This is a genomic window from Streptomyces sp. D2-8, from assembly GCF_023184515.1.
Taxonomy (GTDB): domain Bacteria; phylum Actinomycetota; class Actinomycetes; order Streptomycetales; family Streptomycetaceae; genus Streptomyces.
This window is the reverse complement of sequence record NZ_JAAHBP010000017.1, coordinates 1-55,883: the sequence shown is the minus strand read 5'-3', so window position 1 is coordinate 55,883 and position 55,883 is coordinate 1. Positions and strand designations below refer to the sequence as shown.

General features: G+C 70.7%; 50 protein-coding genes, 3 tRNA genes and 2 pseudogenes. 27 read left to right on the top strand and 28 right to left on the bottom strand.

Translation table 11 applies throughout. From position 1 onward, the window contains the following. Positions 1-786 precede the first annotated feature (786 nt). From G3I77_RS26530 to G3I77_RS26520, 3 genes are read left to right on the top strand one after another with little or no spacing between them, the layout of a single operon-like run. Entirely contained in the window at positions 787-2,931 is a 2,145-nt protein-coding gene (locus G3I77_RS26530) for a helix-turn-helix transcriptional regulator (protein WP_248507951.1), read from the top strand. 3 nt (positions 2,932-2,934) lie between these two features. Continuing rightward, positions 2,935-3,930, top strand: coding sequence for a hypothetical protein (locus G3I77_RS26525; protein ID WP_248507782.1), 996 nt, complete (start codon positions 2,935-2,937; stop codon positions 3,928-3,930). Next, the gene (locus tag G3I77_RS26520; protein ID WP_248507781.1) at positions 3,927-4,805 is read left to right on the top strand and encodes a DUF6339 family protein; all 879 of its coding nucleotides are present in this window, start codon (positions 3,927-3,929) and stop codon (positions 4,803-4,805) included. Before G3I77_RS26525 ends, G3I77_RS26520 begins: the two co-directional genes overlap by 4 nt. Positions 4,806-4,841: 36 nt before the next feature. On the opposite strand, the gene G3I77_RS26515 is transcribed toward G3I77_RS26520, so the two are convergent. The 5 genes from G3I77_RS26515 to G3I77_RS26495 form a co-directional block, all read right to left on the bottom strand. Beyond that, positions 4,842-6,203, bottom strand: coding sequence for a DNA cytosine methyltransferase (locus tag G3I77_RS26515; RefSeq protein ID WP_248507780.1), 1,362 nt, complete (start codon positions 6,201-6,203; stop codon positions 4,842-4,844). A gap of 11 nt (positions 6,204-6,214) precedes the next feature. Beyond that, positions 6,215-7,210 carry a DNA cytosine methyltransferase gene (locus tag G3I77_RS26510; RefSeq protein WP_248507779.1) on the bottom strand — a complete coding sequence of 332 codons (996 nt, stop codon included), beginning with the start codon at positions 7,208-7,210 and terminating at the stop codon, positions 6,215-6,217. After that, entirely contained in the window at positions 7,207-7,608 is a 402-nt protein-coding gene (locus G3I77_RS26505; RefSeq protein ID WP_248507950.1) for a very short patch repair endonuclease, read from the bottom strand. Before G3I77_RS26505 ends, G3I77_RS26510 begins: the two co-directional genes overlap by 4 nt. 502 nt (positions 7,609-8,110) lie before the next feature. Then, the gene (locus G3I77_RS26500; RefSeq protein ID WP_248507778.1) at positions 8,111-9,127 is read right to left on the bottom strand and encodes an SEC-C domain-containing protein; all 1,017 of its coding nucleotides are present in this window, start codon (positions 9,125-9,127) and stop codon (positions 8,111-8,113) included. A 124-nt stretch (positions 9,128-9,251) separates the two neighbouring features. Then, the gene (locus G3I77_RS26495; RefSeq protein WP_248507777.1) at positions 9,252-10,727 is read right to left on the bottom strand and encodes a beta-1,6-galactanase; all 1,476 of its coding nucleotides are present in this window, start codon (positions 10,725-10,727) and stop codon (positions 9,252-9,254) included. 223 nt (positions 10,728-10,950) lie between these two features. Between G3I77_RS26495 and G3I77_RS26490 the strand changes: the two genes are divergently transcribed. The 3 genes from G3I77_RS26490 (at position 10,951) to G3I77_RS26480 (ending at position 13,063) form a co-directional block, all read left to right on the top strand. Further along, positions 10,951-11,262 (top strand): DUF6412 domain-containing protein, encoded by a 312-nt coding sequence (locus G3I77_RS26490; protein ID WP_248507775.1) that lies wholly within the window; start codon positions 10,951-10,953, stop codon positions 11,260-11,262. A gap of 89 nt (positions 11,263-11,351) precedes the next feature. Next, complete coding sequence (locus G3I77_RS26485) at positions 11,352-12,062, top strand: YidC/Oxa1 family membrane protein insertase (RefSeq protein ID WP_248507773.1); 711 nt, start codon at positions 11,352-11,354, stop codon at positions 12,060-12,062. Positions 12,063-12,205: 143 nt separating this feature from the next. Then, on the top strand, positions 12,206-13,063 hold the full coding sequence (locus G3I77_RS26480; protein WP_248507771.1) for a fumarylacetoacetate hydrolase family protein: 858 nt from the start codon (positions 12,206-12,208) through the stop codon (positions 13,061-13,063). Positions 13,064-13,325: 262 nt separating this feature from the next. On the opposite strand, the gene G3I77_RS26475 is transcribed toward G3I77_RS26480, so the two are convergent. From G3I77_RS26475 to G3I77_RS26465, 3 genes are all read right to left on the bottom strand, one after another. After that, on the bottom strand, positions 13,326-14,192 hold the full coding sequence (locus G3I77_RS26475; RefSeq protein WP_248507769.1) for an LLM class F420-dependent oxidoreductase: 867 nt from the start codon (positions 14,190-14,192) through the stop codon (positions 13,326-13,328). A gap of 103 nt (positions 14,193-14,295) precedes the next feature. Next, positions 14,296-14,817: a heme-degrading domain-containing protein gene (locus G3I77_RS26470; RefSeq protein ID WP_248507767.1), complete on the bottom strand. Its 522-nt coding sequence runs from the start codon at positions 14,815-14,817 to the stop codon at positions 14,296-14,298. Then, positions 14,814-15,905, bottom strand: coding sequence for a Gfo/Idh/MocA family oxidoreductase (locus tag G3I77_RS26465; RefSeq protein WP_248507765.1), 1,092 nt, complete (start codon positions 15,903-15,905; stop codon positions 14,814-14,816). The genes G3I77_RS26470 and G3I77_RS26465 overlap by 4 nt, the downstream gene beginning before the upstream one ends. 96 nt (positions 15,906-16,001) lie before the next feature. Between G3I77_RS26465 and G3I77_RS26460 the strand changes: the two genes are divergently transcribed. The 9 genes and pseudogenes from G3I77_RS26460 (at position 16,002) to G3I77_RS26420 (ending at position 25,161) form a co-directional block, all read left to right on the top strand. Continuing rightward, positions 16,002-17,180: an ROK family transcriptional regulator gene (locus G3I77_RS26460; RefSeq protein WP_248507949.1), complete on the top strand. Its 1,179-nt coding sequence runs from the start codon at positions 16,002-16,004 to the stop codon at positions 17,178-17,180. 527 nt (positions 17,181-17,707) lie between these two features. Further along, a complete protein-coding gene (locus tag G3I77_RS26455; RefSeq protein WP_248507763.1) occupies positions 17,708-18,529 on the top strand; it encodes an LPXTG cell wall anchor domain-containing protein in 822 nt (273 codons plus the stop codon). Positions 18,530-18,637: 108 nt separating this feature from the next. Further along, positions 18,638-19,417 carry an HAD-IIA family hydrolase gene (locus tag G3I77_RS26450; protein WP_248507761.1) on the top strand — a complete coding sequence of 260 codons (780 nt, stop codon included), beginning with the start codon at positions 18,638-18,640 and terminating at the stop codon, positions 19,415-19,417. Positions 19,418-19,538: 121 nt separating this feature from the next. Continuing rightward, positions 19,539-20,201: a hypothetical protein gene (locus G3I77_RS26445; protein WP_248507759.1), complete on the top strand. Its 663-nt coding sequence runs from the start codon at positions 19,539-19,541 to the stop codon at positions 20,199-20,201. A 2-nt stretch (positions 20,202-20,203) separates the two neighbouring features. Further along, a complete protein-coding gene (locus G3I77_RS26440; RefSeq protein WP_248507757.1) occupies positions 20,204-20,881 on the top strand; it encodes a class F sortase in 678 nt (225 codons plus the stop codon). Positions 20,882-21,093: 212 nt separating this feature from the next. Next, positions 21,094-22,245: an SMI1/KNR4 family protein gene (locus tag G3I77_RS26435; RefSeq protein ID WP_248507755.1), complete on the top strand. Its 1,152-nt coding sequence runs from the start codon at positions 21,094-21,096 to the stop codon at positions 22,243-22,245. A 375-nt stretch (positions 22,246-22,620) separates the two neighbouring features. Beyond that, positions 22,621-22,897, top strand: a pseudogene (locus G3I77_RS26430) (transposase); the annotation flags it as partial. A gap of 162 nt (positions 22,898-23,059) precedes the next feature. Beyond that, positions 23,060-23,566: a hypothetical protein gene (locus G3I77_RS26425; RefSeq protein ID WP_248507753.1), complete on the top strand. Its 507-nt coding sequence runs from the start codon at positions 23,060-23,062 to the stop codon at positions 23,564-23,566. A gap of 560 nt (positions 23,567-24,126) precedes the next feature. Further along, positions 24,127-25,161, top strand: coding sequence for a glycoside hydrolase family 6 protein (locus G3I77_RS26420; RefSeq protein WP_248507751.1), 1,035 nt, complete (start codon positions 24,127-24,129; stop codon positions 25,159-25,161). Between the two features lie 61 nt (positions 25,162-25,222). Here G3I77_RS26420 and G3I77_RS26415 read toward each other — a convergent pair whose 3' ends face one another. The 4 genes from G3I77_RS26415 to G3I77_RS26400 all read right to left on the bottom strand — a co-directional run bounded on the left by G3I77_RS26415 (position 25,223) and on the right by G3I77_RS26400 (position 30,360). Then, a complete protein-coding gene (locus G3I77_RS26415) occupies positions 25,223-27,163 on the bottom strand; it encodes a kelch motif-containing protein (protein ID WP_248507749.1) in 1,941 nt (646 codons plus the stop codon). Beyond that, a complete protein-coding gene (locus G3I77_RS26410; protein ID WP_248507747.1) occupies positions 27,160-29,160 on the bottom strand; it encodes a glycosyltransferase family 2 protein in 2,001 nt (666 codons plus the stop codon). Before G3I77_RS26410 ends, G3I77_RS26415 begins: the two co-directional genes overlap by 4 nt. A 325-nt stretch (positions 29,161-29,485) precedes the next feature. Next, entirely contained in the window at positions 29,486-30,199 is a 714-nt protein-coding gene (locus G3I77_RS26405) for a FadR/GntR family transcriptional regulator (protein WP_248507745.1), read from the bottom strand. A gap of 87 nt (positions 30,200-30,286) precedes the next feature. Continuing rightward, a tRNA-Lys gene (locus G3I77_RS26400) sits at positions 30,287-30,360 on the bottom strand. Between the two features lie 199 nt (positions 30,361-30,559). Between G3I77_RS26400 and G3I77_RS26395 the strand changes: the two genes are divergently transcribed. The 5 genes from G3I77_RS26395 to G3I77_RS26375 all read left to right on the top strand — a co-directional run bounded on the left by G3I77_RS26395 (position 30,560) and on the right by G3I77_RS26375 (position 36,119). Continuing rightward, positions 30,560-31,873 carry a peptidoglycan-binding protein gene (locus G3I77_RS26395; RefSeq protein ID WP_248507743.1) on the top strand — a complete coding sequence of 438 codons (1,314 nt, stop codon included), beginning with the start codon at positions 30,560-30,562 and terminating at the stop codon, positions 31,871-31,873. Positions 31,874-31,992: 119 nt separating this feature from the next. Next, positions 31,993-33,138 (top strand): SPFH domain-containing protein, encoded by a 1,146-nt coding sequence (locus tag G3I77_RS26390; protein WP_248507741.1) that lies wholly within the window; start codon positions 31,993-31,995, stop codon positions 33,136-33,138. Positions 33,139-33,239: 101 nt separating this feature from the next. Beyond that, complete coding sequence (locus G3I77_RS26385) at positions 33,240-33,845, top strand: lytic polysaccharide monooxygenase (RefSeq protein WP_248507739.1); 606 nt, start codon at positions 33,240-33,242, stop codon at positions 33,843-33,845. Between the two features lie 95 nt (positions 33,846-33,940). Then, positions 33,941-34,405 (top strand): DUF3592 domain-containing protein, encoded by a 465-nt coding sequence (locus G3I77_RS26380; RefSeq protein WP_248507737.1) that lies wholly within the window; start codon positions 33,941-33,943, stop codon positions 34,403-34,405. A gap of 49 nt (positions 34,406-34,454) precedes the next feature. Then, on the top strand, positions 34,455-36,119 hold the full coding sequence (locus G3I77_RS26375; protein WP_248507948.1) for a long-chain-fatty-acid--CoA ligase: 1,665 nt from the start codon (positions 34,455-34,457) through the stop codon (positions 36,117-36,119). Here G3I77_RS26375 and G3I77_RS26370 read toward each other — a convergent pair. From G3I77_RS26370 to ehuB, 6 genes are all read right to left on the bottom strand, one after another. Next, positions 36,085-36,158, bottom strand: a tRNA-Lys gene (locus tag G3I77_RS26370). The genes G3I77_RS26375 and G3I77_RS26370 overlap by 35 nt on opposite strands. A gap of 94 nt (positions 36,159-36,252) precedes the next feature. Further along, complete coding sequence (locus tag G3I77_RS26365; protein ID WP_248507735.1) at positions 36,253-37,011, bottom strand: IclR family transcriptional regulator C-terminal domain-containing protein; 759 nt, start codon at positions 37,009-37,011, stop codon at positions 36,253-36,255. Positions 37,012-37,208: 197 nt separating this feature from the next. Then, on the bottom strand, positions 37,209-37,994 hold the full coding sequence (ehuA, locus tag G3I77_RS26360) for an ectoine/hydroxyectoine ABC transporter ATP-binding protein EhuA (RefSeq protein WP_248507733.1): 786 nt from the start codon (positions 37,992-37,994) through the stop codon (positions 37,209-37,211). After that, a complete protein-coding gene (gene ehuD, locus G3I77_RS26355) occupies positions 37,984-38,634 on the bottom strand; it encodes an ectoine/hydroxyectoine ABC transporter permease subunit EhuD (RefSeq protein WP_248507730.1) in 651 nt (216 codons plus the stop codon). The genes ehuA and ehuD overlap by 11 nt, the downstream gene beginning before the upstream one ends. Beyond that, the gene (gene ehuC / locus G3I77_RS26350) at positions 38,634-39,347 is read right to left on the bottom strand and encodes an ectoine/hydroxyectoine ABC transporter permease subunit EhuC (RefSeq protein ID WP_248507728.1); all 714 of its coding nucleotides are present in this window, start codon (positions 39,345-39,347) and stop codon (positions 38,634-38,636) included. The genes ehuD and ehuC overlap by 1 nt, the downstream gene beginning before the upstream one ends. Then, positions 39,344-40,273: an ectoine/hydroxyectoine ABC transporter substrate-binding protein EhuB gene (gene ehuB, locus G3I77_RS26345; protein ID WP_248507725.1), complete on the bottom strand. Its 930-nt coding sequence runs from the start codon at positions 40,271-40,273 to the stop codon at positions 39,344-39,346. Before ehuB ends, ehuC begins: the two co-directional genes overlap by 4 nt. 107 nt (positions 40,274-40,380) lie before the next feature. Between ehuB and G3I77_RS26340 the strand changes: the two genes are divergently transcribed. Then, positions 40,381-40,875 carry a DUF3830 family protein gene (locus G3I77_RS26340; RefSeq protein WP_248507723.1) on the top strand — a complete coding sequence of 165 codons (495 nt, stop codon included), beginning with the start codon at positions 40,381-40,383 and terminating at the stop codon, positions 40,873-40,875. Here the strand turns inward: G3I77_RS26340 and G3I77_RS26335 are convergent. Next, on the bottom strand, positions 40,856-42,265 hold the full coding sequence (locus tag G3I77_RS26335; RefSeq protein WP_248507721.1) for an amidase: 1,410 nt from the start codon (positions 42,263-42,265) through the stop codon (positions 40,856-40,858). The genes G3I77_RS26340 and G3I77_RS26335 overlap by 20 nt on opposite strands. A 17-nt stretch (positions 42,266-42,282) precedes the next feature. Continuing rightward, positions 42,283-43,230 carry a D-2-hydroxyacid dehydrogenase gene (locus G3I77_RS26330; protein WP_248507719.1) on the bottom strand — a complete coding sequence of 316 codons (948 nt, stop codon included), beginning with the start codon at positions 43,228-43,230 and terminating at the stop codon, positions 42,283-42,285. Positions 43,231-43,427: 197 nt separating this feature from the next. Here G3I77_RS26330 and G3I77_RS26325 point away from each other — a divergent pair, with 197 nt between their 5' ends. The 4 genes from G3I77_RS26325 (at position 43,428) to G3I77_RS26310 (ending at position 46,772) form a co-directional block, all read left to right on the top strand. Beyond that, positions 43,428-44,243, top strand: coding sequence for an aspartate/glutamate racemase family protein (locus tag G3I77_RS26325; RefSeq protein WP_248507717.1), 816 nt, complete (start codon positions 43,428-43,430; stop codon positions 44,241-44,243). Beyond that, on the top strand, positions 44,240-44,971 hold the full coding sequence (locus tag G3I77_RS26320; RefSeq protein WP_248507715.1) for an aspartate/glutamate racemase family protein: 732 nt from the start codon (positions 44,240-44,242) through the stop codon (positions 44,969-44,971). The genes G3I77_RS26325 and G3I77_RS26320 overlap by 4 nt, the downstream gene beginning before the upstream one ends. Before the next feature lie 341 nt (positions 44,972-45,312). Then, on the top strand, positions 45,313-45,582 hold the full coding sequence (locus tag G3I77_RS26315; protein WP_248507712.1) for a hypothetical protein: 270 nt from the start codon (positions 45,313-45,315) through the stop codon (positions 45,580-45,582). Positions 45,583-45,674: 92 nt separating this feature from the next. Next, positions 45,675-46,772: an LLM class flavin-dependent oxidoreductase gene (locus G3I77_RS26310; protein ID WP_248507710.1), complete on the top strand. Its 1,098-nt coding sequence runs from the start codon at positions 45,675-45,677 to the stop codon at positions 46,770-46,772. Here the strand turns inward: G3I77_RS26310 and G3I77_RS26305 are convergent. Continuing rightward, the gene (locus tag G3I77_RS26305; RefSeq protein WP_248507709.1) at positions 46,742-48,607 is read right to left on the bottom strand and encodes a bifunctional diguanylate cyclase/phosphodiesterase; all 1,866 of its coding nucleotides are present in this window, start codon (positions 48,605-48,607) and stop codon (positions 46,742-46,744) included. The genes G3I77_RS26310 and G3I77_RS26305 overlap by 31 nt on opposite strands. Before the next feature lie 307 nt (positions 48,608-48,914). On the opposite strand from G3I77_RS26305, the gene G3I77_RS26300 reads away from it, so the two are divergent. After that, positions 48,915-50,180, top strand: coding sequence for a M6 family metalloprotease domain-containing protein (locus G3I77_RS26300; RefSeq protein ID WP_248507947.1), 1,266 nt, complete (start codon positions 48,915-48,917; stop codon positions 50,178-50,180). A 57-nt stretch (positions 50,181-50,237) separates the two neighbouring features. Here G3I77_RS26300 and G3I77_RS26295 read toward each other — a convergent pair. The 7 genes from G3I77_RS26295 to G3I77_RS26265 form a co-directional block, all read right to left on the bottom strand. After that, a tRNA-Lys gene (locus G3I77_RS26295) sits at positions 50,238-50,311 on the bottom strand. Further along, positions 50,302-50,895: a bifunctional DNA primase/polymerase gene (locus G3I77_RS26290; protein ID WP_248507708.1), complete on the bottom strand. Its 594-nt coding sequence runs from the start codon at positions 50,893-50,895 to the stop codon at positions 50,302-50,304. Before G3I77_RS26290 ends, G3I77_RS26295 begins: the two co-directional genes overlap by 10 nt. Before the next feature lie 124 nt (positions 50,896-51,019). After that, on the bottom strand, positions 51,020-51,388 hold the full coding sequence (locus G3I77_RS26285; RefSeq protein WP_248507707.1) for a hypothetical protein: 369 nt from the start codon (positions 51,386-51,388) through the stop codon (positions 51,020-51,022). 221 nt (positions 51,389-51,609) lie between these two features. Further along, positions 51,610-52,740, bottom strand: coding sequence for a hypothetical protein (locus G3I77_RS26280; protein WP_248507706.1), 1,131 nt, complete (start codon positions 52,738-52,740; stop codon positions 51,610-51,612). Continuing rightward, on the bottom strand, positions 52,737-53,150 hold the full coding sequence (locus G3I77_RS26275; RefSeq protein WP_248507705.1) for a hypothetical protein: 414 nt from the start codon (positions 53,148-53,150) through the stop codon (positions 52,737-52,739). Before G3I77_RS26275 ends, G3I77_RS26280 begins: the two co-directional genes overlap by 4 nt. Before the next feature lie 53 nt (positions 53,151-53,203). Then, on the bottom strand, positions 53,204-54,427 hold the full coding sequence (locus G3I77_RS26270; RefSeq protein ID WP_248507961.1) for a hypothetical protein: 1,224 nt from the start codon (positions 54,425-54,427) through the stop codon (positions 53,204-53,206). A 282-nt stretch (positions 54,428-54,709) separates the two neighbouring features. Beyond that, positions 54,710-55,618 (bottom strand): hypothetical protein, encoded by a 909-nt coding sequence (locus tag G3I77_RS26265; RefSeq protein WP_248507704.1) that lies wholly within the window; start codon positions 55,616-55,618, stop codon positions 54,710-54,712. Between the two features lie 177 nt (positions 55,619-55,795). Between G3I77_RS26265 and G3I77_RS26260 the strand changes: the two are divergent. Further along, positions 55,796-55,883, top strand: a pseudogene (locus G3I77_RS26260) (IS5/IS1182 family transposase); the annotation flags it as partial.

Below are 55,883 nucleotides of genomic sequence, written 5' to 3'. Positions count from 1 at the left end.
TGAGTTTCTTCCCCCGTGAATCACGCTAGCGGGTGAAGGTCTCGCGCCGCCACTAGAATCACGAAGTATCTCTTCGTCTGGATGTGGCCTCGCGCTCCGGTATCTCGATCTCCTCTCGCCAAGCGGGTTTTGGGCATACCGGTCCCCTTGCCGCCCGGTTTTCGATTTCCGGTTCACCCAGCGGGATGGATTTCCCATCGCTATCGACGGTATAGGCAGCCACTCGATCGTGCAACCCTGAACTTCCGTTCGTGCAGGCGGAGTTGGCTATTCCGCTCGGCCGGGAGGTTCGAATGAGCCCTTCTCGGTAGCGTCTCGTGAGGGTTGGTGATCTTCGGTCAGGTGGTACGGCCGTGCTCCAACTGGAGCAGGGCGAGGGCGGCTCGGGCGATCCGGATGATGCTGCCGGGGTCGAGGTCGACCCGGCGCAGGGCGTTGGCGCGCTCGGCGACACCACGGATCCGGCGCGTGGTCGGCGAGCGCGGTCAGCCATTCGTGCGGGTAGCGGTAGGAGTGGGATTGAGATGTTGTTGTCGCGGGCGAGTTGGGCCAGCCGGGCTCCGTCGACTGTGAATCAGCGCAGCACCAGCACGGCCTGCTAGGGCCTAGGGCGCGGGTGCTCTTGCGGGTGCCGAGCCGGTAATGAATGAAAGGTGGGGCGATTCGGGTTCAATTGGACATCAGTGCCAGCGAAGGTGACGCCTGGATCGCGTTAACTTTCAGTTGACGTTTGAGGGTGTGTCAAATTACTCTCCTCGCACGACTCCAAGGAAAGAGCAGGTGGACGTGGAGACAGGCGAGGACTTCGGGCCCTGGTTGGCCCGCCAGCTCAAGCTCGCGGGAAAGACGCAGGCCGACTTGGCCGTGGAGCTCAAGCTGACTCGGGCAGCCATCTCCGCGTGGATCACCGGAAGATCGACTCCACGGCCGACTGTCATGACGGAGATCGCCAAGGCGCTCGGCACGGACGTCGGCACCGTGCACACCCGCACCACGGACACCCAGGCCGGCCTGCCGATCACCTGGTATCACCGTCCCGGCTACCCCGATGGGGGCCGTGACCTGGGCAATGCCGCGGCCTTTGCCTTCGATGCCGATGTCCAGGTCCTCGCGCGCGAGACCTGTCAGAACAGCCTCGACGAGCGGGTGACCGAGAACGGCCGCCCGGTCCGTGTCCGTTACACCCTGCACGAACTGACCGGCGAGGCCCTGGACGCCTTCCGCGAGGCGATCCTCTGGAACGATCTCTTCCCGCACTACTCCGCCGTCTCGGAGATCGCGGGCAGCCAGAAAGTCGGTCGTGTCGTGGACGCCGGGGTGCGCGACATGTACGAGAAGGGCCGCCTGGTCCTGCTGCGGGTCGACGACTACAACGCTTCCGGGCTCATCGGTGACGACTACGCGGACGGCAAGTTCGCCGCAGTGGTGCGGCGCCAGCTTGAGAGTCTCAAGTCCGGTCATGGCGCGGGTGGTTCGTACGGCCTAGGCAAGGCCACGTTGTGGGCCACCAGTGCTCTCGGCCTTGTGCTCATCAATTCCACTCTGTCCGAGTCTCATGAGGGGCGTACCGAGCGACGGGTCATCGGCCGTCTTGAACTGCCCTGGCGCGAGGTCGACGGCAAGCCGTACGCCGGCCCCGCCTGGTTCGGCCGCCCCGATCCTGATTCGCCCGGCGCCATGGTTGCCCGTTCCTGGTGGGCGGACGAGGAGACCGTGGCTAGCCTGCACCTGACCCGGGAGAGCGACGAACCCGGTACCTCGTTCCTCGTCGTCGGCGCGCACGACGTGGCCAGCCTTGAGGGAAACTCGTCCGACGGCGACGAGGAGGCCAGGGACGAGGAGGACAGCGAGGACACGCGCGACATCCGCAAGATGCACCGCCGTCTGGTCAAAGCGCTGGGGCGTGACTTCTGGGCCGCGATGACCGGCGGGGGGAGCAGGCTTCCCCTCTTGGAGGTCTCTGTACGTGCCCTGCGCAACGGCGAAGTGGTCGTACCGGAGGAACAGGTGGACCCGTCTGCCGAGCAGCCCTCCCGGACTCGTGCCCTGCGGGCGCATTACGAGGGCACCACCGTTGATCGGCTCACCGAAGCCGGGCAGGTGGCGGCGCGGAGCGTTCCCCTGAAGCTGCCACAGTCCGGGGGCGCCCGAGGGACGCTCGGCACACACCAAGCGGTCCTCTTGGTCACCGAGGCTGCCAATGACGCGGACACTCCGAAGAACCAGGTGCACTCACTGCGCGGCAACCGCATGACCGTCAAGAGAGCCGGGGCTACCAACCTCCCACTGGGGACCAACCCGTTCCAGGCTGTTCTCCTGGTGGGTGAGGCAGCCGGGGAATCGGCCCCCTTCGCGAAGGAGGCAGAGGACTTCTTGCGTGCGGCGGAACCTCCCGAGCACGACCGCTGGGGGCAGACCGAGGAGTTGACCCTGCGATGGTCGCCTTCCGCGTACCGGCGGATCAACATGCTGACCGCCGAGGTCAACAACGCGGTCAGGGAACTCGTCGCACGACCCAAGCGCAGCAGCCGTGAAGGTGGTGCGGCCCTGCGCAAGGCGTTGACCGTGAAAACACGACCCAAGGCCAAGCTGCCCTCCGGGCCGGTGATTCCGGTACTGGACGGGCTCGACGCGACAATCGGTGATGACGGGGAGTGGCGGATCACCGCAGAAGTCAGCATCCCGCGTGGCGACGAGGTTGTCCCTATGGTGCCTGTCGCCCAACTGGACGTCCGCTCAGGAGGCCGCCCGAAGCTCGACTGGGCAGAACTAGTGGCCCTCGAGGGCTGCGAGGTGGAGGACGGGACTCTGCGCTTCGTGCCGGGCGCGCGTCGCGCGAAATTTCAAGGGTCCACCGATGCCTCCAGCCACCCGGTCAGGACGACGCTCACCCGCCTCGTGCTCGAACTCCGTGCTGGCAAGGGGGAGTGACGCGTGAAGATCTACCCGTACAAGCGGCTCAACCGGCCAGTCACGCTCCGAGTGACCTCGGTTTCCCTCAGGCTCTCCGACGGCACCCGCGACCAACTGGAGACCACCGCCTACTCGACCCAACAGCAGGCAGTGGCGCTCGGCATCGCGGGTCACACCGACTGGGTGAGCGCCACGATCGGCATTTCGGCGACGTTGCCACCCGGGGCGAACGCGCCGGACGCGGCTTGGTCCGATCTGCGTGTCCTCGCCGTGCTGACGGACGGCGAGACCAATGTCCGGACCTCCTCCGATCTCACACGTGACGCCGAGGACGGCCGTGACTGGTCGGGCACCCTGACGGTGCTCCGTGACGATCACCTGGGTCGGGCCTCCCTCGCCGTGCACGCCGTCGGAACGGTGGATGGAATACGCGGCAGGTCCATCGCCGAGACCGAGCGGAGCTGGATCGTCGACACAGTCTCCGACGAGCCGGTTCGTGGGCTGCAACTGGAGGTCCAGAAAGCCTCGTTCAAGAAGAGCTCCCGAGAATGGCTGCAAGCCTACGCAGACGCCCCGTGGATCGTGGAGACCTCGGCCAGGGTCCCCACCGTGTTCGTGAACACCGATGTCGAGGGCGTCCTCGGGCTGTTGGACAGCAGCGGTTCCGGTGTGGACAGCAAGGTGCGCGACCTCTTGGTCGCTCAGATGGCCACCGACGTTTGGACCGCGGTGTTCCACGGAGCCATCGGCGATCTGGAGGTGGAACCTGATGGCGGCCCCGTCTTCCCGACCGACTGGCAGGGCGAGGTCCTGCGGGAGATGCTCCCCGACGTGATTCCCGGCGTGCACGTTGAGGAGGCCCTGCGACAGGTCCATCGCCGGCGTACCCGGGACTCGGGTTGGGTGGAACTCCAGACCCGCATCCACTATGCAGCGGTCCGCCGTGCCGATGCCACCAAGGCGCTTGCCTATGCCATCCGCAGCCTGGAACAGATGAACCGAGAGAGTGAGACGTGATCACCCAACCGAACCATGTACCGGAGCGCCTCGCGCTGCTCGCTACCTCGGCTGGCGATCCGTTTCTCAACGAGGAACTGCTCAAGGGTGAACAGGTGCACGGCGGCATCGAACTCGCCAAGGTCGTCGAAGAACTCCCAGAGGACGACGCTAGGTGGTCGGTCGAGCCGATCCGAAGCCTAGTGGAAGACGCCATGTTCGAGTTCAAGGAGGACCGTACGCGAGCTGACGCGTGGCTTGCGCCAAGGCTTCATGCGACGATGCGCTTGACGCGGCGAGAGGCGGCGGACAAGCGTCTGTGGAACCACATCGCCTTGGCCGTGGCCCCGGACTATGTCGCCTGGCGCCACCTGTCGGAACCGACATCGAAGAAGCCGGAAAGGCGGATCGCCGAAGAGCGCTTCCGAGGCCCCGCAGACAGGCAGTGCTTCTCCCGTCTCTGGTGGGCGGCTGAACTCTTCCGGAACGGTCCGGACTATGAGCCGGTCGAGGTCGCCTGTGGAAATCAGGACCTCATCCATACCGTTCTGCGCGGGGGATTGATCGACCACCGTCCCACCGCCCAGGCCCTGGTTCGCCTCCTGCGGAAGGAAAAGGTGACCACTGGGCGAGAGATCAACGGCCTGAGCGTCGCGATCAAGGCGGCCGGAGCAACTCTGGTCTACGACGTTCTCGCATCCGACGAGCCCAGGGACCCCACCCGCCTGCGAGATTGGATCGCGGAGGCGTCATCGGCACCACCGGTCGAGCGGCACGAACTCCCGAAGGGACCCGACGAGGATCCTGTTCCGGAGGAGTCTGTGGCCGCGCTCACGGACTACTTCACGGAGCTGTTCGAGACTGCGCCGGTCCGGGGCAGGAAGAGCGCGGACTGACTCGAAGTGGCAGTGACACGCTGCCGTAAGCGCGAACTACTTCGCCGACGCCTTCTCGCGAGGGCGCGCGGAGGAGCGGGCCGGTGCCTGATCCTCGGGACGCGGGCACTTCGCGGTGCAGGTGCCCGCGTCCCCGCAGCCGTGGCTGCGCAGCTTGGCCCGCTGTTCCTCCGTGGCCGGCTGCCACGGCTTCCTCAGTACATCCGGGTCCGGCGTGGGAAGACCGAGCGCGGCGCTCAGCAGGTGAGCACCGAACACGGGGGGCACGGCGTTGCCCACTTGCTGGGCCTGTGCCGTACCGGACCAGGGGTAGTCCGGCGGGAAACTCTGCAGCATCCCCGCCTCGTTCATGGTGAAGCGCGCGCCCTCGCGCACGACCCTCGCGTTGAGGTGCTCGAAGACCACGAAGCGGGAGATGCGGCCGGTGACGGTGGCGGCGGGCTGCCGGTCGGTGCGCACCCCACGTCGTCCTGGAATTCCGGAGCTGCCGTAGTTCGAGCGGACCAGGAACGGGGTGCGGCGCCCTGGATGCGTGCCCACCGGGTCGGCGAGAACCTCACCCATCGACTTCCAAGGCTCCAGGTCCCTGTCGCCCGTTTCCCGGCGTTCCTCGGTCGCTCGCGCGGTGTCCTCGTCGTCGAGGGTCGGCTGATGAACCTGGCTAGGGGCCTGGTCGGCCTTGCGATTCCATTCCTTTGCTTCGTACGCACGGTGGGTCGGCGCGGGCAGCGACGGCTCCCCGAGCCCTTCACGCCGAGCGATCAGTACCGCGCGGGATCGCGTCTGAGGTACCCCGTAGGTCTCGGTGTCGAGGACGTCGACGACGACCTTGTACTTGGTGCCGTCGGGGAGGCCCATCTCCTTCAGCACCTTGGCGTAGTGGTCCCAGAGGGCCTCGACCGCGGGGACCTGTTCCAGGACGATGACGTCGTACGGGCGCCTATCCCGGTTCGGGCTCCTGGTTGCCTGAATGGCGTACCGGAGGGGCTCGAGGACCATCGCCGTGCGCGGATCGCTGAGGGATTTCAGGTCCTTGTCGATCGCCTCGTCGGAGTCGCCCGCCATCAGCCGTTCGATGTACTTCTTCACCTCGTCCAAGGCCTTGCGGCCCGCGCCCTTCCCGGCCACCGAGTACGTCTGGCAGGGGGGCCCTCCGGCGAGCACGTTGATCTCCGGCGGCAGCGACTCGAAGGCATCCCTGCGTACCGCGCTCACATCGGCGTGGAGGGTGTCCAGCCCGGCCGCGTATCGCGTCAGACACGCGCTCCTGTCCCATTCGATGCCAAGACTCGGAATGTCGAGCGCGTGCCCGGCGACGTCCAGCCCTCCGGGACCTGCGAAGAGGTCCAGGACAAAGGGCTTGTCGAGGATGGACTGGTGTGGCGCCGCGCTGGTCATGTGGCGGAAGTCTAGCCGGCCGCGGAGGCTGCCGGCTCGCCGTCCAACGCTTCGGCGAAGGCCCGCCCCAGTGCCTCTCCGACAGGCGGCGGGGTCGCATGGCCGATCTGGCGGTAGCGGGCGGTCTTGAGTCCGGCGATCTCCCACGTGTCGGGAAACGCCTGCAGCAGCGCCGCCTGTTCAACCGTGATTTTCACCATGTTGTCCCTGCCGAGTTCGGGATCCCATACGAACTCTGGGCCCGGAACCGTGTCGGCCAGCGAATGTGCGTTGACGCCCAGGGTCTCCCACTTGCGCTTGGCTCCGGTCGGGCCCAGGTCGGCGCCGCCCCGGTTCTTCGACCCTCCGACCAGTGTCGGAGCCGGTTGATCGGCTTGGGCGGCCCAGCGGACTGCGCCCTGCCAACCGCGCGCGGCCATGGACGGGCCGAGGGCGGCGCCGACCGTCGTCGGCTCCTGCACGGTCGGCACCGGTGGTCGAAACGCCTGGGCTCGATTCCGTTCGACGGCTACCAGGACGCCCTGCTTGCGGCTCTGCGGTACGCCGAAATCGACGGCGTTCATGACGAACCAGCTGAATTCGTATCCTAAGTGGGCCAGTTCGGCTCGGGCGAAGTCACGGAACTGCTGATACTCGTCCGCGTGGGCGAGGCCGGGGACGTTCTCGATCAGCACCGCCCGAGGCCTGATCGCATGGACGAGGTAGACAGCGGCCTCCAACAGCCGCTCCTCCATACCCGAATTTGTCCGTCCGACGGTCGCACTCGACTTCACCCGTGGCAGGCCCGCCGCGAGGAGATCCACGTCATAGCTCACCGGGTGCTCGGCCGGGTCGAATTCCAGCAGGTCGGTGTGCAGCACGTTCCACTGCGGCCGATTGGTGCGCAGAGTCGTGATGGCAGGATTGTCGTCGTCCAGCAGCAGGCGCGGCTCGAACCCCGCCCGCTCCAGACCGAGAGCAAGCCCACCCGCCCCGGAGCACACATCCACGAAGGTGAGTCCGCTCACTGTTCCATCCCCCTGGTTCGTTCCGAGCGGCGCCGCTGTACGGCTGCCGCCACCCGTACCGCTACTTCTTCCGGAGCTTCGTGTTCCCAGAACCGCAGCACCGTCCACCCCGCCGCGACCAGATGCTCCGTCGTCTCCCGGTCGCGGGCCATGTTCCGGTCCAGCTTGGTGCGCCACCAGTCCGCGTTGGCCTTCGGGTGAGTGGCGTGTTGGGGGCAGCCGTGCCAGAAGCAGCCGTCGACGAGGACCGCGACCTTGGCCCTTGGGAACGCCACGTCGATACGACGTCGGGGCAGGCCCGGCACGGGGTACTCCACGCGGTAACGCAGCCCGGCCGCGTGCAGCAGACGCCGTACGGCCAGCTCGACGGCCGTGTCCTTGCTCGCCTGCCTGCTCATGCGGGCCGAGACGCCGGGAGACGAAGGCGTCATGCTGTTCACTGTCGAGCCTCACGCATGCATGTCGTCACGGTCGATGATCGCTGCTTCCGGGCTTGAGCTGATCCGCACCCGATCACTCATAGCGATGTGGTCAGTTCTAGCAGTAGCTACCGACATGCGAAGGGCCTTTGTCGCAAGCTGATCGTTTTCGGGCTGTCAGGGCGCCCGCTTCCATGCCAGTCTCGCGCTTCCGCGGCCCGCATCAAGAGCGCTCCCACTCCGCTCCGCTGCGTTCCGCGTCGGCTGGCGCCGATGGCCCTTCGGGCCACCCTTGACCCGGGCCGCTCCAGCACGGGAGAGAAGCGAGCGGGCGGCCCGGGGGAGCGGGGGTCAGAGGTTCGTAGCGCTGCGGTGAGCTGGTGCACGTGCTCGGGGGTGACGGGCGCGTCAGCGATTCCGCGCACGCCGGGTTGGCTGCGACGGCCTGCCGGTGGTCGTGGTGCCCCTCACCGGCCGGATCTCAGGCAGTGGTGCCGTGGCACTGGCCGTAGGGCTGGCCCGAGCCACACCAACAAGCCGCCCCCCGCTGCGGAGGCCAAGCCACCGCCCGCCCCCGTGCCGCCAGTGTCGTCGCGTACTGGGGAAGGAGCGTCGCGTCGCCCGGGGACGAGCCCTCCGAGGCTGCGAAGGCCTCGTACGACGGGACCGTGCCGGTGACGATGCCCAGGTTCGGGGTGCCGGAGGCAGCGAGTTCGCGCAGGGACTGCTCTATCGAGGCCAGGTGCTCGGCGTGGGACGGGTACTCCGTCGACAGTGACGGGTACGCCTCCAGGAGTTCCGTGAGCTCGCCCGCCGGCCAGTGCAGGATCGCCACCGGGAACGGGCGGGACAGGGCCTCCCGGTACGCGCCCAGTTCCGCGCGGAGGCGGAGGATCTCCGCCTCCAGTTCCGCGGGGTTCTCCGAGCCCAGGGACCACACGCGCTTGGGGTCGTGGAGTTCGTCCAGGGTGATCGGGAGGGAGTGGACCGTGTCCGCCAGGGCGTCCCACTCGTCGTGGGACTTGCCCAGCATGCGCCGTACGCGGTGGCGGCCGAAGAGGAGGGGGTGGGTGGCGTAGGGGGGCTCCGCGACGTCCGTCAGGAGGCGGTGCACGGCCTCCGTGAACGTCTCGTGGGCCGCTTCCAGTTCGTCGTGGGATTCCAGGGACTCCGCGACGATCACCCAGGGGGCCGGGTCCTTGGGGGACGCCACCCGGACGCCCTCGATGATCGCGCGGGCCTCGGCCTCGTGGCCGTACTCCCAGAGGTTCGAGGCCTTGAGCGCCCGTACCAGGTGGGGGTTGTCGAGGCCTTCGGAGGAGGAGAGGAGGCGGTCGTAGAGCGTCGTCGCGGTGGGGCGGTCGCCGGAGAGCTCCAGGTGGGCCGCTGCCCGCAGCAGCAGGGCCTCGGCGTCCTCGGGATACAGGCCGGCGGTCCGCTCCAGGCGTGCCGCCTCGGCGGTGTGGTCGACGTTTTCGGCAGGCGTGTCGGGGCGCATGGGGGACACCGTACTGCCGGGAGGTGACGAGCGTGAGAGATGCGCAGGCCAGACCACCCGGCCTCCCTACTTCCCATGCTCGCCACCCAGCTTTCACGGTTCGCCCCGAACCGCCGCCGCCGGCCTACAGCGTCACGTTGTCCACGTGCAGGGTTTGGACCGACTTTGCCGCGAATGGGACGCTTACTGATTTGCCTGACAGGCGGGTGTCCGAGCGTGCCGTGTAGAGGTCGCTGCCGCCCGTCGTGACCGTGTTCCAGCGGGGGACCAGGCCCCCGGAGCCGCCCGTCACCGTCGAGAAACGGGAGAGGTCGAAGGTGAGGGTCTGGGCGGATGTGGAGGTGTTCACCGCGACGATCACCAGGCGGCGGGCCGTCGCGTCGTACGCCGCCACCGCGTAGCTCACGCCCGTGTCCAGGATCGTCATGCCGGGGCGGATGTGGCGGCTGAACTGGGCCAGCACGTAGTGCTTGGTCTGGACGGTCGTCGGCTGGAGGGTGTTCGCGTCGTAGGCGATCAGCGCCCAGCCCGTCGTCGGGTCCATGACCTGCCAGTAGCACCAGGCCGTGGGGTGCAGCCAGCGGAAGTCGTAGCAGAGGTTCGAGGCCATGGTCAGACCCGTGCCGTCGCTGTCGCCCGTCTCGGAGTTCCACAGCTTCTTGCGGGACGTCGTCACCACGTCGGTGTAGAGGAGGTCGCGGCGGCCGCCCGAGCCCTGGTAGCCGTGCACGTTGACCTGGGAGACCAGGGCCTTGGTGGAGGAGTTGAAGGACGCCCACGTCGAGCGGGCCGTGTCGTAGTTCGTCTCGTCCGAGGCGGCGATGCGGAGGCCCGTGAGGCCGCGTTTGTCCAACTCGCTGCGCATGTAGGGGAGTACGGCCGCCTGGACCGCCGGGTCCATGTGGCAGCCCTCCTGGGTGCCGGTCGCGGTCCACCAGGTGGAGGCCGGCTCGTTGAAGGGGTCGACCGTCGCGAAGTTCACGCCCCAGTTGTTCTTGGCGTACAGGGCTGTCGCCGCCAAGTGGCTCGCGTGCTGGCGGTAGTTCCAGGTCTGGAGGTTGTTGCCGCCGCCCGACGCGCCCGAGGGGTTGTGGTTGCCGCACATCCACCACATCGGGGAGTTGGCGAACAGCTCGGTGATCGCGCCCCGCTGCGTCGCCTTCACCAGCATCGCGCGCTGGTTGGCGTCCGCCGTCCACTTCCACGCCGAGGAGGTGGGGTCCTCGTTGTTCCAGTCCTGCCAGAAGCCCTCGATCTGCTTGAAGCCGGGGATGTTGGGCGACTTCACCATCGTCTCGCCGCCGACGCTGTTCCAGCTGCACGCGCCCAGGTTGTAGCGGGCGATGTTCATGCCCAGGCCGGGGAGGGAACGGCCGTTGTAGGTCACGGACTTGGTGGTGAAGAACAGGTCGGCGAAGTCGTCCCGGGCGCCGAAGACGTTGGCCCACCAGGCGAGGGAGGTGCCCCAGCCCTCCCAGGTGCCGTACGTCGTCGACGGGTTGACGGCGATCGTGGCGTCCGCGTGCGCGGTGCCCGTCGCCAGGGCGCTGCCGAGGAACGTACCGCCTGCTGCGGACAGCAGGGTTCTGCGTCGTATCACGGCTCCTCCGTAAGGGAGATGAGGGCAGACGCCGGTCCCCGGCCCGGCGTCGCAGGGGTGTCCCGTGGTCGGGTGACGAGAAGCATCGGGGGTGGCGGGTGGGTTGTCGAGAGTTCTGACGAACCTTCCTCAAACCCGTGTACGAAGTCGCGGGCCCGCTCGCGGAGGTGATCCTGTATAACGAACAACAGGGCATACACACGTACGAGAGGAGGGGCAGCCGATGAACCGGAGCTGGGCGACTCTGCGTCCCGCCCTCGCGCTGCTCTTCCTGCTCGTCGAGGTGGCGCTGCTCGACACCGGCAGCCTCTCCGCCACCGTCGCGCTCGCCGCGACCGCCGCCGCCTCGGCCGCCCTCGCGCTCTGCGCCCTCGTCGCCTCGCGCTGCGCGCCCGCCGTGCCGCGTACGCGGGTGCGTACGGCCATCCGCGACCGTGATCTCCGTACGGCCTTCCTGCCCCAGCGCGATCCCGACGCCCGGGGGCGCACCCGGCCCCGGGCACCCGGTCACGCCCTCCGGGCGACCGTCGCGTAGGGGCGCATTCACTCAGAGGTGACCCCGCGCGGGTCGTCATGCCGCCATGACCTGTTCCGGCACGACGAGACCCCCCGGAGGGCTCACCCATGTCCGTCTTCGCCCACCTGGTCGAGCACCTTGCCGACCTGCTCCAGCCGTTGTTCGGCGCCTCGGCGGCCGCCGCGGCGATCGTCCTGTTCACCGCACTCGTACGACTCCTCGTCCACCCCCTGTCCCGGGCCGCCGCGCGCGGCCAGAAGGCCCGGACCGCGCTCCAGCCGAAGATCGCCGAGCTGCGGAAGAAGCACGGGAAGAACCCCGAGAAGCTCCAGCGGGCCGTGCTGGAGCTGCACGCCGAGGAGAAGGTGTCGCCGCTCGCCGGCTGCCTGCCCGGGATGCTGCAGATTCCCGCGTTCTTCCTGCTCTACCACCTGTTCTCCAGCGACACGATCGGCGGGGAGAGCAACGGGCTGCTCGGGCACGAGTTGTTCGCGGCGCCGCTGGGGGAGCGGTGGACGGACGCGCTCGACGGCGGTCTCCTCAGCGGCGCGGGGCTCGTGTACGCCGGGCTGTTCGTCGTCGTGGCCTGCGTCGCCGCGTTCAGCTACCGGATCGGCAAGCGCATGATGGCCGCGAACCCGGCCGCCCAGGCCGGGGCCGGGGAGCAGCTGCCCGGGCTGGGGGCGGTCGCCAGGGTGATGCCGTTCATGTCGTTCTTCACGCTCGTCACCGTGGCCGTCGTGCCGCTGGCCGCCGCGCTGTACGTCGTGACCAGTACGACGTGGAGTGCCGTCGAGCGGGCCGTGCTGTACCGCTGACCAGGCGGGCGGGGTCCAGTACGTGAACGGGGTATTGCGGAGTGCACTCCCAGCTTGGAGGATCGACCAGTCCTCCGATGGCTGCCCCGCCGCATCCGGGTCGCGCTCATCGGCCGGGCGCCCGCGATCGAGGGAGATTGATCATGAAGCTGCTGCGAGTCGGTACGGCGGGGGCGGAGCGGCCCGCGCTGCTCGACGCCGAAGGGACCCTGCGGGACCTGTCGGGCGTCGTCGCCGACATCGACGGCGCGCTGCTCGCCGACGAGGAGGCGCTCGGCCGGGTCCGGGCCGCCGCCGACGCCGGCGAGCTGCCCGTACTGGACGCCACCGGGCTGCGGGTCGGCCCGCCGCTGGGGCGGATCGGCAAGATCGTCTGCATCGGGCTGAACTACCACGACCACGCACGCGAGACCGGCGCCGAGCCGCCCGCCGAGCCGGTCGTCTTCATGAAGGCGCCGGACACGGTGACCGGGCCCAACGACAAAGTCCTCGTGCCGCGGCGGTCCCTCAAGACCGACTGGGAGGTCGAGCTGGCCGTCGTCATCGGGCGTACGGCCAGGTATCTGGGGTCCGCGGAGGAAGGACTCGGGCATGTCGCCGGGTACGCCGTGGCGCACGACGTGTCCGAGCGGGAGTTCCAGATCGAGCGGGGCGGGACCTGGGACAAGGGGAAGAACTGCGAGACGTTCAACCCGCTGGGGCCCTGGCTCGTGACGGCGGACGAGGTGCCCGACCCGCAGGCCCTGTCCCTGAAACTCTGGGTCAACGGGGAGCTGAAGCAGGACGGGACGACGGCCGAGCAGATCTTCCCGGTGGGAGAGGTCGTGCGGTATCTCAGCCAGTTCATGACGCTGTACCCCGGCGATGTCATCAACACCGGGACGCCGGCGGGGGTTGCCCTGGGGGCGCCCGAGCCGAAGCCGTTCCTGCGGGCCGGGGATGTCGTGGAGCTCGAGATCGAGGGGCTGGGGCGGCAGCGGCAGGAGTTCAAGGACGCGTAGCGCTCCGCTGGGAGGGGCGGGGGACTGCGGTTGGCTTCCGGCTGCGGGCAGTCCGTGGCCGGTCGCGCAGTTCCCCGCGCCTCTTGGGGGGCTTCTGATGGATCTCCGCGGCGTCGCGACGCCCGGCACGCACTCTCGCCGCACCGGACGAAAGGCCTGGTAGCTCCGCTACAAGGCCTTCCGCCCGGCACGCCGAGAGCACGCACCGAACGCCGCTCCTTCTTCCACGGAGATCCATCAGAAGCCCCCTAGGGCGCTCCCCTCACGCCAGTGCGGAAGCCAGGTCGCGCCACGCCTTCCTCGGGAGGGCGTCGCGGGGCTCGCCGGTCAGGAGCTGGAGGGCGACGTGGTCCGCGCCCGCTTCGAAGAAGGCGTCGATCTTGGTGCGGATGGCCGTGTCGTCGCCCCAGGCGAACAGGGCGTCGACCAGGCGGTCGCTGCCGCCGTCCTTCAGGTCGTCCTCGGTGAAGCCGTGCCTGAGGAAGTTGTTGGTGTAGTTCGGCAGGGGCAGGTAGATCTCCAGGAACTCGCGGGCCAGGGCGCGGGCGCGGGCCGGGTCCGTCTCCGGGACGACGCCCAGCTCCGGGGCCAGCAGCGGGGCCTCGCCGAGGATCTCGCGGGCGTGCGCGGTGTGTTCCGGGGTGACCAGGTAGGGGATCGAGCCCGCCGCTCGGTCGCGGGCCAGCCGGAGCGACTTCGGGCCCAGGGCGGCCAGGAGGCGCCGGTCTGATGGCACTCCGGCGGCGTCCAGGCCGTCGAGATGCTCGACCAGGGCCGAGTAGGGGCGGGCGTACTGCTCCACCCGCTTGGCGTGGCTCACCCCGAGGCCCAGCAGGAAACGCCCGGGGTGGGCCGACTCCAGTTCCGCGAAGGCCGTGGCGGCGGCGTCCGGCTCGTGCTGCCAGATGCTCTGGATGCTGGTGCCGACCGTGATCTTCGAGGTCGCCCCGATCAGCGGGGCGGCGTTGGCGGCGGAGCTGTTGCCGCCCAGCCAGACGGCGCCGTAGCCGAGTTCCTCCAGTTCGGCGGCGGCCTCGGCGAGTTCGCCGCGCCGGTCCGGGTCCTCCGAGCGCAGGCCTACGCTCCAGATGCCGTACCGACCGACGGTCTCCTTCAGGGGGGTGCTCATCGGTGGGGTTCCCTCCGGTTGGGGCGCCGTGCTTGATCACGCGTACGCAGGTGCCAACCGGAGGGAGTCCCCGCTCATTCCAGGGGTGGACTCGGCAGTGGACCTAGCGGTCCAGGAACCGCTCCAGCGCCTCGACCACGAGCCGGTGGTCCTGGAGTTGCGGCAGCCCCGACACCGTCACCGCGCCGATCACACCCACGCCCTCGACGGTGATCGGGAAGGAGCCGCCGTGGGCCGCGTAGGTGTCGGGGTCGAGGCGCGAGGACTCCTCGAACGTGCTGCCCTTGGCGCGGAAGCGGGCGCCGACCAGGTAGGAGGCGGAGCCGTAGCGCTCGACCACCCGGCGCTTGCGGGCGATCCAGGCGTCGTTGTCCGGGGTGGAGCCGGGCAGCGCCGCGTGGAAGAGCTGCTGGCCGGCGCGGTGGATGTCGATGGCGACCGGGGCCTGCCGTTCCCGGGCCATCTCCACGAGGAGCGAGCCGAGTGCCCAGGCGTCGTCGTACGTGAACTGGCGGAACACCAGGTGGCGTTCCTGCTTCTCCAGCTCCTCCAGGCTCGGGGTGAGCTCCGGGTGGAACTTCGGGGTGAGCCCCTGGCTGTGCGAGGGGTTGCTCTTGTGGGTCACAGGGTCACCGTCACCTTCTCGAGGGCCGAACGACGAGCGGCCTCCAGTACGTCCAGGGCGGCGGCCGCCTCCCGCGCGGTCACCGGGTTCGGGGCGCCCTCCAGCAGCGCCTTCGCCACGGCCGCATAGTAAGCGGGGTAGTCGCCCGGGAGGGTGGGTTCGGGGCGGCCGCCGCCGGTCACCGGGGACTCGCCGGAGCCGACACGGCCCCACAGCGACTCGGGCTCCGCACCCCAGTCGGGGCCGGGGCGCAGGCCGTCCCGGAGCGCCGCCTCCTGCGGGTCGAGGCCGTACTTGACGTAGCCGGCGGTCGAGCCCAGGACGCGGAAGCGGGGGCCGAGCTGGGCGGTCGTCGCGGAGACGTAGAGGTGGGAGCGGACGCCGTTGGTGTGCGTGATCGCGATGAACGTGTCGTCGTCCGTCTCGGCGCCCGGGCGGCGGATGTCCGTCTCCGCGTAGACGGAGGCCGCCGGGCCGAACAGCACCAGGGCCTGGTCCACGACGTGGCTGCCGAGGTCGTAGAGCAGACCTCCGATCTCTGCGGGGTCGCCGGACTCCCGCCAGCCGCCCTTCGGCTTCGGACGCCAGCGCTCGAAGCGGGACTCGAAGCGCCAGACGTCGCCCAACTCGCCCTCGTTCAGCAGCTTGCGCAGGGTGAGGAAGTCGTTGTCCCAGCGGCGGTTCTGGAAGACGGAGAGGAGCAGTTCGCGCTCCTCGGCGAGGGCGGCGAGCTCGCGGGCCTCGGCGGCCGTGCCCGCGACGGGCTTGTCGACCACGACCGGCAGGCCGGCCCGCAGCGCGGTCGTCGCGAGCGGCACGTGCGTCTTGTTCGGCGACGCCACGACGATCAGGTCCAGCTCGGCGACCCGGTCGAACAGCTCGTCCGGCGTGGCGGCGAGGCGTACGTCCGGGAACTCGGCACGGGCCTGCTGCTGCCGTTCCGGGTTCGAGGTGACCACCGTGTCGAGGGCGAGGCCCTCCGTGGCGGCGATCAGCGGGGCGTGGAAGACGGAGCCGGCGAGGCCGTAGCCGACGAGGCCGACGCGGAGGGGCGAGCCGGGGGCTGTGCCGAGGGGTGTGCCAGTCATGCCACCCACTTTCGCAACGCTGTTGCCAAAGTGCAAGCGCCGGGGACAATGGGTGGCGTGAACAGGGCGGACGACCGTACGGGCGGAGTAGGCGGCATGCACGGGGCGGGAGGCGCGGGGACAGCCGGGGCAGGGGGCGGCGGGGTGAATCTGCTCGCCCTGCGCAGCCACAACGCCGCGCTGGTCCTCGACCTGCTGCGGACGGCCGGAGATGAGGGCATCAGCCGGCTCGAACTCGCCGAGCGGACCGGGCTCACCCCACAGGCCGTCAGCAAGATCACGGCCCGGCTGCGGGAGGACGGGCTCGCGGCGGAGGCGGGACGCCGGGCGTCGACCGGGGGCAAGCCGCGTACGGTGCTGCGGCTGGTGCCGGAGGCCGGGCACGCGGTCGGGGTCCATCTGGACCGGGACGAGGTGCGGGTCGTGCTCGTGGACCTGCGGGGGACCGTGGTGGGGGAGCGGCGGGCCGCGCTGGACCTCGGGGCGGGGGCGGAGGCCGTCCTGGGAGCGGTGCGGGAGACGGTGGCCGGGGTGCTGCCGGCCGGGCTGGAGCGGGCCTCCCGGGAGGGAGCGGCCGGGCTGGAGCGGGCCCCCCGGCAGGGGTCGGTCGTGAGTCCGGCCCTGCTGGGGGCGGGCGTCGCGTTGCCCGGGCCGCTCGATCATGCCCGGGGTGTGCTGCACCGGGTGACCGGATTTCCCGAGTGGGACGGCTTCCCGCTGCGGGAGGCGCTGGCGGAGCGGCTCGGGGTGCCGGTCGTGGTCGACAAGGACACCAACGCGGCGGCGCTGGGCCTCGCCGCCGGGGGTGAGGGCGGCTCCTTCGCCTACCTGCACCTCGGCACGGGGCTGGGGGCCGGGCTGGTGATCGGCGGCAGTGTGCACCGGGGGGCCAGGACCGGGGCCGGGGAGTTCGGCCACCAGGTGATCCAGCTCGACGGCCCACCCTGCACCTGCGGGAACCGGGGCTGCGTCGAGGCCCTGTGCCTCGCAGCGGTGGCGCGCGGCGATCTGGAGGAGGCGGCGCGGGTCCTCGGGGCCGGGGCGGCGAACCTCGTGGGGCTGCTCGACATCGACGTCGTCCTGCTGGGCGGCCGCACGGTGGCGACGGCGCCGGAGGCCTTCACGGGCGGGGTCGGCGCGGTGCTGAAGGCCCGGGCCCGGCGAACGGGCCAGGACGCCGTACCGGTGCGCGTCGCGGCCGGGGGAGACGGGGCGGTGGCGGCGGGCGCGGCTCAGCTGGTGCTGGGGCCGGTGTTCGGGCGTGGGGGTGGATGAGGCAGGGCGGTGGTGGGCGGCTCGGCTTGTGCTGGGGGTGGTCTTTGGGCGTGGGGGTGTTCGGGCGTGGGGGTGGTTGAGGTGCCGGGTGGTGGTGGCTGAGCTGGTGCTGGGCCGGGGCGGGCGGCGACGGCTGGGGGCACGGGGCGGGGAGGGGCGCTCGGCTGGTGCTGCGCCCGGGGCTCTGACCGCCGACGGTTGGTGCCCGGACTCGGGGGCCCTGGTGGAGCCGCTCAGCCCCATGCTGGGCCCCGGCTCTGACCGCGACGGTTGGTGCCCGGGCTCCGCGGCCCTGGTGGAGCGGCTCAGCTCATGCTGGGCCGGGGCCCTGACGGCCACGGTGGATGCCCGCGCTCGGTGGCCTCGGCGGCTCTGGCGGTCTCGCAGGAGGACGGGGGCGGATCCCGGCCGGGGGCAGCCCCGCACCCTCCGTGCCTCCGCCGACCGGGCGGATCCGCACCGCCGTTCGGGGGCGGTTCCCGCCCTTGTCGTATCTCGGACCTCGCCGCTCGGAATGTCACATCATCATGCGACTCTGTACGCCCACTCATCTCTGCCTGGCGGCGGCAGCGGCGGCTGCCGTCCTGCTTCCCGGGGCTCATCCGGCGTACGCGGACGCCCCGGCGCCCGCCTGTGCCGCGCCCGACGACCACACCTTCCCGCTCACCACCCGCATCCACGGCGGGCCGGACTCCTACACGGCCGGGGGCGGGTTCGGGACCTGGTACGTCGACCTGACCAACACGACCGACCGGACCTGCACCGGGATCCACCCCGTCGTCGTGCTCGTCGACGACAAGCGGGCCCTGGAACCGTCCCAGCCGCACCTCGAGTTCTTCGAGGGGGAACAGGCCCACCCCGTGCGGTTCGAGAAGACCGGCGAGGACGAACTCGTCGGGGCGTTCGCCGACGAGGAGGACCGGTTCGCCGGGTTCACCGTCGCGCCGGGCAAGACCATCACCGTGAAGGTGCGGCTGATGCTCACCTCGGACGCCGTGCCCAACGACGTCACGGTCAACGCCGCGGTGGTGCAGCGGCACGACGACGACGGCGACTGGGTCGGGCAGTCGAACGACTACCGGTTCGGGATCGACGGCGGCGAGACGGGGACCGACACGGAAACCGACACCGACACCGACGCGGACACCGACACCGACACCGACACGGGCACGGACACGGGCACGGAATCCCGTCCCGACTCCGACGCCTCCGTCCCGCCCCGCGAGGACCGGTTCCCCTTCGCGGAGGAACTGGCCCGCACCGGCACCGGCACCCAGGTCGCCGCGGCGGCCGCGGTCCTGCTGCTCGCCGGCGGCGGGGCGCTGCTCGTCGCACGCCGCCGCCGCTGAGCGGGCCGTCCCGCCAGTCGGGACGCCGCACGCGGACCGTTCCGCAAGATCCCGCCACTGTTTAGGCTGGGTCGCACGCTGGACCGCGTACGGCAGGAGATCCCGCACATGGCAGACCGCAAGCCCATCGAGTCGTGGCTCACCGACATGGACGGTGTGCTCATCCACGAGGGCGTGCCCATCCCCGGCGCCGACGCCTTCCTGAAGAAGCTGCGTGAGTCCGGGAGGCCCTTCCTGGTCCTCACCAACAACTCGATGTACACCCCGCGCGACCTGCACGCCCGGCTGCGCCGCATGGGCCTGGAGATGCCGATCGAGAGCATCTGGACCTCGGCCCTGGCCACCGCCCAGTTCCTGGACGACCAGCGGCCGGGCGGCTCGGCGTACGTCATCGGCGAGGCCGGGCTGACCACCGCGCTGCACGACATCGGCTACATCCTGACCGACCACGAGCCGGACTACGTCGTCCTCGGGGAGACCCGCACGTACTCCTTCGAGGCCATGACGAAGGCGGTGCGGCTGATCCTCGGCGGCGCCCGGTTCATCTGCACCAACCCCGACGAGACGGGCCCCTCCACCGAGGGCCCGCTGCCCGCGACCGGCGCGGTGGCCGCGCTGATCACCCAGGCGACCGGCAAGAAGCCGTACTTCGCGGGCAAGCCGAACCCGCTGATGATGCGCACCGGGCTGAACGCCATCGGGGCGCACTCCGAGAGCAGCGCGATGATCGGCGACCGGATGGACACCGACGTGCTGGCCGGCATGGAGGCCGGAATGCAGACGTTCCTGGTGCTCACCGGCCTGACCCGGCCCGAACAGGTCGAGGACTTCCCGTACCGGCCCTCGCAGGTCGTGGACTCGATCGCGGACCTCGTCGACCGGGTCTGACCCCCGGGCACCGGCGGTCGGGGCCTCAAACCCGTCGTCACCCGTGCGGAGCAGCCGCCGCGTCCCTGAGGATGCGGCGGCCCACCGCGCGGGAGAGGCTCCAGGCATCTGGAGGTTCACGATGGGTTCCCTGAAAGTCACTGTCTGTACGAGCGTCCTGGCCGTCGTCGCCCTCGCCCCGGTGGCGTACGCGGCGGACGCGGGGAGCGTCTCGGTGACGCCGGCGACCCCCGCCCCCGGCAGTGACGTCACGCTCCGCGTGACCGGCTGCGCGCAGCGAACGGCCGTCGCCGCCTCGGTGGCGTTCGTCGCGGACGCACGGCTCACCGTCACCGGCGCACGCGAGCTCTCCGGCGAGAGCCGCGTCCGCTCCACGCTCGAGGCGGGTTCGTACGCCGTGCGGGTCACCTGCGGTGACACGCGACGGACCGGCACGCTCACCGTCCGGGACGGCGCGGCGGGGCGGTCCGGGGCCGCGCCCGTTCCCGGCGCCGCGCCCGCGCCCGTTCCCGTGCCCGGGGCCGGTGGTCAGTCGCCCGCCCCCGGAAAGGGCGGACAGCCGTCCGCTCCCGGCGTCGACGGGGAAGCGCACCGGCCCAGTGCCCTCGCCTCACCCGTCGCCCCCGTCCAGGCGGGCGGTGGCGGTGCCGCCGGTCTCGTCGCCGCCGAGGAGCGCGGCGCCGGTCCCGGTACGGCGCAGGGCGTGACCGGGCTGGTGCTCGCAGGGGTGGCCGCGGTGGTCGTCGCGGTGCGCGGTGTCCGCCGGGGCCGCGGAACGGACTGACGATGCAGGATCGCGATCACGTTGAGAGACGCTTCTCCGGCACCGGCCGCCTGCTGACCGGCATGGCCTGGGTCGTGCTGCTGCTCGGGCTGTGGCTGTGGGGCCGCGAGGTCACCGAGATGCGGCACGGCATATCCGCCCCCACCACGGGCGACATGGCGGCGGCCGGACGGCCCCCGGACGTCAAGCTGCCGCCGGAGCACCGCCCGCTGGGCGACGCGCCGCCGCAGCGCCTCGACATCCCCGGGCTCGATGTCCAGGCCCCGGTGGTGGCGCGCGGCCTCGACGCACGCGGGGCACTCGATCCGCCGCCGTACGACCAGCCGGGCGTGGTCGGCTGGTACGCCGACGGGGTCGCGCCCGGGGCGCCCGGCACCGCGCTGATGGTCGGTCATGTCGACACCGACACCCGGCCCGCCGTCTTCTACAAGGTCAGTGCCATGCGGCCGGGCCAGACGATCCGGGTGATCCGGGCCGACGCCAAGGTCGCCGAGTTCACCGTCGAGTCCGTCCAGGTCCTCACCCGCGACCGCTTCGACGCCCACCAGGCCTACGGTCCCCGTGAGTCGGGCCGGGCCGAACTGCGGCTGGTCACCTGCGGCGGCAGCTTCGACCGCACGACCCGCAGCTACACGGCGAACGTGGTCGTCTCGGCGTACCTGACGGGGACGGGCCTCTAGGGCCCGTCTGACAAATGGTCACCGAGCGTGCGCTGTGAGGAGCGCTGCACTTGGCGAGTGAGCGCCTGAGTTGGCGACCGGAGCGTGGGGCGCCAGGTCTGGTGAGCCGGGGCGAGAGTCACACTCGAATGGGCCGGACTGAAGGCAAACACGGTGGTCAAGGCCAGTGAGCGACGATCAAGCTGTCAGTGGCTGACTCTAGGGTCAGCCCTATGACAGCAGACCTGGTCCAGGATTCATGGAGCCGCATCGACGCGTGGCTGCGCGAGTACGCGCCTCGCACTTTCGCCACGCTCCGGCCGCCCGCAGGGCATGAGGAGATTGCGACAGCACAGGAGGAACTGGGTATCACCTTTCCTCCGGACCTGGTCGCTTCACTGCTCCGGCACAACGGGGCACTGGACGGACCAGAGGCTTTCCGGTTCAGCACGGGCGATCGGCTACTCGGAGTGAGCGGGATCCTCGGGGATACCAGGTTCATGCGCAACATCGCCGACGACCTTGACGAGGAGGAGGCCGAGGACTACTGGCATCACGGCTACGTGAAGTTCGGTTCTTATGGGGCAACGTCGGACGGACTCGTGATCGATTGCCGCACTGGGCGGGACTCCTTCGGCGCGATCGGACGGTTCTTCGACGAGACCGGCACCAGTTTCGGGAAGGCCGACTCACTGGGTGGGTATCTGGCAGAGCTGGCTGGCCAGCTCGATCGCGGCCGGGATGCTGGTGTCGTTACGTTCAACGGCCGGCTGCTCTGGGCGTGGGCTATGCCGGCCCGCCCGGAGTGGGGCAGTGCCGACGATCCTCTTCCTGCACCGAATGAGCAGCTACCGGAGCTGGACCTCTCCTGCAGTCCCACCGACCTCCTCCACGCGAGCTACCTGGACGGACTGGAGGAGCTCGGTGCACTGCTCGCGGTCCTGCCGCGGGAGCGGGTGGCTGAGGCCGCTCGGAAGCAGCTGCGCAGACTGGCGGTCGAAACGGGCCTGAACAAGTACCCGGAGATCAAGTCAGCCCTGGACGCGTTGGAGCGGGGTGAAGCCCCGTCACGGCCGGACCAGACCGACCCGCTGGCCCTGCGACTACGCGCGGTGCTCGTGCAGGCGAACGCCCACCGAGACGACACTCGTAGGTGGGCCGCGGAGAAAATGGCACACGGGATCTGGGGCTCGCCTTACAGATCCGTGTACGAGAGCGCGGGGAGCCGGAGTCGCCTTACTGTCGACTGGCGTGCGGATCTGCATGCAGATCTGGGTAATCCGTCACTGCCGCCGACACCTGACGAACAATTCTGGGGAACCCTGCGCAACCCCGCCATCGACTCCAGTTGGTACGCAGCTCAGTACGCCCAAGAGCAGGACTGACCCCAGGGACTCCGGTTCCCGCTCAGTCACATGTGCGTGCTCGGTTCAATTGCCTTGCCGTCCTGACGCCGGCCGCTGATTCTGGGCAGGTGCCGGGACAGGGGAAAAGAAGGCGGCGGCAAGAGGAAGCGCGGCAGCGGCTTGCTGCTCGCACCGCGCCGGACGCGGGACAGTGGGAATTAGTCGTCGAAACTCCGGACCAGGCGGAGATGCGTACGCGGTTGCGCCGCCTCAGGGAGGCAGGAGTCGACGGGGCGATGATCCGGATCGACACACTGTGCGGGCGCCTGACGCTGCCGACCACCTACCGGCTGAGCCGTTTCGTCACGGACCCCGCGCGGGAGTCCGGGCACGGGCACCCTGATCATTGATCTTGTGGCAGGTCGAGGTGAGTTGATGGATGCGGCGTGGGAGCGGGTAGAGCCTCTACTGTCGCGAGTGGATGGGCGTGGTCGTCCGTGGCGTGATCGACGGCAGGTGATCAACGAGGTGCTGTGGCGGCTGCGGACCGGGGCTCCGTGCCGCGATCTGCCCGAGTGCCTACGGACCCTGGCAGACCGTCTACGAGCGGTTCGCCCGCTGGGAAGTGGACGGGACCTGGGCGAAGCTGCTGGAACACATCCAGGTCCGCGACGACGCGGTAGGCCGGGTGTGTGGCCGGAGAGGGGCGCCCCACCCGCCGCGGCCGATCACACCGGCAACACTCGTGTCTTCACGCGTACCGCAGAGAAGATGGGTTCGATCAGTGGCAGAGCAGACCAGGCCGACCACAGCGCCGAACGGACAGCCTGACGAGTCACCGGGCCGGGGCGCGATGACAGGTCTCTTCTGGATCGACCGGGACGGGTGCTGGCTCGGCGCCCCGGCCGGTGCGGAGGGGACTGGCATACGCCTGACCGACGAAGGGCTGACGCCCGTCGGCACACCGGCGGCCGGCGCGCTGAGCTGGACCGGCATCGAGCAGGTGACCGTGCCCGACGCCCCCGCCCGCTCGGCCTTCCAGCGTGGCCTGCGCACCGCGATCGACGTGGCGGCGACCATGGTGGGATTCGGTGGCCCGGACAGCGGGCACGGGATGACGGTGTGCGTCACCCACGCCGGCGCACGAAGCGAGTACCCCGTTCTCTCGGCCGCCGCATCCGCCTACACCGAGCGGGAAGTCGAGCTCTCTCACCAGCTTCTATCCCGGTTCGTCTCGGGCAAGCTGCGCCCCTCGGTGCTCACGGAGTGGTGGCGGTCCGCCGGTTTCCGCCCCGACCAGAAGCCGCACGAGCGGGAGGCCGTCTTGGAGCGGCTGCTGGACGGTTCGGCGCGACCGTGAACCCGCTGTTGCCCCGGCGCGCCGTACCGGAGTGGGTGCTCCGCCCGGCGTGAACTCCGCACCTCGCATGACTATGCCGCGGAAGGTTCGTCGAGATCGGCTCCCTCGCGAAGGTGGTCACCGGCGCGGGGTGCGCGGGCGCATGGTGGTGGCGAGCGAGGCGTTGCACCAGGACCCCAGGTTGTCCGCCTGCGTAGCCGTCCAGGGTTTCGGCCACGGCGGGCAGTGCGGCGTGCGCGCCCGCCTGCCCACCCCGGTCGACGACCCGCTCCCCCGAAGCCGCCGACCGGGCCGGTCCTCGACCGCGCGTACGGGTCGCGGGAGTAACCCGGCGAGCCGCGCGGGAGGCCGCGGGGGCCACGGTGGGTGAATCTTTGGCCGGAGGCCGGGCACCGCTGGGGGGCCGTAGAACCAAAGGGCCGGCCGGGCCCAGAGGTTGGGCAACGCCACGTCCCGATACGGTGGCGCAGCGTCATCCGCGCAGGTGGGGTTCGCCTCGTGGGTGTCGCGGGACGTATGTCAGGATTGAGACTTGGAACGGTGCATCAAGGGGGAGTTGGATGTACGGCAGCAGGGGGGCAGGGGCGTCCGCCGGTAGGCGGATGTCCGCAGTGGTGCTGGGGGCGGCACTGCTGATCACGGGGTGTTCCTCCTCCGATGGAGGAGACGGATCGGACGAGCCCGACGCGGGCGCCACGATCACCCAACAGCCCAAGGAAAAGGCCCCATTCTGGGTCAATCCGGACGGGACGGCGGCCCGGGAGGTCGCCGCCCTGGAGAAGTCCGGCAAGAAGCAGGACGCCGAGCAGATCCGCAAGATCGCCGAGCAGCCGGTCGCCGAGTGGGTCGGCCCGGACGATCCGCAGGAGCAGACCCGGGGCTTCACCGAGGCCGCCGACAAGGCCGGCCGTACGGCCCTGCTCGTCCTCTACAACATCCCGCACCGCGACTGCGGCCAGTACTCGCAGGGCGGCGCCGCCGACGGCAACGCCTACCGGGACTGGCTCGACGGCGTCGCCGCGGGCATCGGTGACCGGCCCGCCACGGTCGTCCTGGAACCGGACGCCCTGCTGCACCTGGTCGACGGCTGCACCCCGGAGCAGTTCCACGAGGAGCGCTACGACCTCCTCAAGGGCGCGATCACCAAGCTGAAGTCCCTGAAGAACACGAAGGTCTACCTGGACGCGGGCAACGCCGGCTGGCAGAACCCCGACCAGATCTTCGAGTCCCTGAACCGCGCGGGCATCGCACAGGCCGACGGCTTCTCGGTCAACGTCTCCAACTTCTACTCCACCAAGGACTCCATCGCCTACGGCAAGCAGCTCTCCGCCAAGGTCGGCGGCAAGCACTTCGTCATCGACACCAGCCGCAACGGCAAGGGCCCCTACGGCGCCGGCAACCCCGACGAGCGCTGGTGCAACCCGCCGGGCCGCTCCCTGGGCGAGACCCCGACGACGAAGACGGCGGACCCGCTGGTCGACGCGTACCTGTGGGTGAAGCGGCCGGGCGAGTCGGACGGCGAGTGCAAGGGCGGGCCGAAGGCGGGCCAGTGGTGGGCGGACTACGCCCTGAAGCTGGCGAAGGCCACCGGCTGACGTACCGGCCCATACGAAAGGGGCGCCCTCCCCGCGGGAGAGCGCCCCTTCCCGCCGATCGCTACGGCACCTTGACCCACTGCGCCTTGCTCGGCGTGCCCTGGGCGTCCATCACGAACATCATGTACCAGCCCGCCTGGACCAGGTTCCGGTTCTCCGGCACGGTCACCGTCAGCCGGTCGCCGGACGCCTCGAAGTCCAGGGCGATCGACCGCTGGTCGATGTCCGTGACATGCGTGGCGGCGCTCGGCCGTATCAGCCGGACCTTCTTGACCTTCGCCGCGTCCGACGAGGTGAACGTCCCCGTGCCGCCGCGCTCGATGGTCTGCGGGCCGCCCGACAGCGAGGGCCGGTCCCCGTCGCCGTACAGATAGGGCGGCGTGTAGATCTCGATGCGCTGCTCGAATTTGCCCGGTTTGGTGTTGGCCTTGTCGGCGTAGAGCGAGTCGGAGCCGAAGAACATCACGCGGCCGTCGGGCAGCAGGATCGACCCGGAGTGGTAGTTGCGGCCCACGAGCGGGTCGGCGACACGCTTGAGCTCGTTCTTCTCCGTGTCGTACAGCCGCGCCTCGAAGATGTTGGAGTCGCCGCGGCCGCGGTAGTCCTCCGAGCCGCCGGATATCAGCACGCTGTCGTCGGGCAGCACCGAGGCGTTCGGGTAGCGCGTGCCCTTGTCCATGGACGGGCCGTCCACGAAGCGCGGGTTCGCCTTCTTCAGGTCGACGATCCGGGTCTTCTCGCTGGACTTCTCGGACTCGCCGACACCGCCGCCGCCGACCACCATGTACGTCTCGTCCTGCGCCGGAGGCAGCAGCACCGTGCCGGACGTCTCCATCAGCGTGGGGTCGCTCAGGCCCGGTATCTTCGAGAACTTGTTGGTGTCCACGTCCCACACGCCCGGCTCACGGCCCACGTTGTCCGGCCCGTAGCCGGCGTTGGACCCCGAGTAGAAGACCTTGCCGTTCTGCATGAGGAACAGCGCCGGGTAGGTCGGGAACTGCCGGACCTTGCCGGTGTAGGTCCACTTCTTGGTCTTCGGGTCGAAGACCTCGTTCTTGCCCGGGACCAGCTGGCCGATGTCGTCGAGGCCGGAGACGCTGAGGATCTTCCCGTCGCTCAGGGTGGTGAGCGTCGGGTACCAGCGGGCCTCCTTCATCGGGTCGACCTTGATGTACTTCTCGGCCACGGGGTCGAACTCGAAGGCGTCCCGGATCCCCTGGAAGTCCTTCTTGTCGAGGGCGAGTTTCTGCGCGATGCCGTAGGTGTTCTTGGCGTCGGCGCCCTTCAGGCCGTGCACGCGGTAGTTGTCCTGCGTGCCCGTCTCGTGCTTCTTGCCCCGCTTCTGTGCCTCGACGTAGATGCGGCCGAGACCGGGGTCGTTGCGCAGGAACCTGCCGGTCGCCTTGTCGAAGACCTTCTTGGCGCGCGGCACCAGCACCGGGTCCTTCGAGACGAAGGTCTTGCCGTTCTCCTTACCCGTGAACTTCGTGCCGGCGGGCAGCGTGATCGGCTTGTCCGGGTTCTCGTTGTGCACGATCATCAGGCCGCCGGCCTTGGTGACGTCACCCTGGAGCTTCTCGTAGCGCTTGGTGCCGCCCGCGATGAGCAGGTTGCCGTTGGCGAGCTGGGTGTGACCGGTGCAGAACAGGTCGGCCGGCGTGGGGACCTTCTTGACGGTGCCCTTGACCGGGTCCCAGATCCGGGTGTCGAACTTCTTCGCGTCGAAGTTGTCCTGGTTGTTGCCCGACCCCGCGACGAGCAGCACCTTGCCGGTGCGCAGCAGCGCCGCGTGGATGGTGTTCTGCCGGTACTCCTCGGGGAAATCGATGATCTCCCACTTGCCGTTCGCGGCTTTGTACTCCGGCTTGTTGATTTGGTACTGGTGGTATTTCTCGGTGCTGAAGCGGTAGAGCCACGGCCCGTTCATCCCGGCCAGCGCGAGTACCACCGCCGTGCCGATCGCGAGTCGACGGGCCCGGCGGCGGCCTGCACGGTCGTTCATTCCTTACGTCCCCCAAGTCCACCAAGGGCGATCTGCATGGTCTGGTCGGACTCTCCGACCTCCCCGTGTGCGCCCGGGGTGGCGGCCCAAGTGGGCTTCTGCTGCGGGGTGTGGCCCGACGGCTGCTGCGGGATGGGCAGCGGCTGCGTCCGGTTCGGGCCCGCAGGGTCCTGCGGCTGTCCCGCGGCGTGGGCGCCGGGCTTCTTCGCGTCCTGCCGCAGCTGCCAGCGCCAGGCGAACACCGGCGAGGCGGTGATCAGCAGTGCGAACGTCGCCCAGATGATCATCGCGGGGTGGGAGTGGCCGAAGACGAAGCCGGCCGTGATCGACGCGGCGAAGATCAGGATGAAGTACCAGTGGTAGCGGAAGGTGCCGAACCAGCGGTCCGGGCTCGCCGAGTCGCCCTTGGGCGTGACCACGAACTTGCTCTTGCGCCGCAGCACGGAGTCGATCAGCGCCTTCGCGTACAGCGGCGCCGACAGCGCGGACATCACCATGCCGGCCACACCGCCGGAGCCCTCCGGCTCGTGCGGCGAGACGTTGTGCCGGCGGTTCCAGACGTACAGGCCGATCTGCAGGGCGGAGGCGTTGCCGTAGAGCATCAGCCAGACCGCCGGGTCGATGTTCACACCCGAGGCGCCCAGGCCCAGGAACAGGCAGCAGCTCAGCGCCGCCAGGATCCAGTTGAGGGCCGACATCGGGTAGAAGATGATCATCATCGTGTAGTTGAAGAGCTTGCTCGGCGGCAGCGAGTACCAGCCCTTCCAGTACTGCCCGATGATCGTCTCGTACGTCCCTCGCGACCAGCGCATCTGCTGGGTGAAGAAGTCCGTCCAGGCGCTGGGGCCCTCACCGACGGCGAGCACGTCCGGCGTGTACACCGAGCGCCACTTGCGGCCCGTCGCCGGGTTCTTGTGGCGGTGCATCTCGAAGCCGGTCGCCATGTCCTCGGTGATCGAGTCGTACAGACCGCCGATCTGCTTCAGCGCCTTGATGCGCACGGCGTTGGAGGTGCCGACGAACATCGGGGAGCCGTAGCGGTTGCCCGCGCGCTGGATCAGCGCGTGGAAGAGGAACTGCTGCGACTCGGCGGCCTTGGTGATGGCGTTGTCGTAGTTGCCGTAGACCTGCGGGCCGATGACGAAGCCGACGTCCGGGTCGCGGAAGAAGCCGAGCATCCGCTCCAGGTAGTTGGGCAGCGGCACGTGGTCGGTGTCGACCGAGGCGAAGAAGTCGTAGTTGTCGCCGTGCGCCTCGAGCCAGGCGTTGTAGTTGCCGTGCTTGGTCTTGGCGCGGTGCGGGCCCTTGGCCTGGTTCCACTTCGCGACGCCCTTGCGGGAGAAGTGGTGCACACCCAGGCGCTCGCAGACGGCCTTCACGTCGGGGTCGTCGCCCTCGTCGAGCAGCCACACGTGCATCAGGCCCCGGTGGCGGATCTTCACCGCCGCCTCCAGGGTCTTCGTCACCATCTCCAGCGGTTCCTTGCCGGGCACGAAGGAGGTGAGGAAGGCCACTCTGGTGCCGGTCTCGGGCACCACCGGGATCGGGTCGCGGGCCACCAGCGTGGCGTGCGCGTTCGACAGCACGTTCATGCAGCGGAAGAACTCGATCAGGCCGATCGAGACGAGCATGACCATGTCGAGAGTGGGCAGCCACTCGAAGGCCGGGTAGTCGCGCTCGGTCCAGTGCTCGGGCTGGAGCAGCCAGAACAGCAGCACCAGGGACAGCACCGGGGCCGCGGCCAGCATCAGGGCGACGCGGATGCGGTGCGGCTCCTGCGAGATGAGCGAGCGGTACTGCACCTTGTACGGCTTGTTCGGATCCGGCTGGGTGAGGGGACCCGCGAGCCGGCTGTAGTGCTCGTAGTCGTATCTCGGCAGAGTCTTCTTGATCCGCCGGAACGTCCCCGTAGTGCTCATCCGGTGTCCGGGCACCCTGAGCTGAGTGGTCTGGGACGGGTCGTGGTCCTGCCGGGCACCCGTGGGCCTCGACGTCATGAGTCATCCCCCCACACGCGGACAACCGCGTGTTTCGTAGCTTCCTACCGCCTGGTGCAGGTCCCCCTCGACCTTCACAGACGTATCAGTGGTGGATCGCAGTCACCACGTCATCCACACCCTATAGACACGGCAACGCGACCTTCCGGTTGCATGATGCCCCCCACGACATCGCTCCATGAACGGGGCCCCTACCCCCGCCCGGCGCCCAACCGGCTCCGAATCCCCCCAACTGCCACGAAATCGCAGCATCTTGAAAAACCAGAAAGCCAGGGTTCTACGGCGTCCATCATGATCGCAAGATGCGAAACGCGGTGTTTACCGGTCATACGCGTTCATTGTGGCGAGTGTGGGGGCCCTGTGGAGCCGCTGTGGACAGGCGGGCGCGGATGTTGCCGAAGTGCTCCCTTATGGCCTCCTCCGCCCGCATCGAGTCGCCGGACCGCACCGCGTCGAGGATCTCCCGGTGCTGCCGGCAGGTCACCTTCGGGTCCTGCGGCTCGCCCCCGAGGTCCGTGCGGACCCGGTGGAAGGCGTCCCAGAAAGCCTCCAGGACCTCGCACAGCAGCACGTTGTCCAGCCCCCGGTAGAGGGTGGCGTGGAAGGCCCGGTCGGTGTCGGCGAGGCCGGCTCCCCGCGCGGCCTGCTCTTCCATACGGTCGACGAGCGCGTCCAGTTCAACGAGGTCCGTTTCGGGCATCCGGCCGGCGAGCCGGGACACGAGCCCCCTCTCCACCGCCTCCCTCAGCTCCAGCAGCTGGAGCAGGGAGTCCTCGCCCCGGTAGTGCCCGGCGACCGTGCGGAAGGCGAGGCCCTCGATCATCGGGGCCAGGGACATCGGGCCGACGTAGGTGCCGAAGCCGTGCCGGATCTCCACGATGCCCATCGCCTGGAGCGCCTTGAGTGCCTCCCGCACCGAGTTCCGGCTCGCGCCGAGGTACTCCATCAGCTCGGGCTCGGTCGGCAGCGGGGCCCCGGAGGCCAGCCGGCGGTCGATGATGAGCTTCTTGATCCGCTCCTGTAGGTCGCGCGCTGCCATGGCGAGAGGGTATCCGGCCAAGCCGTCGCGCGGACGTGCAAAGACAAACGGAAGGCCCCTCGCTTCCGCGAGGGGCCTTCCGGTCGGTGCGCCGCCAGGGACTCGAACCCCGGACCCGCTGATTAAGAGTCAGCTGCTCTAACCAACTGAGCTAGCGGCGCGCGCTGACGTCGTCACTCTACAGGACGTCGCGAGGTGCTCCCGACCACCCGCCCGCCCCGGACGGTCCCCCCGGAAGGCGTCCGCGTACATCATTCGGACCGTCAGCATGCGCGTGCGGAAGACAGTTGCGAAACTGACGACGCGCGCCTTCCGATGCACGGGGGCCGCATTTTCCGCCGGGAGTGTGAGGGGAATCGCATGGAGTCTCCGGTATTCGAGGAAATCGACCCCGCGAGCGACTGCGACTGCCCCGGCTGCGTCCACTGGCGCCGCGCCCTGCCGCATTCCTGGGCCGGCCGCACCAGCGCCCACCCGGCCGCGCACCGGGCTCTCGCCCTGGCCGCCGTGGCCTCCGCCGCGCTCGGTGCGGGCCACGCCGTACCGGCCGCGGCCGCCCCATACGCACCCCACCGCCCGGGCGTCCCCGCAGGTGACGAGCCCGACACCCCCCAGGGCGTCACGGCCCCGCTGCACGGCCCCGGCGGCGGTCCGGCGAAGCCGTCCGTCGCCCCCAAGCCCACCGCCATCACCCGCACGGAGATCATCAACCGGGCCAAGACCTGGGTCGCCGCGAAGGTGCCGTACAGCATGAGCGCCTACTGGTCCGACGGATACCGGCAGGACTGCTCCGGCTATGTCTCGATGGCCTGGCAGCTGCCCGGAAACGAATGGACGGGCAGCCTCGCCCAGTACGCGGAGAAGATTTCCAAGGAGGAACTCCAACCGGGCGACATTCTCCTTTTCCACAATGCGTCCGACCCCGAGAACGGCTCGCACGTCACCATTTTCGGCGGCTGGACGGACCAGACGCACACCCACTACACCGCCTACGAACAGGCCCGCCCGCACGCCCGCCGGCAGTCCACCCCGTACGCCTACTGGAACAACTCCGCCCGCTACGTGCCCTACCGCTACAAGGGCGTCACCCCGGCGGAGCCGGTCACCGAACCGGCCAGCGGCACGCCGGGCGCCCCGGCCGCCACGCCGTACCCGGGAGCGGCGTATTTCGGCCCCGGCGCGAACAACAGGTACGTCACGCTGCTCGGCCGCATGCTCGTCGCCCGCGGGGCCGGCGGCTCGTACGCGTCGGGTCCGGGGCCGCGCTGGACGGATGCCGACCGGCGGGCGACCCGGGCCTTCCAGCTGGCCCAGGGCTGGACCGGCGCGGACGCCGACGGGCTGCCCGGCCCCCGCACCTGGGAGCTGCTGGTCACCGGCGAGGGCAAGGACGTCAAGGGCGGCGCGGTCGGCCCGCCGCCCGCCTCCCACGGCGTCCCCGGCTACCCGGGGCGGGCGATGTTCCGCCCCGGCGCCTCCAACACCTACATCACCCGGCTCGGCAGGCAGCTCGTGCGGAAGGGGTTCGGCAGGTTCTACCGGGTCGGGCCGGGGCCGCGCTGGAGCGAGGCGGACCGGCGCGCCGTCGAGGCCTTCCAGCGCACCCAGGGCTGGCGGGGCGGCGCGGCGGACGGCTACCCGGGGCCGGAGACCTGGCGGCGCCTCTTCTCGTAGGGCCCTCGGCCCCCCGGCCCCCTTCGGGCGGGCCTCGAATTCCCGGTCGGGCCCCTCGCGCGGGCCTTGCACCCGGGACCACCGTTGTGACGCATCTGGCGCGGAGGCTGGAGGCACGCATGAGTACGACCACTTCCCACACGTCCGAGCCCGACGGACCGGCCGACGGACCGGCCGACGGACCGGCCGACGGGCCGGCCCGGCCCGCCCGGCTCATCCAGAACGAGGCCACCACCGAGATCCCCGTCCACCTGCTCTTCCGCGATGACCCCGACCCGGCGCCGGTGCCGCTGAGACCGGCGGTCGTCGGCCGCAGGCAGGGCACGGGGGAGCAGCCGCGCCTCAGGCGCCCCGCGGCCGCCCCGAGGCGCACGGTGCCACAGGTCGATCCCGACCTGGTGGAGCGGCCCGCGCGAGTGCTGCCCGGCGCCGCGGGCGTACTGGCCGGGGCCTGCGGAGCGGCCGGGTGCGTGGCCACCTCCTGGTGGGCCGGGGTGCTGCCGCCGCTCGCGCTGGAGGCACTGCGGCTGCCCGCGTACGCCGGGGCCGGGCTCGGCCCCGCACAGTGGGCGGCGTACGCCGGAGCCGGGGCGCTCGGGCTGTTCGGGCTCGGCGGGCTGGCCCGGGGCCGCACCGGGCGGGCCTGGGTGCTGGATCTGTTCGGCCGCTACCGGGGCACCGTCCGGCGCTCCGGCCTGCTGTGGGTCAACCCGCTGCTGCTGCGCCGCCGGGTGGACGTACGGCTGCGGCACTGGCGCAGCGAGCCGGTGCCCGCGGCCGACGGGGGCGGGGTCGCGCTGCGGGTGGTCGTCCTGGTGGTGTGGCGGGTGCGGGACACCGCCCGGGCCATGCTGGGGGTCGAGGACCACGAGACGTATCTGCGCGAGTGCGTCGAGGCGGCTCTGGCCCGGGTGCCGGTGGAGACGCCGGGCGGGCCGAAGGGGGCCGGGGGCGCGACGGCCGAGGCGCTGACCCGGCTGGTGGCGGCGGACGCGGCCCCGGTCGGCCTGGAGGTGTTCTCCGTGCAGCCGGTGCGCGTGGAGTACGCCCCCGAGGTCGCGGCCGCGATGCACCGCCGCCGGATCGCCGCGCTGGACGCCCAGCACCGGGCGAGCGTGCTCACCTCGGTCGTGGACTCGGTGGAGGACACGGTGACCCGGCTGACCATGCGGGGGCTGGTCGAACTCGACGACTACGAGCGGAAGGTGCTGGTGAGGGACCTGACGGTGGCGTTCTGCGCCGGCCGGGGAGAAACAGCTCCGTGATTGGTATGGACATGTTCAACTAGCGCCCATAATCTCGAACTTGGTCTAGACCTACATGCACGGCTCACTGAACCTCCCCCACGTTCTCCAGGAGCGGCAGCATGCGCACAAGGACCAAGTTGTCCGCAGCCGCGGTGGGACTGGCCACGACCGGAGCCCTCGTGCTCTCCTCCGGCGGCGCCAGCGGCCACGGCTACACCGACCTCCCCATCAGCCGGCAGAAGCTCTGCCAGAACGGCACCGTGACCAACTGCGGCTCGATCCAGTGGGAGCCGCAGAGCGTCGAGGGCCCGAAGGGCTTCCCGGCCTCCGGCCCGGCCGACGGGCAGATATGCAACGCCGGCCTCGGCCACTTCAGCCAGCTCAGCGCACCGCGGACACCGTCCGGCGGCGCCTGGCCCGCCACCAAGGTGACGGGCGGCCAGAACCACACGTTCCGCTGGCAGTTCACGGCCATGCACGCCACGACCGACTTCAAGTACTACGTCACCAAGCCGGGCTGGAACCAGAACCACAACCTCGCCCGGTCCGACCTCAACCTCACCCCGTTCTTCACGGTGCCGTACAACGGGCAGCGCCCGCCGTCCACGCTCTCCCACAGCGGCAGGCTGCCGACCGGGCTGAGCGGCCGGCACGTCATCGTGGCCGTATGGACGATCGCCGACACGGCCAACGCGTTCTACGCCTGCTCGGATGTGACCTTCTGAACCTCTGAGGTTCTCTTGAGTCACCGGTGCGGCCGGCGCGGGTAGGTTCCTCCCACGCCGGCCGCTCGAAGGCCGCCCAGAGCCTCGGGGAGCTCATGGAAGCCTTGTTCTACGTCGTGCCCACGCTCATGATCGCGGTCGCTTCCTGTGCTGTGGTCGTGGTGATCCGCCGCTCCGTGCGGGTCAGCCGCGCCTGGAACAGCGGCCTGACCGCCGAGGCCCGCTGTCTGCGGACGTACACCACGACGAGTGGGGGCGGCGAAAGTTCGGTGCGCACCACTCTGCACCACGTGTACGAGTTCACCACGCGTGACGGCCGCGGCGTCCGCTTCGAGGAGCGGGGCGGGCCGGGGACGACCCTCGAGGGCGACATCGTCACCGTGCACTACCCGGCGGACCGCCCGGAGCACGCCACGGCAACGCCCCCGGCGCAGGGGAAGCTCGTCGCGGGCACGGGATGTCTGCTCGCCTTCCTCGGCACGTTCATCCTCTTCGCCGTCGGCTTCATGGTGGTGACGTACGCGATGTTCTCCGCAGCGGGTGACTTCCTGCAGCCGTAGCGCTCCTCATCTGACGCTACGTCAACTACCGTGCGCGCCCATGGACTCCATGGACTCCAGGGCGAACACGGTCGCGGAACTCATCGCCGCCCGCTGGGGCGACCACCGCCCCGGCCTGCGGTGCGAAGGCCGGACCCTGACACACCACGACGTGGCGGCGGGCGCCGCGGCCCGGGCGGCGCTGCTCACGGACCTCCTCCCCCCGACCGCCGAACCCCACCTCGGCGTGCTGCTCGACAACACCCCCGAGTTCCCGCTGTGGCTGGGCGCGGCGGCCCTGGCCGGGGCGGCGGTCGCCGGGGTCAACCCCACCCGCCGCGGCGCCGAACTCGCCCGCGACATCCTCCACACCGAGTGCCGCCTCCTGATCACCGAGCGGACCCACCTGCCGCTGCTGGAGGGCCTGGATCTGCCGGGAGTACGCCTGCTGGTGACGGACACGGCCGCATACGCCGAGCTCCTCACCCCCTACGCGGACGCCCGCCCGGACCCTTCCCGTGCCAGCCCACGCGACCGTTTCCTGCTCTACTTCACCTCCGGCTCGACGGGCGCGCCCAAGGCCGCGCTCTGCTCCCAGGGCCGCCTGGCAGCCGCCGGCCGCTCCCTGACGGACCAGCTCTCCCTGACCCCGGACGACGTCCACTACATCTGCATGCCGATGTTCCACGGCAACGCGGTGATCGCCGACTGGGCGCCCGCGCTGGTGACCGGCGCGACGGTGACGCTGCGCCGCCGCTTCTCGGCGTCCGGGTTCCTGCCGGACGTACGCCGGTACGGGGCGACGTACTTCACGTACGTGGGCCGGGCGATCCAGTACGTCCTCGCGACCGGGCCGCACCCGGACGACCGGGACAACTCCCTGCGCCTGGGCTTCGGCACGGAGGCGGGCGCGGTGGACGCGGCGGCCTTCGAGCGGCGCTTCGGGGTGCGGCTGGTGGAGGGCTACGGCTCGTCGGAGGGCGGGGCGGCCGTCCCGTGGTCACCGGGCACACCGCCGGGCGCCGTCGGCCGGGCGGCACCCGGGCTCGTCGTCCTCGACCGGGAGACCCGCGAGGAGTGCCCGGCGGCCGTCTTCGACGGGGCGGGGCGGCTGCTCAACGGGGACGAGGCGATCGGCGAACTGGTCAACCGGGGCCCCAGCCCCTTCGAGGGCTACTGGCGCAATCCGCGGGCGGAGGCGGAACGCCGCAGAGGGGGAGGCTGGTACTGGACGGGCGATCTCTTCTACCGCGACACCGACGGCTACCTCTACTTCGCCGGCCGCACCGACGACCGCCTCCGCGTCGACGGCGAGAACCTGGCGGCCGCGATGATCGAGAACATACTGGCCCGCTACGAGGGGGCGGACGCGGTCTGCGTGTACGCCGTACCGGACCCGGTCACCGGCGACCAGGTCATGGCCACACTCGCCGGCACCTTCGATCCGGAGGGCTTCACCGAGTTCCTCCTCGCCCAGCCTGACCTGGGGACGAAGATGGCGCCCCGGTTCGTACGGGTGGTGGAGCGGATGCCGGTCACGGCGACGAACAAGATCCACCGGGCGGCTCTGCGGAGAGAGGGCCACCGCTGCGCGGACCCGGTGTGGTGGCGGGGGCCGGGGGAGCGCACGTACCGGCTGCTGGATCCGCAGGACCACGACGAGAAGGGGCCTCTCGCTCCCACGAGAGGCCCCTCATCCGTGCGCCGCCAGGGACTCGAACCCCGGACCCGCTGATTAAGAGTCAGCTGCTCTAACCAACTGAGCTAGCGGCGCATGACTCCCGCCTGCCGCCGGAATCGTGTTCCGCGGCGGGCGACGGAGAAAATAATACCCAATGCCAGGGAGTGCTTCGCACCACCCGGAGGCCCTAGATCGCCATGGAGAGCAGGACCGGGGCCGCGTTGCGGTTGAGGGCGTCCGCGGCCTGGCGCAGGCGGTGGGCGTGCTCGACCGGGAGGGACAGGGCCAGGCAGCCGACGGAGGAGCCGGCCGTGATCGGGACGGCCGCGCAGACCGTGCCGACCGCGTACTCCTGGAGGTCCAGGACGGGCACGGTGGGCGGCTGGGCCTCCAGGCGGGAGAGCAGGAGCCGGTCGCTGGTGATGGTGCGAGAGGTGAGGCGGGCCATCCTGTGCCGGGCGAGGTGGTCGCGGCGGCCGGCGTGGTCGAGCTGGGTGAGCAGGCTCTTGCCGATGGCGGTGGCGTGGGCCGAGGAGCGGAAGTCGACCCACTCGTTGACCTTGGGCGCGGCCGGGCTGTCCGCGTACTGGGTGATGCTGATCTCGCCGTCGACGTACCGGCTCATGTAGACGGCGGCGCCGACCGAGTCGCGCAGCCGGTCCAGGGTGCGCTGGAGCTTGTCGCGCAGGGCCTGCTCACGGTGGTGGGCGGAGCCGAGGCGGGCCAGGGTCTCGCCCGTGACGTACGCGCCGTCGGTGATCTGCTCCACGTAGCCCTCGCGGCGCAGCATGCGCAGGAGCGCGGTCAGCCGCTCCGCTGTGATGCCGGTGTGCCGGGCTATGTCGGCCTCGGTGACACCGCTGGAACCGCGCGCCACCGTCTCCAGGACGCGCAGGGCTTCCTGGGCCGAGTGGTACGGGGTGGTCGGCTCGTGCTTCAGCGCCACGGTGGTCTCCCCCTGCGCTTGCTGTAGGGCCGTAATCCGGACAGCGAATCTCCTCCACGATAACCGGCAAAGAGCTTGCGGAGAGCGGGGGTTGACAAGATTCCCGGGGCCCCGGACTGGGGCAATGGCACTCTGGCACATGCCAGAAGCACGCCCCAGTCGAGGGGTCGGGCGTTCCGCCTGTTCACAGGCCGTAGTCAGAGCACTGCGCTGAGGAACTCCCGTGTCCGGTCCAGCTCCGGGTCGCTGAAGATCTTCTCCGGGGAACCGGACTCGATGATCCGGCCCTGGTCGAACATCAGCACCTGGTCGGAGATGTCCCGGGCGAAATTCATCTCGTGGGTCACACAGAGCATCGTGATGTCCGTGGAGCGGGCGATGTCCCTGAGGACGTCGAGGACTCCCGCGACCAGCTCGGGGTCGAGCGCGGAGGTCACCTCGTCCAGGAGCAGCACCTGCGGGCGCATCGCCAGGGCCCGGGCGATCGCCACCCGCTGCTGCTGACCGCCGGACAGCTGCGCGGGGTGCGCGTCGCACTTGTCGGACAGGCCCACCATGTCCAGCAGGCCCTTGGCGCGCTCCACGGCCTCGTCCTTGGACATGCCGAGGACGGTGACCGGCGCCTCGGTGATGTTCCGCAGCACCGTCATGTTCGGGAACAGGTTGAACTGCTGGAACACCATCCCGATCTTCTTACGGACCTCCCGGACCTCCTTGTCGGAGGCCGGGAACAGCTGCTGCCCGTCGACCGTGATCGTGCCCTCGTCGGGCTTGAGGAGGGTCATCAGCAGCCGCAGGATCGTGGTCTTGCCGGATCCGGACGGCCCGATCAGGGTGACGTGCTTGCCGGCGTCGACCGAGAAGTCCAGGTGGTCCAGGACGGTGTTGTCCCCGAACCGCTTGGTGACCTGCTCCAGCCGGATCAGCTCGCCGGTGTTCGCGGCGGGGTTCTTCTCGGGATTGGGGAGAGTGTCAGTGGGCAAGGCGTCGCTCCAGGGCTCGCAGGGCAAGGGAGGCCATGTAGGAAATGACGATGAAGGCCACGCCGATCACCGTCAGCGGCTCGGTGAACTGGAAGTGCTCCTGCGAGAACAGGCGCGCGTGGCCGAGCATCTCCAGGACGGTGATCGCCATCAGCATCGGCGTGTCCTTGAGCATCGCGATCACGTAGTTGCCGAGCGCGGGGATCACCCGGCGCACCGCCTGCGGCAGGATCACCGCGGACCACGTCCGCCGCAGCGGCAGGTTCAGCGCCGTCGCCGCCTCCCACTGGCCGACCGGCACGGCCTCGATACCGGCACGGTAGACCTGCATCGTGTACGTCGAGTAGTGCAGCCCGATCGCGAAGACACCGGTGGTCAGCGCCGAGAAGGTCAGGCCCCACTCGGGCAGCACGTAGAAGAGGAAGAACAGCTGCACCAGCAGCGGGGTGTTGCGGACGAACTCCGTGACCGCTCCGACGGGCCAGGTCACCCACCGCGAGGGCACCCGCATCAGCAGCGCCCACACCAGGCCCAGCACGAACGAGATCAGCGAGCCGAACAGCAGGATCTGGAGGGTGACCACCAGGCCCTTCCAGAAGTCCGGCATGAAGTCGGAGACAGCGCTCCAGTCCCAGTTCATCAGACGGCACCCCCCACGTTGGTCGTCTCAGGGCGCTTCAGCTCGAGGTCGGGCTTGCGTTCCGGCGTCTTTCCGACTCCCGCCTTGAGCTTCTTCTCCAGCCCGCGCATGACCCGGGTGAGCAGGAAGGCGATCACGAAGTAGATGAGCAGGATGTATGTGTAGATCTCCGCGCTCTCCTGCAGCGCGAGGCGCACCAGGTTGCCGCTGAACGCCAGGTCGCCCATGCCCATGATCGACACCAGTGCGGTGCCCTTGAGCAGCTCGATGAGCAGGTTGGAGAACGGCGGGATCATCTCCGGCACCGCCTGCGGCAGCAGGATCAGCCGCATCCGCTGCCAGGGCGTGAAGCTGAGCGCGATCCCGCCCTCCTTCTGCGCCGGGTCGACCGCGCTCAGCGCGCCGCGCACGATCTCCGAGCCGTACGCCCCGTAGGTCAGGCCGAGCGCGAGCGTGCCCGCCCACAGCGGCACCAGCTGCCAGCCGAAGGCCGGGGGCAGCACGAAGAACACCCAGAAGATCATCACCAGGGCCGAGGTCCCGCGGAACACCTCGGTGTAGAAGCCCGCCAGGAAGCGGACGATCCACAGCCGGTGGGTGCGCGCGACGCCGACCACGAAGGACACCGCGGCGGCCAGCAGCGTGCTGCAGACGAGCAGCTGGATCGTGACCCAGATGCCCTTGAGTACGAGTTCCCAGAGTCCCGAGGTCATCCGCCGCACAGCTCCTTCGCGGTCAGATCCGTCATCTCGGCCTTGGTGAAACCGAAAGGCTGGAGGATGCGGAACAGCTCGCCGCTCTTCTTGAGCTTGCGCAGCTCGACGTTGAAGGCGTCCCGCAGGTTCGTCTCGGTCGGCCGGAACGCGAAGGCGCCCCCGTCGACGTGCGGCTTGCCGTCCACGAGCGGCGCGAACGGCTTGGTCGCCTCCGCCTTGGCGGACTTCTTCACCACCTCACGGGCGGTGAGCGCCGTACCCGCGAACACGTCCACGCGTCCCGCCTCGACGGCGTTCAGGCCCGCGACCTGGTCCGGGACGATGAGGATGTCGCTCTCCTCGTACCCCGCCTCGACGGCGTACTGGATCTCGGCGTAGCCGGTCCCGGTGGCGAACTTCGCCTTCTTCGCGACGACGTCCTTGTAGCTGTGCAGCCCCTTAGGGTTGCCCTTGCGCACGATGAAGGCGTCGAGCATCTGGTAGTCGGGGTCGGAGAAGATGACCTGCTCGCAGCGCTCGGGGTTGACGTACATCCCGGCGGCCACGACGTCGAACTGCTGGGAGTTCAGGCCCGGGATGAGCGAGCCGAACTCGGTCGGCACCGGCTGCACCCGGTCGACGCCGAGCCGCTTGAAGATCACCTTGGCCAGTTCCGGTGCCTCACCGGTGAGTTCGCCGTTCTTGTCGATGAAACCGAACGGGATCTCGCCGGCGATGCCGAGGCGGACGACGCCCGCCGCCCGGAGCCGGCCGAGCAGGTCACCGCCCTTGACGTCCGACGCGGTGGCGACCCTGCTGCATCCGGCGGCGCCCAGCGCGCCGAGCGCCGCGACCCCCGCGAGCAGCGACCGGCGGGTGGGCCCGGATACGGCCTGGGATATGGGTTCGTAACCTCTGAGTGGGCTTCTCTGTGGTGGAGCCATGGGCGCGCGGCTACCCGACCGAACCCGAGTTATGCCGATCTTTTCAAGCCCCGCACTCTCGCCGTGCGCTCTTGACCGCAGCGCCGGTGGGCACTCCCATGGAGGGCATGGCTGATCGCTACATCGAAGTCTCGCTGGTCAAGCGCGACGTGACCTGCACGGCCCGGCTGCTGGACGATCGCGCGCCGATCACCTGCGCGGCTGTCTGGGATTCGCTTCCCCTGGTCAGTGACGTCTACCACGCAAAGTACGCACGCAACGAGATCTACGCCCTTTTCCCGCCTTTCGCCGAAACCGAGCCACCCCTGGAGAACCCGACAGTCACCCCCATTCCGGGCGATCTGTGTTATTTCACCTTCGCGGGGGCGGAGTTGGGGACCAAGTCCTACGGCTACGACGGCGAGGTCCGCGCCGGGACCACCCTCGTCGACCTGGCCCTGTTCTACGAGCGCAACAACCTGCTGCTGAACGGCGATGTCGGCTGGGTCCCCGGCATCGTCTGGGGCCAGGTCGTCGACGGCCTGGAGAACATGGCCGAGGCGTGCAACGACCTGTGGAGGTCGGGAGCGGCGGGGGAGTCGCTCAGCTTCCGGAGGGCGTAGGCCGGCCGGCGGAGGCCACCCCGGCCTCGTACAGCGCGTGGGCCGCCCGCAGCACCAGATCGTCCCGGTGCCGGGCGGCCACGAGCTGGAGCCCGATCGGCAGACCGTCCGCGTCGGCACCGACCGGCACGCTCGCCGCGGGCTGCTGCGTCATGTTGAACGGGTAGGTGAACGGGGTCCAGCCCGTCCACCGCCGATGGCCGGATCCCTTCGGCACCTCGGCGCCCGCCTCGAACGCCGTGATCGGCAGGGTCGGCGTGACGAGCAGGTCGTAGGTGTCGTGGAAGCGGCCCATCCGGCGGCCCAGGTCCATCCGGACGTCCACCGCGGCCAGATAGTCCAGCGCCGAGTAGCGGGCGCCCCGCGCGCAGATCTCCCGCAGGCCCGGGTCCAGCGACTCCCGCTGGTGCGGGCCCAGATGCTGGGTCACCCGGGCGGCCCCGCTGAACCACAGGGTGTGGAAGGCCTCCACCGGGTCGGTGAGGTCCGGGTCGGCCTCCGTGACGTACGCGCCGAGCTCCGCCAGCCGCTCCACCGCCTGCCGCACCGCCCTCGCGACCGCCGGCTGCACCGCCACCTGCCCGCCCAGCGATGGCGAGTAGGCCACCCGCAGCCCGCGCACCCCGCCCGCCGATGCGTCCGTGTACGGACCGGGCGGGGCCGTGAGCGCCGACCAGTCGCGGGAGTCCGGGTGGCCGATGACGTCCATCAGCAGCGCCGCGTCCGCCGCGTCGCGGGTCATCGGCCCGACGTGCGCCAGCGTGCCGAACGCGCTCGCCGGGTAGAGCGGCACCCGCCCGTACGTCGGCTTCAGCGCGAAGATCCCGCAGAACGACGCCGGGATCCGGACACTGCCGCCGCCGTCCGTGCCCAGCGACAGCGGTCCGGCGCCGAGCGCCACGGCCGCCGCGCTGCCGCCGCTCGACCCGCCCGCGGTGCGCGAGGGGTCGCACGGGTTGCGCGTCACACCGCTGAGCGGGGAGTCCGTCACGCCCTTCCAGCCGAACTCGGGGGTCGTGGTCTTGCCGATGAGGACCGCCCCGTGCTCCCGTAGCCGGGCCACGGACGGCGCGTCCTCGTCCCACCGCCCCGCCGGATCCACGGCCTTCGACCCGCGCAGGGTCGGCGCCCCGCGCTGGAGCAGGATGTCCTTGACGGTCACCGGCACCCCGTCCAGCAGCCCGCGTGGCTCACCGCGCCGCCATCGCTCCTGCGACTCCCGGGCCTGCTCCAGTGCGTCCTCGGCGGTCAGCCGGACGAAGGCGTTCACCTCCGGCTGGATCGCCTCGGCCCGCTCCAGCGCCGCTCGGGTCGCCTCCACAGGGCCCCACTCGCCCTTGCGGTACCCGTCGAGGAGCCGTACGGCGGTCAGGTCGGTGAGCTCGGTCATCCACCCTCCAAGGAACGTCAGTGACCCGGTACGTACCCACGCTGCTTGTCGACCACGTTCTTCAGCGGCTCCCCGCTCGCCCAGGTTTCGTAGAGCTCCACGAACTGGGCGCCGAGTTCGTCCCGCCAGCCGACGACGTCGCCGCTCATGTGCGGGGACACGATCAGGCCCGGGGCCTGCCACAACGGGCTCTCGGCGGGCAGGGGTTCGGCTTCGAAGACGTCCAGGGCGGCGCCCGCGATCCAGTGCTTCGCCAGCGCCTCGGCGAGCGCGTCCTCGACGACCAGCTGCCCGCGGCCGATGTTGACGAACCGGGCGGACGGCTGCATCAGGCCGAAGCGGCGGGCGTCGAACATGCCCTGCGTCTCGTCCGTGAGCGGCGCGGCCGCGACCACCCAGTCGGCGCGGGCCAGCAGCCGGTCCAGGTCCTCCGGGCCGTGCACACCGGAGCGCGCGGCCCGGCCCACGAGCGCGGTCGTGATGTCCAGCGCCCCCAGCGTGCGGGCGATCGCCCGGCCGATCGGCCCCGAGCCGACCACCACGGCCCGGCTCCCGGCGACCTTGTGCGACTCGCGGTGCCGCCAGGTCCGCTCCCGCTGAAGTTCCAGCGTCCTCGGCAGATCCTTGGCCATCGCCAGTACGAGCGCGGCGACGTACTCGGCGATCGGCTGGTCGAAGATGCCGCGTGCGTTCGTCACCACCGTGTCGGAAGCGGCGAGTTCCGGGCACATCAGATGGTCCACACCGGCGCTCGCGGTGTGCACCCAGCGTGGCCGCGGACCCTCGCCGGGCCACGCGTCGCGCACGGCGCGCGAGGTGAAGTCCCACACCAGGAGTACGTCCGCACGCGGGAGGAGTTCGGCGAGACCCGCCGCGTCGGTGTGTTCGACGCGGGCGCGGCCGGTGAGGCGGCCGAGGCGGGGGAGAGGTTCGGCGTCCAGGACGAGCAGGGTGGGGGTGGGCATGAGCAGCCGTTTCTCCAGCCGGTCGGCGGGGCCGGCCGGCCCCGGGGGGCCGGTCGGTGACGACGAGTTAACCCGGTGTTGACCAAGGAGTGATCCGGGCGGATTGACCACGCTCGCACCCGAACCTACCGTCGTCAACACGGGCGTTCCCACGATCCGTTGCACACTAGTTGCCCAGCGTGAGGCCGGTGCCTGCCATGGACGTCTCATTTCTCGGCGGGCCCAGCCCGCAGCGCGGGGTCGGCGTCGTCGCCCCCTTCGACTTCGCACTCGACCGCGAGCTGTGGCGCTGGGTGCCGGACGAGGTCTCGCTCCATATGACCCGGACACCGTTCGTGCCGGTCGAGGTGAGTCTCGACCTGGCACGCCTGGTCAGCGAGCACGAGACGCTGAGCGAGGCGGTCCGCACGCTCAACGCGATCGCCCCCGAGGTCGTGGCCTACGCCTGCACCTCGGGCAGCTTCGTCGGCGGCATGATGGGCGAGCGGGCGATGTGCGAGGCGATGAGCCGGGCCGGTGCCGTACCGGCGATCACCACCTCCGGCGCGCTGCTGGAGGCCCTGGTGGAGCTGGACGTACGGCGGGTGGCGCTGGTGACGCCGTACACGGTCTCGGTGACGCAGTCGCTGGAGGCCTACGTCGCCCAGGCCGGCGTCACGATCTCCGGCTGCGCCTTCATGGGGCTGACCCGGCACATCTGGAAGGTCCCCTACCGGGAGGTGGTGGACATGGCGCGGCAGGCCGTCCGCGGCGACGCCGACGCGCTGTTCATCAGCTGCACCAACCTGCCCACGTACGACGTGATCCCCCAGCTGGAGGCCGAGCTGCGCATCCCGGTGATCTCGGCCAACCAAGTGACGATGTGGGCGGCACTGCGCCGACTGGGTACCCGTGCGGTGGGGCCGTATCAAGCGCTGATCAATCCGGCGGCGCGTTCCGGTCCCGTACTGCCGGGGGCGGACCCCGGTCCCGTAGTGCCGGAAGAAGAGCAGCAGCAGGAAGGCTGGACATGACAGCACTGGGATTTCTCTACCCGGGCCACTCCGCCGAGGACGACTATCCGCGCATCGAGCAGTTGCTGGGCAGCGACATCCGGGTGGAGCTGGTGCACACCGACATCGGTGAGGACGCGCACCGGGTGGACGCGCTGCTCGAGATGGGCTCGGCCGGGCGGCTCGCGGCGGGCGTCCAGGAGCTGCGGCACGCCGGGGCGGATGCCGTGGTGTGGGCCTGCACGAGCGGCAGCTTCGTCTACGGCTGGGACGGCGCGCAGGAGCAGGTCCGCGCCCTGGCCCAGACGGCCGGCATGCCGGCGTCGTCCACGTCCTTCGCGTTCGTGCACGCGGTGCGGGAGGTGGGGGCGCGCAGGGTCGCGATCGGTGCGACGTACCCGGAGGATGTGGCGCAGCTCTTCGCGGAGTTCCTCCGTGCGGCCGGTGTGGAGGTGGTGTCGGTCAACAGCTCCGGCATCATCACGGCCGCAGAGGTCGGCACGTGGGGTGAGGCGGAACTCCTCGCCCTGGCCCAGAACTCCGACCACCCCGACGCCGAAGCCCTTCTCCTTCCCGACACGGCCCTCCACACGGCGGCCCACATCCCGGCCCTGGAGAAGGAGCTCGGCAAGCCGGTCCTCACCGCCAACCAGGTCACGGTCTGGGAGTGCCTGCGCCTGGCGGACCGGCGGGTGAACGCGCCGGAGCTGGGAGCGCTGTTCACGAGGGAGCCGATCGTCCAGGCATGAGGCGAGGGCCCTGTCCGCCGCCGCCCGCGGCAACTGCCGCGGGCGGCGAGCCAGGACGGACCGGGGCTGGGGACATCGGCAACGCGGACCGCGCCGACCGGCCCTCGATGCCCGCGAAGGCTCCTTCCATGTGGGCCGGAATCGGTCCCACCTCTTCATCGGTGCAGAGAGGGAGAAACGCGGGCGTAGTGACCCGCGAGAGGTGAGGAACCCTCAACTCTGCCGTATCGCACGACATTTCGGTTGACCGAAAGCGCGTTCCCCTTCGTGTGTTCCTTCCGTGCACACTGGCCACGTTCGCAGCCACCCGTGCCCTGTGACCCCATGAAGGACGGTCCCCGATGGCCGAACCGGACCTGCTCGGATCCGAGGCAAGCGCTGTCCGTGCCGTCGGGCGCCTCCTGTGCCGGAGCCTGGCCGCAGCCATGATCACCGCCGCCGTCGACGCCGTCCTGGATCCGCAGGCCCGCTGGTGGGCCGCGGTCTGGTCGCTGCCGTGGTGGATCTTCGGTGCGACCGTCCTCGCGTGGGGCGTCCTCCGGGTCCGCGAGAAGGCCGCCCGCCGCCCTCCGCGCGACACCGTGCGCAGTGACTGGGAGCAGGCCGCCTGACCCTCCCGCCCCACCCGCCGGGAATAACCGGAGACAGTCCCCTGTTAGAGCCGGAACGACAGCACACGGCCCACAGCAGGAGGCACCCCACCGTGGCGGCAGACGAGATACGCGGCGCAGCGCAGGGCGGCGCCCCCGTCCCCCTCTCCGTACTGGACCTGGTCACCGTAGGGGCCGGCCGCACCGCCTCCGACGCCCTGCGCACCAGCGTCGACCTGGCCCGCCTCGCGGAGAACCGCGGCTTCCACCGGTACTGGGTCGCCGAGCACCACTCCATGCCGGGCGTGGCCTCCTCGTCCCCGGCCGTGATCCTGGCCCACCTCGCCGCCCACACCGACCGCATCCGGCTCGGCTCGGGCGGTGTGATGCTGCCCAACCACGCCCCGCTCGTGATCGCCGAGCAGTTCGGGACGCTGGAGGCGATGGCTCCGGGCCGGATCGACCTCGGCCTCGGCCGTGCCCCCGGCACGGACGGCGCCACGGCCGCCGCCCTGCGCCGCACGGACCGGCTCAACGAGGGCGCCGACGACTTCCCGCAGCAGCTCGCCGAGCTGACCCGGTTCCTCGACGACGACTTCCCCGACGGGCACCCGTACCGCCGCATCCACGCCGTCCCCGGACCGGTACAGGCCACGTCCCCCGGCGGCGTCCAGTCCCCGCACCGCCCGCCGCTCTGGCTGCTCGGCTCCTCCGGCTTCAGCGCCCGCCTCGCCGGTGTCCTCGGGCTGCCCTTCGCCTTCGCCCACCACTTCTCGGCGCAGAACACCGTCCCGGCCCTGGACCTGTACCGGGAGTCCTTCCAGCCGTCCGCCGTGCTCGACGAGCCGTACGCCCTCATCGGCGTCTCCGCGCTCGCCGCCGACGAGGAGCGGGAGGCCCGTCGGCAGGTGCTGGCCGCCGCCCTCGGCATGGTCCGGCTGCGCACCGGGCGCCCCGGCCTGGTGCCCAGCCCGGAGGAGGCGGAGGCCTACGAGTTCAGCCCCATGGAGCGCGACTTCGTCGACTCCTGGAACGCCAACGTCATCCACGGCACGCCGGACGAGGTTCGCTCCGGCCTGGACGACCTCGCCAAGCGCACCGGCGCCGACGAGCTGATGATCACGGCCAACGCGCACGGCGGAGACGTCCGCGTGCGCTCCTACGAACTCATCGCCGACGCCTACGGCTTGCCGACGCCCGCCTCCGCCTGAACGTCCGGCGTGCCCAGCAGCTCGGAGATACGATCCGGCGGCACCGGACGGGAGTAGAGCCAGCCCTGTCCGGTGTCGCAGCCGATGCTCCGCAGCCGGGTCGCCTGGGCGGAGGTCTCCACGCACTCGGCCGTGACGGTCAGGCCGAGCCGGTGCGCGAGCTGGATCATCGCCTCGACGACGACCTCGTCGGCCGGATTCGCGCGGGCGGCCGCCTCCCGGTCGTCGTACTGGAAGCCCCGCACGAAGGACCCGTCCAGCTTCAGCACCGACACGGGCAGCCGGCTCAGGTACGCGAGGTTCGAGTAGCCGGTGCCGAAGTCGTCGATGGCGATGCGCACGCCCATGTCGCTGAGCGCCTTGAGGGCCTGGAGCGGGCGGCCCGCCGAGCCCATCACCGCCGACTCCGTCAGCTCCAGCTGGAGCAGGTGCGGTGCGAGGCCCGTCTCGGCCAGGGTCTCCGCCACGTCCGCCACCAGGTCCGAGTCCCAGACCTGGCGCACCGCCACGTTCACGCTGACGAAGATCGGCGGCTCGTCCGGATGGTCCAGCTGCCACCGGCGGGCCTGCCGGCAGGCCGTACGGAGCACCCAGCGGCCCAGCGGGACGATCGAACCGTCCTCCTCGGCAAGTCCGATGAACCGATTCGGCGTCAGTACGCCGAACTGAGGATGCTTCCAGCGGATGAGCGCCTCGACCCCGTGCAGCCGGTCGTCCTCCATGCCGACCAGCGGCTGGTACTCCAGCCGGAACTCGCCCCGTTCGATGGCCGGCCGGAGCGTGGAGGCGAGGGCCTGGCGGGTCATGCGGTGGGCGTTGCGCTCCGGGTCGAACAGGGTCCAGCGGGCCTTGCCGTCGGTCTTCGCCCAGTACAGCGTGGTGTCCGCCGCCTGCATCAGCGCCGTGGGGGTGGTGCCTGCCGCGTGCCGCTCGACGACGCCGATCGACGCCGAGACCGACAGCCGCTGGCCGGAGATGTCGAACGGGTCCTGGACCGCCCGCAGCGCCGACTCGGCCAGTTCGGCCAGCTGTTCGGTGCCGGTGGAGTCCTCGACCAGCAGTGCGAACTCGTCCCCGCCGAGCCGGGCCACCAGCGGGATGCTGGTCCGTGAGTGGCCGGCCTCGTCCGCGCAGTGCTTCAGGCGCTCGGCGACGGCGGCCAGCAGCCGGTCGCCGACGCGGTGGCCGAGGGTGTCGTTGATGGCCTTGAAGCCGTCCAGGTCCAGGTAGCACAGCCCGATCCGGCCCGTGCCGCTCTGCTCGTACGACTCCGCCTCCAGCGCGGCCGACAGCCGCTCGAAGAACAGCGTGCGGTTGGGCAGCCGGGTCACCGGGTCGTGCATCTGCAAGTGCCGTAGCCGGGCCTGGAGTTCCCGGCGGGCGCTGATGTCGGCGACGGACAGCAGCACGCCGCTGTCCTCGGCGGGCAGCGGGGCGACCGTCACCTGCACCCACAGCGAGTGCCCGTCGGGGCGCTTGAGCCGGCGCGTGCAGCGCAGCCGGGACTGCCGTCCGCGCAGCACCTCGCGGTAGGCGTGCCAGGTGCGGGCGTCGGAGGTGAGGTCGACCAGGTCGGCGGCGACGGACCCGGCGAGCCCGTCCGGGCTGCCGCCGAGCAGCGCGGCGAGCGCGTCGTTGGCGCTGACGACCGTGCCCTCGCGGTCCACGACGGCCATGGCGAGCGGGGCGGCCGTGAACACGGAGCGGTAGGGCGGCCGGGACGGCGGCTCGGTACGGGGAGACGTGTCGATCTCACTCTCTGTGACGACCGGCAGGTCCAGGTCTGCCGCGGGCGCCGGCCCTTCGGAGGTTCCGCTCACCGCTCGCTCCCGCATGTATTCGATCTCTGTCCGTGCAGGAAAGGTCAGGAAAGTGTGCCGATCATAGAGGCTGGCCCCAGGGCCTTCCAGCCGGTGTCCAGTCTCCCCGGCCAACCGGCCCTTCTGCCAGATCGTTTCTGCACGCACCTGGACGGCTTCTTCAGGCCCCCGACCAGTTGTGACGTTCTGTGAGTACTTCGGGGGTGTCGGCTTCCGCGATTTTTCGTCCCCTTCACCCGACCGGTGCAGGCAAACAGGACGTGGTACGACAAATCATCACAGGCTGGGTGCGGTGTCCCGCGAACCGTACCCGGAGGTGCCCGTGCCGCGTCCGTTTCCGCGCGCCCGACTGCGCAGCACCGCGGCCGTGTTCACCACCATGTCGGCGCTCGCCGCCACCTCCCTCGGCGCCGGCCCCTCGGCCGCCGAGCCCGACTCGGCCGCGCCCTGCGCCCTGACCCGGACCGACGCCCACCACTCGGAGGGCCTGGACACCTGGAACGCCGCCTACCCGCGCCCGGCCCGGTCTCTGGACGCGGTCATGGTCTTCCTGTCGTTCCCGGACTCCCACCCGCTGACCACACCGCAGGAACTGACCGCCGACCACTTCCCGGCCACCACCCGCTTCTTCGAACGCGCTTCCTACGGCCGTTTCACCCTGCGCCCGCACGCGCTGCCGCACTGGATCCAGATGCCGAAGCCGTCCACCGCGTACGACATACAGCGCGACTGGAGCCCCACACGCCGGGCCGCCTACCTGCGCGACGCCCTCTCCGTGGCCGACCCCCGGGTCGACTTCTCGCGCTACGACGTCGTGTACTTCGTCGCCGACCCGGAGGCGCCCGGCGTGGACTCCGACGCGACCAAGGTGGTGAACCTGGCGAGCCCGCTGCGGGCCGACGGCACCGACCTGCGCCGGATCGTCACGGTGTTCGAGCAGCACCCGCCGGACCGTCTCGTCCTCGCCCACGAAACCGGGCACGTGTTCGACCTGCCCGACCTGTACCACCGGCCCACGGACGGCAAGGGCGACTGGGACACGCATGTCGGCGACTGGGATCTGATGGGCAGCCAGTTCGGACTCGCCCCCGACCTCTTCGCCTGGCACAAGTGGAAGCTGGGCTGGCTGGATCCGCGGCAGGTGCGGTGCGTGCAGGACGCCGGGCCCGCCCGGCTGACCCTGGAGCCGCTGGCGGCGGGTCCGGGGGTGCCGACGACGGGGGCCGCGGGGGCGCCGGCCTTCGGTCTCGGGCGGGGTACCAAGCTCGCGGTGGTGCGGACGGGACCCGACAGCGTGCTCGCCTTCGAGGTGCGGGTGCCGGTGGGCAACGACGTGGCCGCCTGCCGGCAGGGGGTGCTCGTGTACCGGGTGCGGGGCGGGGCGCAGTCCGGGGCCGGGCCCATCGAGGTGATCGACGCCCACCCGCGCACCGACGCGTGCTGGGAGGACTCCGTCTACCCGCCCCTCGCGGACGCGCCGATCGGCATCGGGGAGAGCTTCACGGTGCCGGGGGAGGAGGTGCGGGTGGAGGTGGAGGGGCGTACGACTTCGGGGGCGTGGACGGTGAAGATCGCGGTGGGGCGATGACGGGTTCTGGGGCATGCGAAAGGCCCCTCGCTCCAGCGAGGGGCCTTTCACCGTCTGTGCGCCGCCAGGGACTCGAACCCCGGACCCGCTGATTAAGAGTCAGCTGCTCTAACCAACTGAGCTAGCGGCGCCTGCTGACGTCGTAGACCTTAGCACCCTGGTCGGCGGGAGGAAAAATCGAAATCCGCACCGCCGAGCGGGCCGCCCGGACGGCCGCCCAGAGCAGTACCTCGGGGCCGGGAAGCCAGGGCTGACGGGTGTCGGGGGCGACGAGCCAGCGGGAGGCGGGGCGAGCGGGTGAGGTGCTCTCCGTCGGTGCCGGGACGGTCACCGCGTCGCCGGTGCCGTGGCACAGCAGCGGCGGGACGGCGTGCGCACGGTGGGCCTCCCGGCTGTCGCGCGCGCCCCACTCCTCCCACTCCAGCAGCGCGGGGAGGCGCTGAGCCGTCCCCGGGGCGGCGAACAGCAGCATCCGGCCCCGGAACTCCGCGACCGGCCCCGAGCCGGGGCCGTCGTCCCACAGCCGGTCGAGCATCCGCCGGCCGAACATCGCGGGAGCGCTGACCACGTCGAAGACCGAGCCGCAGGGCAGTACGACCGGTGCGCCCGGACGCTCCTCCCAGAGGGCGCGGGTGCTTCGCGGATACGTTCCTGCCGAGGCGAGCCAGGCGGCCCCGTCCGGGGTGACATCGGAGGCGTTCCATGCGCTGCTCATGGCATCCAGATCTACCCGCCGTGAGCAGTCGGTTTCCGAGGGTTGCGGGAAATCGGGACAGGAGGGGGTGGGAGGGAGTATCTTGCCCGCCTGGCATATGCCAGGTGATCGGGAAGGGCCCGTGTCAGGCGGTGTCGCCGGGGCCTCGGCCCTCGGCGTCGCCCCGCATCAGATCCCGCCCGAACTCGACCATCTTCTTGGCGTAGTCCTCGGTCCACTCGGCCCGCTCGGCGATCTCCGCGGTCGTCAGCCGGTCGAACCGCCGCGGATCGGCCAGCTGCGCCGCCGCCATCGCCTGGAACTCCACCGCCCGGTCCGCCGCGGCCCGGAACGCCAGCGTCAGCTCCGTCGCCCGGGCCAGCAGCGCCCGGGGGTCGTCGATCGACTCGAGGTCGAAGAAGTGCTCAGGGTCGGAGGCCGCCTCCGCAGGCTCGAAGAGCAGGGGCGCGGGGCGTAGCCGCGGTTCGTTCCGACGCGGCGTGGGCTCCGCCATGTCTTCTCCTCCTCGTACGTCGCGCTGACCCTCCCGGTGGAGTGGGCCACCGTCCATTGTCTCGCGGGCGCGCAAGTGGGCATCGCGGTAGTGGGTACGGCTGTCCCACCACCCGGCGTTCGTCAGGGCTTCCCGGAGCACCGTGTTCCGGCCAGTTCCTCCGAGAGAACCCCCGCGAACGCCACGCACCCCGGGTCATGACCGTCCCGCGGATGAGCGGGTCACACTCCCGCGTGGCCACTGCGGGAGAGCTCTCGGCTCCAGTGGGTCATGGCCTGTTCCGCTCGGGGGAGGGCCCGGTGGCTGGACGACTGCGTGCGGAGGGCGTCGACCAGGGCGGACAGCAGGGCCGCGGCCTGGCCGGGGTATCCGGCGGCACCGGTCATCACGGCGTGGTTGTGGCGGGCGTCGATGCTGAAGTCGTCGAGCGGGCCCAGGGCCTCGGTCGCGTCCCGGGCCAGGTCGGCCAGCACCTGCACCAGTTGCGGCAGCCTCGCCGGGTCGGGCACGAGGTTGCCGGGTGACGGCTCGGTGAGATTCTTGAGCCGCTGGGCGAAGACGCCTCGGGCGCGCAGTCCCGCCGGGGTCCGCTGGGTGCCGTAAGCCGGGTTGACCGCCAGCGCGATGTGGCCCGAGCCGCCGACGGTCTGCTGGTGGGGCGCGGGGTATCCGGTGGGGATGATCGCTGCCTGCGGTGCCGGGGTGGTCGGCAGGACCACCGCCAGCCGGTCGTAGAGGGCGGAGAGTCCGAGATGGCGGGGCCCGTCGGGTATGCCCTCCTCGAGGATCCTGAGCAGTTCCCCGGTGAAGCCGGTACGTGTTCCCTCGGGCGGGAACAGGGCCTTCAGGGTGGGACCGCACGCGGTGAGCAGGTGGATGCCGTGGCCGTCCGGGCCGAGGGCGCGGCCGGAGAAGCAGCAGTCGAGGATCGCGACCTTGTGTCTCGCCGACGACTCCCGCATCAGGCTGGCGACTTCGGTGAACGGCAGGGCCGGGCTCGGGTCGCCCCCGCCGCCGTCCTGGCTGGAGGGGGTGAGGGCCAGGCAGAGACGGTCGTTCCGGCCGAGCAGTCCGTGGCCGCAGTAGGAGAAGAGCAGCAGGTCGACGTCCGGTTCCCGGACCATACGACGCAGGGGGTCCAGCACCTGGCGTGTGTCGGCGGGGTCCAGGACCATCGTGGTCCGGCGCGTGTCGAACACCCCCTGGTCGCCCGTGAGGGCGGCCCCGAGGGCTCGGGTCGCGCTCACGGCCTGGGGTATGCAGGACAGGGAGCTGGGGCGGACGTGCCGACCGGTGCCGACGAGCAGCGCGTACGCGGCGGCGGGGGCGGGGCGCCAGACGGCCCAGGTCATCCGTCCCCTCCGGGTGGTGCGACGACGAACCCGGACAGTTGGGCCATGACCTCGGGCAGTTGGGCCTCGTCGTCGACCGCGCCGCTGACCCGGGTGCCGTCGGGCCGCACCACCTCGAACTCGATCCGCCGGTAGGTCGGCTGCCGTTGCTGCAGCCAGAGGAAGAAGGCGTTGGTGACCGCGGCGATCACCGCGGCGGAGGCGTTGATGATGTCCACGGCGACGGCGACGTCGCCCTGCTCGCCGGGGGCGGGCGGCTGGGTGCGCAGACTCGCCATGCCGCTCAGCTGGTCCGTGACGTTGATCCACTCCGCCAGGTCCCGGTTCAGGGCGTCGACTTGGGCCTGCAATCCCGGGAAGGAGAAGGTCAGAGCGTTCTCCGGCGGCTGGGACGCGGGTGTTTCGGGCATGTCCAGTGGCTCCTGTTCGTCGGTCGGATCGCTGCGGGACCGGGGTTCGGCGGTCAGACGCCGGAGCCGAAGTCGGTCCAGCCGGCGTCGGTGCTGCCGGCGGGTGCTCCGTGGCTGGGCATGTGCGTCACGCCTGGCCGCAGCGCGAAGAGTTCGGGCTCGCCGGGCTCCTCGTGGGGCAGGCGGAAGACGGCGGCCGCCTCGTCGGCGTCCACGAGGTCGGCGAGGGCCGTCACCGTTCCCGGATCGCTCAGCCACAGTTGCCCCACGGACGGATTCCGCAGGAACGCGGGAACCTCCTGCCAGTAGGCCTCCGGCTGCCAGTCCCGGTTGACGCCCAGCAGGTTGCCGCAGGCCACCTGGTGTTCCTCCCAACCCGTCGGGCGGACGACGACCGCTCCGGAGCTCGCCGGCGCCACGGTGTGGCTGATGAGACCGGTCAGGACGTCGGACACCGGGGCTTCGCCCTCGACGGCGACCGAGACGCGCGCCCGGTGCAGCCGCCCGGTGTAGCGCCGCGAGGCCTCGTCGTACAGACCGTGCGCCTCCTTCGCGAAGGGGTCGCCCGGCACGGGACCCCCGTACATCGGGTCGGGCTGTCCCGGCGCGGCGAGGGTCCCGAACACCTGCGCTCTCATCGTCAGGCCCTCGGTGAGGCCGGGCGGAGCGGAGCACGGTTCGAGGCACACACTGACCACGGTCCGCCGCGGCTCCGCGGCCAGTTGGGTCCACACCCGGTCCCAGGAAGGCTCACGGGCGTCGAACCGGGAGACCGCCGTCGCGATCCGCTCCGCGCCCCAGAGGCGGGTCAGGGTCCGGCAGGTGATGCGCTTGCGGATCTCGGCGATCGCGCCCCACCCCGGTACGAACGGAGCGAGCAGACGCGCGATCTCCGCGGTGTCCTCGATCCGGGTCGCCGTCACGTGCGCCGGGAACCGCGCCAGGGCGGGAAGCGCGTCCCGCGCGGCCCGGACCGCGGCTGCCGGGTCGGCGCCGTACAACTGGGCGATGACGACGGTTTCGATGCGTCCGCTCACCGGGTCGCTGATGAACCGCAGATCCCAGCGGGCAGTGGTGCGATCCGTCCAGAGTGCCGCGAGCCAGGTCCGCTCGGCGGCGACCCGGTCGGCTCTGCGCCGGGCTTCGGAGAACTCCGGGTAGAGGCCGCCGGGCAGCGGCACGGTGCTCAGCGAGAAGGCGACGTAGGCCCAGCTCTCCCCACTGGGGGCACCGTGCAGCAGAATGCCCTGCGCGTCCTCCGGAGCGGCTTCGGCCATCTGCTCTTCCCTTCCTGGTCCCACCGGGCTTCCCGGTCCCGCCGGGCTCCCTGGTTCCGCCGGGCTTCCCGGTCCCGCCGGGCTCCCTGGTTCCACCGGGCTTCCCGGTCCCGCCGGGCTCCCTGGTTCCACCGGGCTTCCCGGTCCCGCCGGGCTCCCTGGTTCCACCGGACTTCCCGGCCCCGCCAGGCCCGTCGGTCCTCCCGGGCCCTCCCGTTCCCTCCATGACCGGCCGCCGGCTCGCACCGCGTGTGGCGGTGCGAGCCGGCGAACCGGGGTGCGTCACGCCCCGGGGTGCGCACCGCCCGCCGGGGGGCCGCCCGTCGGCGGACCCGCCGGCGGGGCGCCCGCGGGCGGGCCCCAGGCGGGCGTGGGGCTGAGGCCCGGCGTCGGCGCGGACCTCGCGTGGTCGGCCTGCACCGGCGGCAGTCCCTGGGGGAAGCCGAAGCTGACGGGCACCACGACCTGGTCCACCGCCGTGGCCAGTCCCTCCCGGCACGCCGCGTGCACCGCCTCGCGCATGGCCCTCACGCCCTCGGTCCGCATCATGATCCGCTCAGGGCTCAGGCGGCCCATGATGGACGCGATCAGGTCGGACACGAACCCGCCGATCAGGGCGTACCCGCGGCGCGAGCGCCACATCTGCCACCCCAGGTAGAGGCTCGTACCGTACGAGAACACCGAGACGTAGACCTGGCACTGGCCCTCCGAGAGCACCAGGCGGTTGCGGACCTGGTCCCGGCCCAGTCCGGCCGCGATGACCCGCTCAGCGCGGTCGACGGGGATGTGACGACGATCGAGCGTGCCCCTGATGGAGACGTACGCCGAGTCGAGGGATCCGCTCCGGTCCGCCAGCAGAACCCGCCATTCGGCGATCGGTTCGACCAGGCGCATCCCGAGCAGAGTCACCCAGAAGGCGATGCCCGAGGCGATGTACGCCAGCCCGGCCATGACGGCGAACCCCTCGCCGCTGCCTCCGACGAGGAGGATCAGCCCGAAGAAGACGAGCGGCAGGAACGCCAGGAACGAGGCGAGGAGGGCGTAGACGAACAGCTGGAGCAGCTGCCGCCAGCTGACCGAGTCGTCGAGGGAGGTCTCGACCGGCTTGTGCTTCAGGTTCTTGTCGAGATACGCGGCGTTGGCGTCACCGCCTCTCCATCCCGGCAGGCTGGTGTATCCGTTGTCGTTCATGTGTCCCCCTAGGCGGTGCCGGATCCGTGGTGGCAAGAATTACCCACCGTAGACGGGTGGTCACACGCCTTGGAAGGTCTCGAAACCGCGACAACCCAACTCCGCGGAACGAGTGCGGTCTTGAGCGGGCAGCGACTAAGACGGTGTCCTATGTGGTGATCGCTCGTTGGGCCCTGTATGGGGCGGGGTACGTGGAGTTGGATTGTTCCGGACGGGCTGTGGGAGATCGCGAAGCCGCTGATCCCACAGTCGAAAGTGCGGCCGC

What these genes read in the sequence shown, in the direction of transcription:
- G3I77_RS26265 (WP_248507704.1), bottom strand. Translation starts at nt 55,618, where the DNA reads ATGAACGACAACGGATACACCAGCCTGCCGGGATGGAGAGGCGGTGAC.
- G3I77_RS26320 (WP_248507715.1), top strand. Translation starts at nt 44,240, where the DNA reads ATGACAGCACTGGGATTTCTCTACCCGGGCCACTCCGCCGAGGACGAC.
- G3I77_RS26485 (WP_248507773.1), top strand. Translation starts at nt 11,352, where the DNA reads ATGTCCGTCTTCGCCCACCTGGTCGAGCACCTTGCCGACCTGCTCCAG.
- G3I77_RS26450 (WP_248507761.1), top strand. Translation starts at nt 18,638, where the DNA reads ATGGCAGACCGCAAGCCCATCGAGTCGTGGCTCACCGACATGGACGGT.
- ehuD (WP_248507730.1), bottom strand. Translation starts at nt 38,634, where the DNA reads ATGAACTGGGACTGGAGCGCTGTCTCCGACTTCATGCCGGACTTCTGG.
- G3I77_RS26505 (WP_248507950.1), bottom strand. Translation starts at nt 7,608, where the DNA reads ATGAGCAGGCAGGCGAGCAAGGACACGGCCGTCGAGCTGGCCGTACGG.
- G3I77_RS26460 (WP_248507949.1), top strand. Translation starts at nt 16,002, where the DNA reads ATGCACGGGGCGGGAGGCGCGGGGACAGCCGGGGCAGGGGGCGGCGGG.
- G3I77_RS26270 (WP_248507961.1), bottom strand. Translation starts at nt 54,427, where the DNA reads ATGGCCGAAGCCGCTCCGGAGGACGCGCAGGGCATTCTGCTGCACGGT.
- G3I77_RS26415 (WP_248507749.1), bottom strand. Translation starts at nt 27,163, where the DNA reads ATGAACGACCGTGCAGGCCGCCGCCGGGCCCGTCGACTCGCGATCGGC.
- G3I77_RS26445 (WP_248507759.1), top strand. Translation starts at nt 19,539, where the DNA reads ATGGGTTCCCTGAAAGTCACTGTCTGTACGAGCGTCCTGGCCGTCGTC.
- G3I77_RS26285 (WP_248507707.1), bottom strand. Translation starts at nt 51,388, where the DNA reads ATGGCGGAGCCCACGCCGCGTCGGAACGAACCGCGGCTACGCCCCGCG.
- G3I77_RS26275 (WP_248507705.1), bottom strand. Translation starts at nt 53,150, where the DNA reads ATGCCCGAAACACCCGCGTCCCAGCCGCCGGAGAACGCTCTGACCTTC.
- G3I77_RS26330 (WP_248507719.1), bottom strand. Translation starts at nt 43,230, where the DNA reads ATGCCCACCCCCACCCTGCTCGTCCTGGACGCCGAACCTCTCCCCCGC.
- G3I77_RS26425 (WP_248507753.1), top strand. Translation starts at nt 23,060, where the DNA reads ATGACAGGTCTCTTCTGGATCGACCGGGACGGGTGCTGGCTCGGCGCC.
- G3I77_RS26515 (WP_248507780.1), bottom strand. Translation starts at nt 6,203, where the DNA reads ATGACCAGCGCGGCGCCACACCAGTCCATCCTCGACAAGCCCTTTGTC.
- G3I77_RS26335 (WP_248507721.1), bottom strand. Translation starts at nt 42,265, where the DNA reads ATGACCGAGCTCACCGACCTGACCGCCGTACGGCTCCTCGACGGGTAC.
- G3I77_RS26290 (WP_248507708.1), bottom strand. Translation starts at nt 50,895, where the DNA reads ATGAGCAGCGCATGGAACGCCTCCGATGTCACCCCGGACGGGGCCGCC.
- G3I77_RS26325 (WP_248507717.1), top strand. Translation starts at nt 43,428, where the DNA reads ATGGACGTCTCATTTCTCGGCGGGCCCAGCCCGCAGCGCGGGGTCGGC.
- G3I77_RS26410 (WP_248507747.1), bottom strand. Translation starts at nt 29,160, where the DNA reads ATGACGTCGAGGCCCACGGGTGCCCGGCAGGACCACGACCCGTCCCAG.
- G3I77_RS26315 (WP_248507712.1), top strand. Translation starts at nt 45,313, where the DNA reads ATGGCCGAACCGGACCTGCTCGGATCCGAGGCAAGCGCTGTCCGTGCC.
- G3I77_RS26435 (WP_248507755.1), top strand. Translation starts at nt 21,094, where the DNA reads ATGACAGCAGACCTGGTCCAGGATTCATGGAGCCGCATCGACGCGTGG.
- G3I77_RS26390 (WP_248507741.1), top strand. Translation starts at nt 31,993, where the DNA reads ATGAGTACGACCACTTCCCACACGTCCGAGCCCGACGGACCGGCCGAC.
- G3I77_RS26475 (WP_248507769.1), bottom strand. Translation starts at nt 14,192, where the DNA reads ATGAGCACCCCCCTGAAGGAGACCGTCGGTCGGTACGGCATCTGGAGC.
- G3I77_RS26440 (WP_248507757.1), top strand. Translation starts at nt 20,204, where the DNA reads ATGCAGGATCGCGATCACGTTGAGAGACGCTTCTCCGGCACCGGCCGC.
- G3I77_RS26395 (WP_248507743.1), top strand. Translation starts at nt 30,560, where the DNA reads ATGGAGTCTCCGGTATTCGAGGAAATCGACCCCGCGAGCGACTGCGAC.
- G3I77_RS26480 (WP_248507771.1), top strand. Translation starts at nt 12,206, where the DNA reads ATGAAGCTGCTGCGAGTCGGTACGGCGGGGGCGGAGCGGCCCGCGCTG.
- G3I77_RS26465 (WP_248507765.1), bottom strand. Translation starts at nt 15,905, where the DNA reads ATGACTGGCACACCCCTCGGCACAGCCCCCGGCTCGCCCCTCCGCGTC.
- G3I77_RS26455 (WP_248507763.1), top strand. Translation starts at nt 17,708, where the DNA reads ATGCGACTCTGTACGCCCACTCATCTCTGCCTGGCGGCGGCAGCGGCG.
- G3I77_RS26490 (WP_248507775.1), top strand. Translation starts at nt 10,951, where the DNA reads ATGAACCGGAGCTGGGCGACTCTGCGTCCCGCCCTCGCGCTGCTCTTC.
- G3I77_RS26500 (WP_248507778.1), bottom strand. Translation starts at nt 9,127, where the DNA reads ATGCGCCCCGACACGCCTGCCGAAAACGTCGACCACACCGCCGAGGCG.
- G3I77_RS26280 (WP_248507706.1), bottom strand. Translation starts at nt 52,740, where the DNA reads ATGACCTGGGCCGTCTGGCGCCCCGCCCCCGCCGCCGCGTACGCGCTG.
- G3I77_RS26420 (WP_248507751.1), top strand. Translation starts at nt 24,127, where the DNA reads ATGTACGGCAGCAGGGGGGCAGGGGCGTCCGCCGGTAGGCGGATGTCC.
- G3I77_RS26385 (WP_248507739.1), top strand. Translation starts at nt 33,240, where the DNA reads ATGCGCACAAGGACCAAGTTGTCCGCAGCCGCGGTGGGACTGGCCACG.
- ehuB (WP_248507725.1), bottom strand. Translation starts at nt 40,273, where the DNA reads ATGGCTCCACCACAGAGAAGCCCACTCAGAGGTTACGAACCCATATCC.
- G3I77_RS26340 (WP_248507723.1), top strand. Translation starts at nt 40,381, where the DNA reads ATGGCTGATCGCTACATCGAAGTCTCGCTGGTCAAGCGCGACGTGACC.
- G3I77_RS26305 (WP_248507709.1), bottom strand. Translation starts at nt 48,607, where the DNA reads ATGCGGGAGCGAGCGGTGAGCGGAACCTCCGAAGGGCCGGCGCCCGCG.
- G3I77_RS26375 (WP_248507948.1), top strand. Translation starts at nt 34,455, where the DNA reads ATGGACTCCAGGGCGAACACGGTCGCGGAACTCATCGCCGCCCGCTGG.
- G3I77_RS26380 (WP_248507737.1), top strand. Translation starts at nt 33,941, where the DNA reads ATGGAAGCCTTGTTCTACGTCGTGCCCACGCTCATGATCGCGGTCGCT.
- G3I77_RS26405 (WP_248507745.1), bottom strand. Translation starts at nt 30,199, where the DNA reads ATGGCAGCGCGCGACCTACAGGAGCGGATCAAGAAGCTCATCATCGAC.
- ehuC (WP_248507728.1), bottom strand. Translation starts at nt 39,347, where the DNA reads ATGACCTCGGGACTCTGGGAACTCGTACTCAAGGGCATCTGGGTCACG.